The following is a 57,671-nucleotide window of genomic DNA, read 5'->3' as shown; positions in this document are numbered from 1 at the left end:
TCTTGTCGACCCCGCGGATGGTCTTCCACTCGTCGAGGATCTCCTTGAGCCGGTCACCGGCGGTCTTCCAACCGGTCGACTCCGCCGCCAGCTTCTCGGCCTCCTCCACCAGCACGGTCTTGCGGGCGAGAGCCTCGGTGCGGGCCGCCTCCTTGGCGGCCCGGGCCTCGCCGGCCTTCTCGTCGGCCACCGTGGCGAGCTTGTCGAGGCGGGCGGCCAGCGCGTCGATGTCGCCGACGACGTGCGCCTCGGCCAGTGAGGCGCGGATCCGCCGGATGGTGGCGAGCGAGTGGTTGGCGTCCGCCGCGCCGGAGTTGAGCCGCGCCTCGGTCAGATCCACTTCGGTCACCAGGTCGGCGAAGCGGCGTGCGAAGTGCGCCAGCCCCTCCTCCGGTGCTCCCGCCTGCCAGGATCCGACCACCCGCTCGCCCTCGGCTGTCTTGACGTAAACGGTGCCGTCCGCGTCCACCCGTCCGAAGGCAGTCCAGTCGCTCATGTGCCCATCCTCGTTCTCCCGGCACCCAGGGAGCAGCCTCCCGGGTGCCGCCACGGCGCAGCCAAGTTTCTCCGGGCATTGTCACAGGTGCGCCCCGGTCCGCGTCGAGCGCCTATCGCCGACCGTGACCATACGGTGTCCTAGGGCCTGGGTCGGCATCATCCGGGTCGGCGTGCCGCATTTCCCCGTACGGCGTACGGTACAATGTACGGTCGAGGCGCCCGTGTCGGGCGCCGGCGAGGAGGAACAGATGACCGAGTCACGCAGCACCCTCACGCCTCCGGCCGACCCGGGCTTCGTCCCCGGTCCCGAGGATCTGGCCTCCCTCGACGAGTGGTTCCGGCGGTACGACGCCCGCGCGGCGGCCGGTGACGCCGAGGGCACCGCCGACCTGGCGCTGTTCCCGCTCAACACGGTCACCGACGACGCTGCCGGCGAGGGTTCCGCGCGGCAGCTCACCAGAGCGGAGTACGTCGAGATGATGCGGGGCGTGCTCGGTGCGGGCGGCGACGTGACGATGGAGTCCCACCGCACGCCGTACTTCCTCACCGGGAGCCTGGTGGTGGTCTTCACCGACGCCCAGTTCACCGTCGACGGGGCGACCCAGCGGGTCCGCTACGCCGACCTGCTGGTCCGCGTCGGCGGGCAGTGGCGGTTCCAGACCATGGTCCAGGGCGGCTGGGGCGGCCAACCGGGCTGAGCCGGACCGCTACGGTTGCCTGGTGCCACTGGTCGCCGCCGCCGTCTGCCCCCATCCGCCGCTGCTCGTCCCCGAGATCGCCGGTGCCGCCGCGCCGGAGCTGGACGATCTCCGCGCCGCCTGCGACGCGGCGGTGGCCCGGCTGTGCGGCTCCGGTGCGCGCAGCGTCGTGGTGGTCGGCGCCGGCGACCGCAGCGCCGACCTCGACGCCCCCTACCGGGGCAGCTTCGCGCCGTGGGGCGTGCCCCTCGCGGTGCGGATCGGCGGCGGCCCCGACGGCCCGTCCGGCGGTGACACCCTCCCGCTCAGCCTGCTCGTCGGCGCCTGGCTGCTCGGCCGGGCACCGCACCCCGGCGGCACGGCGTGGCGGATGGCGACCGTGGGCGCCGACGAGCCGGTCGAGACCTGCGCGGACCTCGGTGCCCGGCTCGGTGCGGACCAGCCGTGGGCGCTGCTGGTGATGGGGGACGGATCGGCCTGCCGGGGCGAGAAGGCGCCCGGCTACGCCGACCCGCGTGCCGAGGCGTACGACGACGGGGTGGCCCGGGCGCTGGCCGGCGCGGACCTCGACGCCCTGCTCGGGCTGGACCCGGCCCTGTCCACGCAGCTGCGGGTCGCCGGCCGGGCGCCCTGGCAGGTGCTCGCCGGTGCCGCGCGGGCGACCGGCGGCCAGTGGCGCGGCGACCTGAGCTATCACGCCGCGCCGTACGGGGTGACCTACTTCGTGGCCGGCTGGGAGCGGCCGTGACCAGCCCGGGCACCGTGGTCGCCGTGGTCGGGCCGACGGCGGCGGGCAAGTCGGCGCTGAGCATCGCCCTGGCGCACGCGCTCGACGGCGAGGTGGTCAACGCCGACTCGATGCAGCTCTACCGGGGCATGGACATCGGCACGGCGAAGCTCACCGCCGCCCAGCGCGCCGGTGTGCCGCATCACCTGCTCGACATCTGGGAGGTCACCGAGCCGGCGAGCGTGGCGGAGTACCAGCGGTTGGCCCGCGCGGCGGTGGACGGCATCCTCGCCCGGGGCCGGGTGCCGCTGTTGGTCGGCGGGTCCGGGCTCTACGTGCGGGCGGTGCTGGAGCAGTTCGAGTTTCCCGGTACCGACCCGGCGATCCGGCAGCGTCTGGAAGGCGAGTTGGCCACGAGCGGGCCGGCGCCGCTGCACGCGCGGCTGCGCGAGGCCGACCCGGTGGCGGCGGCGGGGATCCTGCCCGGCAACGGCCGGCGGATCGTCCGGGCGCTGGAGGTGATCGAGCTGACCGGCGGGTCGTTCACGGCCGCGCTGCCGCAGCCCACGCCGTACTACCCGGCGACGCAGATCGGGGTGGACCTGGACACCGCCCTGCTCGACGAGCGGATCGCGGTCCGGGTGGACCGGATGTGGACCGACGGGCTGGTCGCCGAGACCCGCGAGCTGGTCGGGCGGGGCCTGCCCGAGGGGCGTACGGCCAGCCGGGCGCTCGGCTACCAGCAGGTGCTGCGCTTCCTCGGTGGGGAGCTGACCGAGACCGAGGCGCGCGACGAGACGGTCCGGGCCACCCGCCGCTTCGTCCGTCGCCAGCGCTCCTGGTTCCGGCGCGACCCCCGCATGCACTGGCTCGACTCGGCCGACCCGGGGCTGGTCGAGGCCGCCGTGCGGATCCTCGGCGAGACTGCGCGATGATGGGGGCGTGGAGTTCACCAAGGGGCACGGCACCGGCAACGACTTCGTGATCCTGCCCGACCCGGACGGCGCGTTGGAGCTGACGCCCGATCTGGTGGCGGCGATCTGCGACCGTCGGCGCGGGATCGGCGGCGATGGCGTGCTGCGCGTGGTCCGCGCCGCCAAGCACCCCGAGGGTGCCGCCCTGGCCGGCGAGGCCGAGTGGTTCATGGACTACTGGAACTCCGACGGGTCCTTCGCCGAGATGTGCGGCAACGGCGCCCGGGTCTTCGTCCGGTACCTGCTGGAGACCGGGCTGGCCGTGCCGGCCGGTGACGCGTTGCCGGTGGCCACCCGGGCCGGCGTCGTGCGGGCGCGGGTCGACGGCGACGCCATCGCCGTCGAGATGCGCCGCCCCCGGTTGTACGACGCCTCCGCCGCCGCCCTCGGCGGGTTGACCCTGCCCGGCACGGCGGTGGATGTCGGCAACCCCCACCTGGTCTGCCCGCTGCCCGCCGGGCTGGACCTGGCCGGGCTGGATCTGACCCGGGCACCCGGGTTCGACCCGGCGATCTTCCCGACCGGAGTGAACGTCGAGTTCACCACCCCCGGCGCGCCGGTCGACGGCGTCGACGCGCACGTGCTGATGCGGGTCTACGAGCGTGGCTCCGCCGAGACGCTCTCCTGCGGCACCGGCGCCTGTGCGGTCGCCGCCGTGGCCCTGCGGGACACCGGCCTCGACACCGGCTCGGTGGCCGTCGACGTCCCCGGCGGCCGCCTCACGGTGACCGTCGCCGAGGACTCCTGCTGGCTCTCCGGCCCCGCCCTGCTAGTCGCCACCGGCACCCTAACCCGCCCCTAACCCATCCATCTCCCCATCTCCCCCGCCCCGCCCTTCGTCTGGTTGATCATGAAGTTGTTGTCAGTCGTGCCGGCGTGTCGCGACAACAACTTCATGATCAACGAGGCGGGGCCGGGGGTGGGGTTAGGGGCAATGCCGCTCAGTTAGGGTTCTGGGCCGGTCGTCAACCCTGCTGTGGCGAGGATGTTGATGTTGATCGTGGCTTGGTAGTTGGTGCGGTCGATGGTGCCTTTGGCGCGGTGTTTGGAGATTGCTCGTTTGACCACGTGAGGGCTGACTCGGGTGCGGCGTGGGGGCAGTGGGTCGGCCAGGACTGCGCGGCCGATGGCGCCGACGAGGTCGATGGTGGTCTCGGCGATGACACCTGCGGCGTGGATGATCTGGTCGCGGGCGGCGTGCAGCGCGATGGTGAAGCTGGCCCGGTCGGGGCTGGTCGTGGGTTGGCTGGCGGTGGCGTCAGCCATCGCCAGCCGGACCGCCTGGTAGGCGGCCAGTAGGGCGTAGACCTCCTGGTTTACCCCGTTCGGGGTCCGTGCCCGCAGGACCCGTCCGCCCAGCAGGGTGGACTTCAGCTCCAGGTACGCCGTCTCGATCTCCCAGCGTTGGTGGTAGAGGGTGACCAGATCCAGGGCGGGGAAGCGGCGCTGGTCGGTGAGGGTGGTGATCAACCGGTACCGGCCGACGTGGCGTTTACCGTTCATGCTCACGACGATCTCGGCGTCAACGACCCGGACCGTCATCGCGCCGATGACAGACAGCCAGGACCCGTCGCGATGGCGGCGGATGACGGGCAGCCGCCGGTCGTCCTTGTCGCGGATGAGCAGGTCAGCGCCGGTGCCGGCGAACTGTTCGATCATCTGACGGGCGGCGAACCCACGATCGGCCAGCAGCAGCATTCCTGGGCGCAGGCAGCTCAGCAGCCGGCCGGCGCAGCCCAGTTCACCGATGCTGATCGGCGCGAACACGGCGTCGATGACAGCGCGAGTGCCGCACGCCACGACGGCGACCAGCCGCAGCATCGGATACCCCGACCCACCGTGGCTGCCCGCCTGACGCGGATAGACCCTCAAGTTCGCCGTAGTGTCGGGCACGAACATGCTGGTGCCGTCGATCGCGCACACCAGCAGACCCCGCCACCGGGCGGCCCCCGCCGGCGGACCCGACAGCAGCCGGAACAACGCCACCAGAGGCTTGTCCCCGACCCGCCGGCGAGCCTGCGACAGCGCCGAGGACGTCGGCAGCGCCACTGTCAACCCGTCCAGCCCGGCAACCAACCGAGCCCACACCTGCCGGTAACCGACCTCAGCGAACAACCCCGCCGCGAGCAGCAGATACACCACCACCCGCGACGGCAGATCCCGCACCCGCGACTGCACACCACCGGCCTCGGCCAGCACCGCATCGACCATCTCGAACGGCACCTGCTGCGTCAACTCACCCAGATGACCCGGCGCGAACCGCCCCGCAGCCACCGTGATCGTGGACGTGATGGCAGACTGTTCCAACGGCGGGGCTCCCGGTCCAGAGGCTGTCTTGGAGTGACAAACCTCTATACCGAGACCCCGCCGTCCTCGTCTACCACCACACCCCTTGACACACGCCCCGCCCCCTTAACTGAGCGGCATTGGGGTTAGGGGGTGGCGGAGGCGGTGGCGGCGATCTCGGGGAGGTCGGCGGGGCCCGGGTCGGCGGCGGGGGGTGCGGTGACGGTGGGGTTCTGCGCGGCGGCGCGGACGGCCGCGGCGACCGCCGGTGCCACCCGGGAGTCGAAGACGCTGGGCACGATGACCGTCGGGTTGATCTTCTCCTCGCCGACCACGTCGGCGATGGCCCGGGCGGCCGCGATCGCCATCTCCTCGGTGAACTCCTCGGCGTGCGCGTCCAGCATGCCGCGGAAGACGCCCGGGAACGCGAGCACGTTGTTGATCTGGTTCGGCTGGTCGGAACGGCCGGTGGCGACGATGGCGGCGTGCTTGCGCGCCTCCCGCGGGTCGACCTCCGGATCGGGGTTGGCCAGGGCGAAGACGATGGCGTCCTTGGCCATCGTGGCGATGTCGTCGCCGGTGAGCAGGTTCGGCGCGCTCACCCCGATGAAGACATCCGCACCGTTCAGCGCGCCGGGCAGGTCACCCGAGTAGTCGTCCCGGTTGGTGTTCTCGGCCAGCCACTGCCAGGCCGGGTTGAGACCGGACTGGCCGCGATGCAGGGCACCCTGCCGGTCGTACGCGATGATGTCGCCGACGCCCTGGCGCAGCAGCAGTTTCATGATCGCAGTGCCGGCCGCGCCGGCGCCGGAGACCACCACCCGGACGTCCGCGAGTTGCTTGCCCACGACGCGCAGCGCGTTGGTCAGCGCGGCGAGCACGCAGATCGCGGTGCCGTGCTGGTCGTCGTGGAAGACCGGGATGTCCAGCGCCTCGCGCAGCCGCGCCTCGATCTCGAAGCAGCGCGGCGCGGCGATGTCCTCCAGGTTGATCCCGCCGTACGCGGGCGCGATCGCCTTGACGATGGCGACGATCTCCTCGGTGTCCTGCGTGTCGAGCACCACCGGCCAGGCGTCCACCCCACCGAAGCGCTTGAAGAGCGCCGCCTTGCCCTCCATCACCGGCAGCGACGCGGCGGGACCGAGGTTGCCCAGGCCCAGCACGGCCGAGCCGTCGCTGACCACCGCGACGGTGTTGCGCTTGATGGTCAGCCGGCGGGCGTCGGCGGGATTGTCCGCGATCGCCTGGCAGACCCGGGCCACGCCGGGGGTGTATGCGCGGGACAGTTCGTCCCGGGTGCGCAGGGCGACCTTCGGGCTCACCTCGATCTTGCCGCCGAGGTGCAGCAGGAAGGTGCGGTCGGAGACCTTGCGTACGTCCACGCCGTCGAGCGCGCTGAGCGCGTCGACCACCTGGTCGGCGTGACCGGAATCGGCGGTGTCACAGGTCAGGTCGACGATCACGTTGGTCGGGTCGGAGTCGACCACGTCCAGCGCGGTGACGATCGCGCCGGCCTCACCCACCGACGTGGTGAGCCGGCCGATCGACGACGCGTCGGCGGGCACGGCGATCCGTACCGTGATCGAGAATCCGGCACTGGGCAGTCGGGTGGTGGCCACGCAGGTCCCTCCGTCGGCGCTGAACGGCTCGCCCGCATTTCTACTCGCCCTGGCTGGGCGGCCGGCAGCCGGCCCCGCTTGTGCCTGTTTGCGCGGTGGGCATATACCAGATGCAACGAGCGTTGACACATGTCAGGATTGCTCGGTACGTGCACAGAACGGACAGGAGAGACGCTTGCGAGACCAGGAGACCCCGATTCCCATCCTCGACGACGAGCTCGACGCCACCACCGGCGAGTACGAGCTCTCCGAACGACAGGCGTTGCGACGGGTCCCCGGCCTCTCCACCGAGCTGACCGACGTCACCGAGGTCGAATACCGCCAGCTCCGGCTGGAACGCGTGGTTCTCGTCGGCGTCTGGACCGAGGGCACCCAGGTCGACGCGGAGAATTCCCTCACCGAGCTGGCCGCGCTGGCGGAGACCGCCGGCTCGCTGGTCCTCGAAGGGCTCATCCAGCGGCGCAACCGCCCCGACCCGGCCACCTACATCGGTCGCGGCAAGGTCGACGACCTCGGCGCGGTGGTGCTCTCCGCCGGAGCCGACACGGTGATCTGCGACGGCGAGCTGTCCCCGTCCCAACTGCGCAACCTGGAGCAACGCACCAAGGTCAAGGTGGTCGACCGCACCGCGCTGATCCTCGACATCTTCGCCCAGCACGCCAAGAGCAGGGAGGGCCGGGCACAGGTCGAGCTGGCCCAGCTGCAATACCTCCTGCCCCGGCTGCGTGGGTGGGGCGAGACACTGTCCCGGCAGACCGGTGGGTCGGGCCGGGGTGGCGGCGCCGGTGGCGGCGTGGGCGTGCGTGGCCCGGGTGAGACCAAGCTGGAGACCGACCGGCGGCGCATCCGCCACCGGATCGCCCGGCTGCGCCGGGAGATCAAGGCCATGAGCACGGTACGCGAGACCAAGCGCGCCCGCCGTACCCGCAACGCGGTGCCCGCGGTGGCGATCGCCGGCTACACCAATGCCGGCAAGTCGAGCCTGCTCAACCGGCTCACCGGGGCCGGTGTCCTGGTGGAGGATGCGCTCTTCGCCACCCTCGACCCGACCACCCGCCGGTCCAGCACGTCCGACGGGCGGGTCTACACCCTCTCCGACACGGTCGGTTTCGTCCGGCACCTGCCGCACCAGATCGTCGAGGCGTTCCGCTCGACCCTGGAGGAGGTCGCCGAGGCCGATCTGGTCGTGCACGTCGTCGACGGCGCCCACCCCGACCCGGAGGAGCAGGTCCGGGCCGTCCGGGAGGTGCTGGGCGAGGTCGGCGCCGACCGGCTGCCCGAGTTGCTGGCGGTCAACAAGACCGACGCGGCCGACGAGGAGACCCTGCTGCGGCTCAAGCGGCTCTGGCCCGAGGCGGTCTTCGTCTCCGCGCACAGCGGGCGCGGCATCGACGACCTGCGCGACGCGATCGAGCGGCGGCTGCCCCGCCCGGCGGTCGAGGTACGCGTGGTGCTGCCGTACGACCGGGGTGACCTGGTGGCCCGCCTGCACCGGCAGGGCGAGGTGCTCAGCACCGCCCACCTGCCGGAGGGGACGATGCTGCACGTACGGGTCAACGAGGCACTCGCGGCCGAGCTGGCCCCGTTCGGCGACGCGGCGCAGGCGGCCCGTACCACGGGGTAACCGGCCAGGCGGCGTCACCCGAAGGAAACCTGCGGCATGCGACACTTCTTTCATGCTCCGCACTGTTTCCTCCGTCACGGTTGCCCTCGGACTGTTCGGGGCCACCGTGGCGGTCACCGGTGCCGCTCTCGCCGCACCCGACCCGTCATCCGCGAAGGCCGCGCCCAGCGTGGCCCCGGTGACGGCGGCGGGTAAGAAGCAGTGCTCGATCACCGATTCACGGCTGCGGGAGATCTCCGGCCTGGTGGTCCTCAAGTCCGGTTACATCGTCATCAACGACAGCACCGACCAGGACAGCCGCAAGCGGGTCTTCTACCTGAACAAGGACTGCCAGGTCGCCCGCGACGGGGTGCGCTACTCCGGCGCCGGACCGTTCGACACCGAGGATCTCGCCGTCTCGCCCGACGGCAAGACGCTGTGGATCGCCGACACCGGCGACAACGTCACCAGCCGGCAGCGCCGCGAGCGGGTCGCGGTGTGGAGCATGCCGATCAACGGCAGCAAGCAGCCGACGCTGCACCGGCTGTCGTACCCCGACGGCAAGCCCCGCGACGCCGAGGCACTGCTGATCGGCGACGACAAGCTCCCGCTGATCATCACGAAGGTCACCGCCGGCAAGGCCGAGATCTTCACCCCGGACGGGAAGCTGCGCAGCGGTGACACCGAACCGGTGCCGATGAAGAAGCTCGGCGACATCACGCTGCCGAAGACGGACACCGAGAACCCGTTGAGCACCTTCGGTCGCGTCGCGATCACCGGCGCCGCCCGCTCTCCGGACGGTTCCCGGGTGGTGCTGCGCACGTACGCCGACGCCTTCGAGTACGACGTCGCCAACGGCGACATCGTCGGTGCCCTGACCACCGGCACCCCCCGGGTCACCGCGCTGGCCGACCCGTTCGGCGAGGCGATCGCCTACTCGCCCGACGGCAAGACGTTCCTGACCGTCTCCGACGCCGGCCACCTGGACGACGACGACCCCGTCGACATCCTCAGCTACACCCCCTCCACCGAGGGCCCGAAGAACCTCACCGACGACCCGGACGCAGTGAAGAGCGCGGCCGGTCGGTCGTGGATCGACGGGTTGGAGCTGAACGACATCATGTACCTGATCGCCGCGTTCGGCGTGCTCGGCGCGCTGCTCGTCGGCGCGGGCATCTTCGGCATCCTGCGCGCCCGTCAGCGACCGGCGCCGGCCGGGAAGAGCCGCGACGGCGACGACGCTGACGGCCCCGGCTCGGCGCAGGATCGCGGGCGCGGCGGGGTGTACGGCGGTGCGCCGGGCGGCGGCGTCTACGGCGGCTCGCCCGCCGGCGACCCTTCCGGTGGCGCACGCTCGGGCCCGGTCTACGGTGGCGGTCGACCCGCCGGCAACGGTGCCCGCCCGGGGCAGGGCGGTGGCGTCTACGGTGGCGGCGGCCGGCCCGGCGGCGACGGCGCCCCCGTCTACGGTCGACCGGGCGGTGGTCGGCCGGCGGGCGGTGGCGGGCGTCCCGGTGGCGGCGTCTACGGCGGTGGCGGTGGCCGGGCCGGCGGTCAGCCCGGTGGCGGCGGGGGCCGTGCGGAACCACCCCGGCGGGGTGGCCCGGCCGAGCCGGATTACCGGGGTCGACGCTCGGGCCGCTACCGCGAGGACGACAGCGAGCCGTACGGCCAGGTGCGCGGCGGCAACTACGGCTACCGGGGCGACCGGTACTGACCCTCGGGTCAGCACCGGCCCTCGGTCAGCAGCGGTCGGGTGCGGGCGTCAGATCCGGCGCAGCACCGCGACCACCCGGCCCATGATGGTGGCGTCGTCGCCGGGGATCGGGTCGAAGGCCGGGTTCTGCGGCATCAGCCAGACGTGGCCGTCGCGCCGGCGGTAGGTCTTCACGGTCGCCTCGCCGTCGAGCATGGCGGCGACGATCTCGCCGGAGTCCGCCGTCGGCTGTTGCCGGACCACCACCCAGTCGCCGTCGCAGATCGCCGCGTCGAGCATCGAGTCACCCTTGACCTGGAGCATGAAGACCTCGCCCTCGCCGACTAGCTCGCGCGGGAGCGGGAAGACATCCTCCATCGACTGCTCGGCGAGGATCGGCCCACCGGCGGCGATGCGACCGAGCATCGGCACATAGGCGGGGGTGGGGCGCTGAGAGCGGCTCAGCTCGTCGTCGACGTCGCTGGGGGAGCGGACGTCGACCGCCCGCGGCCGGTTCGGGTCGCGCCGCAGGAAGCCCTTCTTCTCCAGCTCCTTGAGCTGGTAGGCGACGCTGGACGGGGAGACCAACCCGACCGCCTCGCCGATCTCGCGCACGCTCGGCGGGTAACCGTGGCGCTCCACCCAGGTGCGGATGAAGTCGAGGATGCGTCGCTGCCGGGCGGTCAGGTCGACCGTCGCCGGGTCGGGGAAGGAACTGACCACCGGGGTCACCGGACGCACGGCCGGCTGGCCGGACCGGGCGCGGGTGACGCTCCGGCGTCGGGCGGCGGCCGGTGGGCCCGCCTCGGTGCTCTGCTGCGGGCTCTGTGGCCGGTTGGCCCGGTCCTCGGTCACGTCCGTCCTCCCTGGTGGGCGCTGGGTGCCTCGGCGGCTCGTGGTGCATGCGGTGATCTGCCGGCCGGTAGGCGGACCATGGTCACCTCCGGCTGTTCATGACCGTATAGGTGAGATCTGACTTTTTCAAACATCTGTACGACGTCCCTCCGCGTGTCGGCGGGGCAAGCCGCTATGGTCGTACGTCCGTAACCGCCGTGCGCGGTTCGCGTTGGGCTCTCCGGCTGCCCGCGAGCGGCGGCGACGAGTGGGGCGTCGGGTGACGCGCCGGACACGCCGGCCAACTTGACCCCGGATCGCCAGCGGCATACGGTCAACCCCTAGATGTAGTAGTCACATGGGCGTAAGTTGCCCACAGGTTGGGTTTGACTACCGATGGTCGATCGAGGAGGTCGGGCGATGCGGTGTCCGTACTGCCGGCACGCCGACTCCCGGGTGGTCGACTCGCGGGAGGCCGACGACGGCCAACTGATCCGGCGGCGGCGGTCCTGCCCGGAGTGTGGCAAGCGGTTCACCACCGTCGAGGAGGCGGTGCTGGCCGTGGTCAAGCGCAGCGGGGTGACCGAGCCGTTCAGTCGGACGAAGATCATCGGCGGGGTGCGCAAGGCGTGCCAGGGCAGGCCGGTCGACGAGGACTCGATCGCGCTGCTGGCGCAGCGGGTCGAGGAGACCATCCGCGCCAAGGGGGCCGCCGAGATCCCCAGCCACGAGGTGGGGCTGGCCATCCTGGGTCCACTGCGGGATCTGGACGAGGTCGCCTACCTGCGGTTCGCCAGCGTCTACCGGTCGTTCGACTCGCTCGCCGACTTCGAGCGGGAGATCGAGACGCTGCGGGCCGCCGCGCGGGCCCGGGAGAGCGCCGGAGCCGAGCCGGCCGGCGCGCAGTGAGTGTTGAGCAGCAGTAGTGACAGTCGGATCGCGCGGTGCCGCGCGGACGAGGGGGCGGATGAGATGCCGGGGGATGGCGTGACGACAAGCAGGGCGCGGAGCAAGGCCGCAGCGGGGCTCAAGGTCGAGCGGGTCTGGACCAGCGAGGGGGTGCACCCGTACGACGAGGTCGTCTGGGAGCGCCGGGACGTCGTGATGACGAACTGGCGGGACGGCTCGATCAACTTCGAGCAGCGCGGGGTGGAGTTCCCGGAGAGCTGGAGCGTCAACGCGGCCAACATCGTGACCACGAAGTACTTCCGGGGCGCGGTGGGCACCCCGGAGCGCGAGTGGTCGCTCAAGCAGCTGATCGACCGGGTGGTCACCACCTACCGCACCGCCGGTGAGGAGTACGGCTACTTCGCCTCCCCGGCCGACGCCGAGGTCTTCGCCCACGAGCTGACCTGGATGCTGCTGCACCAGGTCTTCAGCTTCAACTCGCCGGTCTGGTTCAACGTCGGCACGCCCTCACCCCAGCAGGTCAGCGCGTGCCTGCCGTACGACTCGCTGGTCAGCACGCCCGGCGGCCTGGTGCCGATCGGCAAGCTGGTCGCCGACGGCGCCGTCGGGGCCAAGGTCTACGACGGCAACGGCCTGACCAGCATCGTCGCCGTCAAGGCCAACGGGGTGCGCGAGGTCATCCGGCTGCACACCAAGGCGGGCTACACCCTCGACGTCACGCCGGACCACGTGGTGTGGAAGAGCACCGGCGACGGCACCGGCCACTGGGTCGAGGCCGGCACCCTGCACCCCGGTGACAAGCTCGAGTGGCACCGCACGTTCGCCTACGGCGAGAGCGAACTCGACCTGCGGGAGATCCGCGAGGCCGCGCTCGCCGGCTGGTTGCAGTCGGACGGGTTCGTCGGCCAGTACGCCGAGGGCACCAACCGGTCGTTGACGATCGAGGCGATGACCGTCAACGACGACGAGCTGGACTGGGTCACCACGACCCTCGACGAGATCTTCCCCGGCGCTCACCGCCACGAGAGCGCGGTGGCGACGCAGAGCGACGAGCTGGATTGCCGGCGTACCCGCCTCTACGGCGAGCACCTGCGTCCGTTCGTGGCGAAGTGGGGCCTGTTGACCCGCGGCCTCGACATGGAGGTGCCGGAGCCGCTGTTCACCGCACCCCTGCCGGTCGTCGCGGCGTACCTGCGCAGCATCTTCCAGGCCGAGGGCTACGTCTCGGCCCGGGACAGCTCGACGCTCGTCGCGGTGGACATGATTTCCGAGAAGCTGGTCCGTGGCGTGCAGAGCCTGTTGCTGCGCTTCGGGATCTTCTCCCGTGTCGGCTTCAAGGCGGACTCCCGCCCCGACCGGAAGGGCTGCTGGTCGGTCCGCATTCAGAACGACGGCGACCGGGACCTCTTCGCGACCCACATCGGATTCATCGGTGCCGAGAAGATGGCCAAGCTTGAGCAGGGCTTCGCCAAGCCGGGCCGCGCCGCCGCAGGCGTCAAGCGGTTGGAGATCGACCGTGTCGAGCCGCTCGGTGCGATGGAGGTCTACGACATCCAGACCGAGAGCGGCGAGTTCCTCGCCGGCAACCTGCGGGTGCACAACTGCTTCATCCTCGCCGTCGACGACTCGATGGATTCCATCCTGGACTGGTACAAGGAGGAGGGGCTGATCTTCAAGGGCGGCTCGGGCTCCGGGGTGAACCTGTCCCGGATCCGCTCCTCCCGGGAACTGCTCTCCTCCGGAGGCACCGCCTCCGGCCCGGTCAGCTTCATGCGGGGCGCCGACGCCAGCGCCGGCACTATCAAGTCCGGCGGTGCCACCCGGCGGGCGGCCAAGATGGTCATCCTCGACGTCGACCACCCCGACATCGAGGAGTTCGTGGTCACCAAGGCGCGCGAGGAGGACAAGATCCGCGCGCTGCGTGACGCCGGCTTCGACATGGACCTCGGCGGCGCCGACATCGTCAGCGTGCAGTACCAGAACGCCAACAACTCGGTCCGGGTCTCCGACGAGTTCATGTCGGCGGTGGAGAAGGGCGGCGGCTTCGACCTGCGCGGCCGGCTCGACGGGCAGACCATCGAGACCATCGACGCGCAGAAGCTGTTCCGCAGCATCGCCCAGGCCGCCTGGGAGTGCGCCGACCCCGGCCTGCAGTACGACGACACCATCAACGACTGGCACACCTGCCCGGAGACCGGCCGGATCACCGCGTCGAACCCCTGCTCGGAGTACCTGCACCTGGACAACTCCTCGTGCAACCTGGCCTCGCTGAACCTGATGAAGTTCCTGCGCGCCGACGGTGGCTTCGAGGTGGAGAAGTTCGTCAGGTCGGTCGAGCTGGTCATCACCGCGATGGACATCTCGATCTGCTTCGCCGACTTCCCGACCGAGAAGATCGGCGAGACCACCCGGGCGTACCGGCAGCTCGGCATCGGGTACGCCAACCTCGGCGCGCTGCTGATGGCCTCCGGCCTGCCGTACGACTCGGATCAGGGTCGCTCGGTCGCCGCGGCGATCACCTCGCTGATGACCGGCACCGCGTACCGCCGCTCGGCCGAGCTGGCCGGCATCGTCGGCGCGTACGACGGCTACGCCCGCAACGCCGAGCCGCACAAGCGGGTCATGCGCAAGCACGCCGCCGCCAACGACGAGATCAAGCCGTCCGGCACGGTGGCCACCGCGATCGTCCGCGAGGCCACCCGGCAGTGGACGCAGGGCAACAAGATCGGTGAGAAGAACGGCTGGCGCAATTCCCAGGCCGCAGTACTCGCGCCCACTGGGACTATCGGTTTGATGATGGACTGCGACACCACCGGCGTCGAGCCGGATCTGGCGCTGGTCAAGTTCAAGAAGCTGGTCGGCGGCGGATCGATGCAGATCGTCAACCAGACCGTGCCGCGCGCCCTGCGCTCCCTCGGCTACCCGGAGGAGCAGGTCGAGGCGATCGTCGAGCAGATCGCCGACCAGGGTCACGTGGTGGACGCCCCCGGCCTCAAGCCGGAGCACTACCCGGTCTTCGACTGCGCCATGGGCGAGCGTTCCATCGCGCCGATGGGCCACGTGCGGATGATGGCGGCGGTCCAGCCGTTCATCTCCGGCGCCATCTCCAAGACGGTCAACATGCCGGAGCAGGCCACTGTCGAGGACGTCGAGAAGATCTACTTCGAGGGCTGGAAGCTCGGCCTCAAGGCCCTGGCCATCTACCGGGACAACTGCAAGGTCGGCCAGCCGCTGTCGGTGGCGAAGAAGAAGACCGCCGAGCCGGCGGCGGCCGAGGTCGTCGAGAAGGCCGTGGAGAAGGTCGTCGAGTACCGCCCGGTGCGCAAGCGGCTGCCGAAGAAGCGTCCGTCGGAGACCATCTCCTTCTCGGTCGGCGGCGCCGAGGGCTACCTCACCGCCTCGTCCTACCCGGACGACGGCCTCGGCGAGGTCTTCCTCAAGATGTCGAAGCAGGGCTCCACCCTGGCCGGCGTGATGGACGCCTTCTCGGTGGCCATCTCCATCGGCCTGCAGTACGGCGTCCCGCTGGAGACGTACGTCAGCAAGTTCACCAACATGCGTTTCGAGCCGGCCGGCATGACCGACGACCCGGACGTGCGGATGGCCGCCTCGGTGATGGACTACATCTTCCGTCGCCTGGCGCTCGACTTCCTGCCGTACGATCGCCGCGCCGAGCTGGGCATCTTCACCGCCAAGGAGCGGGCCGCCCAGCTCGCGGCCGAGGCCGAGGCCGAGGCGAACGCCACGGACCTCACCGCGATGGCCTCCTCCGCCCCGGTGGAGGCTCCCGTCGAGCCGAAGGCCAGCCCGATCGCCCAGCCGGCCCAGGAGTTGGCCGACGCCGCCGTCGTCAAGCCGGCACCGTCGGTCGGCTCCAGCACCGAGCTGCTGGAGGCCGTGATCGGCAAGGCCGCCGACGCACCGCTCTGCTTCACCTGCGGTACGAAGATGCGCCCGGCAGGTAGCTGCTACGTCTGCGAGGGCTGCGGCTCCACCAGCGGCTGCAGCTGAAACCGAGAAGGTCGGCCACGTCCCCTGTGATTGGCTCCCAAGCGGGAATCACTGGTTGACAGCGCCCGTGGCGAAGCTCTACAGCAGGTGCCTCCCATCCGAATCCGGGTGGGAGGCACCTGCTTTGGGCGTACAGGGAGGGGCAGACATGTCGGGTGAACGTCGTCTAGCCGCGCCCGTCGATCGCGATCAGGATCCTGAGTGGAGATCGTTTGCGGTTGAGTGACTCGACACGCCGCTGTGCGAGTCACTCAACCGCAAACGATGTTGTCCGCGTACGACCGGGACTCCACCCCAGGCACCGTAGCGACCGCCAGCCAGGAGATCTTGGTACGGAACGGGCCCCGTGAGGGGCGGTTCTGTACCAAGATCGCGTAGGAATCGAATCGTGAGGAACGTCATCGGCGGGGGCGAGCCGTTGTTGCGAGGATCGGCTCCATGACGATCGCTGAGCGGTACGCCTGGTTCGCGGAGCGGGAGGCACGGGGGGTCTCGGCGGCGTACGAGCGGCTGGCGTGGTCGGTGTGCCGCGACGGGGAACTGCTCGCTCTGCTCGGCGCTCTGCCGCCGGCCAAGCAGCAGCCGAATCTGCTCTTCAGCGTGGTGCGCCTGCTCGGCGGGCCGGTCGAGGATCCGGCGGCGTTCCGCGACTACATGGTGGCGAACTGGCCGGCGATCGAGGCGGAGGTCCGTACCCGGGTGACGCAGACCAACGAGGCGGGCCGCTGTGCCGTGCTGCTTCCGGTGCTCGCCGCGTTGCCGCAGCCCCTCGCGCTGCTGTGTGGCCACGAACCTCGCGCCACCGGCTCGCCGGCCGGAGGTGGTGTGGCGGGCCGGTCTGGATCTGAACCCGCTCGACGTGACGAGTCCGGCCGACCTCGCCTGGCTGGACGCGCTGATCTGGCCGGAACACGAGCATCGCCGCACCCGGCTGCGGTCCGCGGCCGCCGTCGCCACCGCCGATCCGCCGCTGCTGGTCCGCGGTGACCTGGTGGACGACCTGCCGGCGCTGGCCGCCCAGGCGCCGGCCGACGCGACGCTGGTGATCTTCCACACCAGCGTGCTCTACCTGGTGCCGACGCCGCGCCGGGCGGCCTTCACCGAGCTGGTACGCGCACTGCCCGGCCACTGGATCTCCAACGAGGGCCCGATGGTGCTGCCGTACCAGGGCCTGCCGCCGCCCCCGAGCGAGGCACACCTCAACGTGCTGGCACTAGACGGCCAACCCCTAGCCTGGACCCGAGGCCACGGCCAAGAAATCACCTGGTTCGCCTAACCCCCGACCCCCCGCCCAACACCCCGTCGATCTTGCACTTTCTGTCGCCGCAAAAGCCGCAAATGGGGGCACATCAGCGACCATAAGTGCAAGATCGACGAGGTGCCGGGCGGGGTGGGCGCGGGGGCCGCTGCCTAGACTGCGGGGGATGAGCGGGGAGCGGCGGAGTCTGGCGGGGCGGGCGTTGACCGAGCCGCACCCGTCACGGCTGGCGCTCGATCACCCGGGGCGGGAGCAAGTTCTCGCCGTGCACGCCGCCGCGCTGGCCGCCGGTGAGGCCGGCTACCTCGATCCGGACACCGGGCTGTTCGTGCTCACGGCGGGCTTCCTGGCCCGCCGTGGCACGTGTTGCGACCGGGGCTGCCGGCACTGCCCCTACGTCAGGTGAACCGGCGTCAGACGGCGGCGACGAAGACCCGGGAGGCGACCTCGCGGGGCAGCCGCACGCTCTCGCCGGAGCGGTCGATCGCCACCGCGTCGCGTTCCTGCGCCACGGTCACCGTGGCCCCCGGGTCGACGCCGGCCGCGTGCAGCTGCCGGAGCACCTCCGCGTCGGTCTGCACGCTCTCGCAGATCCGCCGCACGATCACCTTGCCGGTGAGGCCGGGGAAGGCCAGATTGCGCTCGCCGTCGGCCGGCTCGGGCTCGAACAGGCCGGGCGAGCCCAGCTCCTCCAGGCCCGGGATCGGGTTGCCGTACGGCGACCGGGTCGGCCGGTTGAGCAGGTCGTAGACCCGCTTCTCGACCGCGTCGCTCATCACGTGCTCCCAGCGGCAGGCCTCCTCGTGGGCCTCCTCGTAGGGCATCCCGATCACGTTGACCAGCAGCAGCTCGGCGAGGCGGTGCTTGCGCATCACCGACACGGCGGTGCTGCGGCCGAGCGGGGTGAGGGCAAGGTGCCGGTCACCCTCGACGGTGAGTAGGCCGTCGCGCTCCATCCGGGCGACGGTCTGACTGACCGTGGGACCGCTCTGGTGCAACCGTTCGGCGATCCGGGCGCGCAGCGGCGGCACGCCCTCCTCCTCGAGTTCGAGGATCGTACGCAGGTACATCTCGGTCGTATCGACCAGGTCGTGAGACTTCATGGTGTCAGCGGCCCTCCAATGGTCGATGGTACCCTGCCGCACCTCAAAGCCCTGCCGGCGAAGCGCCGTCCGGTCACCGATGGTGTTGACTGGATCCCATGCCCGGTAGAGATGATCTTCTGGTCGAGGTCGAGCGGCTCGCCGCCGAACTCGACGGGACCGACCCGCCCACCCTGCTCGACGTCCGCTGGCGGCTGGCCGGCCCACCCGGGCGGGACGACTACGCGCAGGGGCACGTGCCCGGCGCGGTCTTCGTCGACCTGGACACCGCGCTGTGCGGCCCGCCCGGCCCGGCGGGCCGCCATCCCCTGCCCGACCCGGCCGCGCTCCAGGCGGCGCTGCGGGCCGCCGGGGTGCGTGCCGGTCACCCCGTGGTGGTGTACGACGGCGGTGACGGCATGTCGGCGGCCCGGGCCTGGTGGACGCTGCGCTGGGCGGGTCACCGGCCGGTGCGACTGTTGCACGGCGGCCTCCCGGCCTGGACGGGTGCCGGGCTGCCCACCAGCACGGACGAGCCGACTCCCACCCCGGGTGACGTGACCGCCCGTCCGGGTGCCCTGCCGGTGCTGGACGTCACGGCGGCCGCCCGGCTGGCCGCGGCCGGCGACGGTGACGGCGTCCTGCTCGACGTGCGGGCCGCGCCCCGCTACCGGGGCGAGCACGAGCCGATCGACCCGGTGGCCGGGCACATCCCGGGCGCGGTGAATCTGCCCGCCCCGGAGTACGTCGACGGCGGCCGTTTCCCGAGCGCCGAGGCGCTGGGCGACCGGTTCGTCGCCGCCGGGGTGGCCGCCGGCGCGCCCGTCGGGGCGTACTGCGGCTCGGGAGTGACCGCCGCGCAGGCCGTGTTCGCGCTGCACCTGGCGGGCCGGCCCGACGCCGCGCTCTATGTCGGGTCGTGGAGCAACTGGGTGGCCGACCCGCGGCGGCCGGTCGCCACCGGCCCGACACCCGGCGGCTGAGCGGCACGCGGCCGGCCGTCCGGCCCGCCACGTGCGACCATGAGCAGATGTCCGACGACACGGTGGTGGTGTGGGACGAGTCGCTGCTCGCCTACGACCTCGGTGACCACCCGCTCGACCCGGTGCGGGTGGAGCTGACCATCGCGCTCGCCCGGGAGTTCGGCATCCTGCGCCGGCCCGGGGTGCGGCTGGTGCCGCCGACCCCCGCCGACGACGCGTTGCTCACCCGGGTGCATGACCCGCGCTACCTGGACGCGGTCCGGATCGCACCGCGCGACCCGCTCTTCGCCGGCTTCGGTCTGGGCACCTCGGACAATCCCGTCTTCGAGGGGATGCACGAGTCCAGTGCGCTGGTCGCCGGGGCGAGCGTGATCGCGGCCGAGGCGGTGTGGCGCGGCGACGCCCGCCGCGCGGTGAACGTGGCCGGCGGCCTGCATCACGCCATGGCGGCCCGCGCCGCCGGGTTCTGTGTCTACAACGACCCGGCGGTGGCCATCGCCCGGCTGCTCGACCTGGGCGCGGAGCGGATCGCGTACGTCGATGTCGACGTGCACCATGGCGACGGGGTGCAGCAGATCTTCTGGGACGACCCGCGGGTGCTGACCGTCAGCCTGCACGAGACCCCGCTCGCGCTCTTCCCCGGCACCGGCTTCCCGGACGAGACCGGCGGCCCGAACGCGGCCGGCACCGCGGTCAACATCCCGCTGCCGCCCGGGGTGGAGGACGCCGGCTGGCAGCGTGCCTTCCACGCGATCGTGCCGTCGGTGCTGCGGGCGTTCCGCCCGCAGCTGCTGTTCACCCAGTGCGGGGCGGACGCCCACCGCGTCGACCCCCTCGCCGACCTGCATCTCTCCGTCGACGGCCAGCGCGCCACCTACCTGGCGTTGCGGGCGCTCGCCGACGAGCTGTGCGACGGTCGCTGGGTGGCCACCGGCGGTGGCGGGTACGCCCTGGTCGAGGTGGTGCCCCGGGCCTGGACGCACCTGCTGGCGGTGGCCACCGGTGCCCCGCTGGACCCGGCCGCGCTGACCCCGCCGGCCTGGCGGGAGCTGGCCACGGCGCGCCGCCCCGGCGTCGACGTGCCGCTGCGGATGACCGACGACGTCGACCCGGGGTACGAGCCGTGGCAGCCGACGGGCGAGCCGAACCCGGTGGACCGGGCCATCGCGGCGACCCGCAAGGCGGTCTTCCCGCTGCTCGGCCTCGACCCGCACGATCCACGCGACTGACCGCGCCGGCCGGGGGAGGGCCGCCCGAGGTGACCACAGCCGAACATGCCGTGGACGTGCTGCTCAGCGACGGCAGCACCGTCCAGTTGCGACCCATCCAGCCGTCGGACGCGCCGGAGATCGTGGCGATGCACTCCCGATTCTCCGAGCGCACCCGCTACCTGCGGTACTTCTCGCCGTACCCGCGGATCCCGGCACGGGATCTGCACCGCTTCGTCACCGTCGACCACCGTGACCGGGAGGCGTTCGTGGTGTTGGCCGGCGACCGGATCGTCGCCGTTGGCCGCTACGAACGCCTCGGCCCGCAGTCCCCCGACGCCGAGGTGGCCTTCGTGGTCGAGGACGCCCACCAGGGGCGGGGCATCGCATCGGTGCTGATGGAGCATCTCGCCGACGCCGCCCGGCGGGCCGGGATCGTCAACTTCGTCGCCGAGGTGCTCCCGGCCAACGGCCAGATGCTGCGGGTCTTCGCCGACTTCGGGTACCAGATCCAGCAGCAGTTCGCCGACGGCGTGGTGCACCTGAGCTTCCCGATCGCGCCCACCGAGGCGACCCTGGCGGTGCAGCGCGGGCGGGAGCACGGCACCGAGGCGCGGTCCATCGCCCGGCTGCTCGCCCCGCGCGGAGTCGCCGTCTACGGCGCCAGCGCCACCGGTCAGGGCGTCGGCGCGGCGGTGCTCGGGCACCTGCGCGACGGCGGGTTCACCGGGTCGGTGGTGCCGGTGCACCCGAGCGCCGCCCGGGTCGCCGGGCTGCCCGCGTACCGGTCGGCGGCCGATGCCGGGCTCCCCGTCGACCTGGCGGTGGTGGCGGTGCCGCCCGAGGCGGCCGAGGCGGTGGTCGCCGACGCCGCTGCCGCCGGGGTGCACGGCCTGGTGGTCATCTCGGCCGGCTTCGCCGAGGCCGGTGTCGAGGGCGCCGCCGCACAGCGCGCGCTGGTCCGCGCGGCCCACGCCGCGGGCATGCGCGTGGTCGGCCCGAACTGCCTGGGGGTGGCCAACACCGACCCGACGGTACGCCTCAACGCCACCCTCGCCCCGCGCCTGCCGGTGTCGGGCCGGGTCGGCATCTTCAGCCAGTCGGGCGCGTTCGGCGTGGCCCTGCTGGCCGAGGCCGACCGGCGGGGGCTCGGGCTGTCCAGCTTCGTCTCGGCCGGCAACCGCGCCGACGTCTCCGGCAACGACCTGTTGCAGTACTGGCAGGACGATCCCGCCACCGACGTGATCATGTTGTACCTGGAGACCTTCGGCAACCCGCGCAAGTTCGCCCGGCTGGCCCGTCGCATCGGCCGGGACAAGCCGGTGGTGGCGCTGGCCTCACCGGCCCGTCCGCCGGGGGTCGGCGACTCCGTCGGCCCGGACGAGACGGCGGTCAGCGCGCTGTTCGCCCAGTCCGGGGTGATCCGGGTGGACACGGTCGGCGAGCTGCTGGACGTCGGGGTGCTGCTGGCCAACCAGCCGCTGCCGGCCGGAAACCGGATCGGTGTGGTCGGCAACTCGTCGGCGTTGACCGGGCTGGCGGCCACCGCCTGCGCGGCACAGGGGCTGACCGTCGCGGCCGGCTATCCCCGCGACGTCGGGCCCCGGGCCAGTGCGGCCGAGTTCGCGTCGGCGCTCGCCGGGGCGGCCGCCGACGAGTCCGTCGACGCCCTGGTGGCACTCTTCGCGCCGCCGCTGCCCGGCCAGTTCACCGGCACCGAGGCCGATGTCACGGCCGCCCTGCCCGCCGCGCTGTCGGCCGGCAAGCCGGCGGTGGCCACCTTCCTGGTCGGCCGGGCCCCGGCCGGGATGCCCTCGTACCCGAGTGTCGAGGAGGCGGTCCGGGCGCTGGCCCGGGTCACCGCGTACGCCGACTGGCTGCGTCGTCCGCCCGGGACGCCGCCGGAGCTGCCCGACGTCGATCCGGCGGCGGCGCAGGCGGCGCTGCGGATGGAGGGGGCCGACCCGGGGGCGCTGCTCGCCGCGTACGGCATCGATCTGGTCGAGTCGGTGCCGGTCTCCTCGGTCGAGGCGGCCGTCGAGGCGGCGACGCGGCTCGGGTTCCCGGTGGCGCTCAAGGCGGCGGCCGCCGGGCTGCGGCACCGCCTCGACCTCGGTGCGGTGCGTCTGGAGCTGCCCGACGCGGCGGCCGTGCGCCGGGCCTTCACGGAGATGGCGCCCGCCTTCGGCGCGGACGTCCTGGTGCAGCCGATGGTGCCGCCCGGGGTGGCCTGCGTGGTGGAGCTGGTCGAGGATCCGGCGTTCGGGCCGGTGGTCGGCTTCGGGCTCGGCGGGGTCGCCACCGAGCTGCTCGGCGATCGGGCGTGGCGGGCGGTGCCGCTGACCGACCGGGACGCCGCCGAGCTGGTCGACGCGCCCCGGGCGGCGCCGCTGCTGCGCGGGCACCGGGGAGCCGCCCCGGTGGACCGCGCGGCGCTCGCCGACCTGCTGCTGCGGGTCGGGCGGCTCGCCGACGACCAGCCCCGGGTCCGCGCCCTGACGCTGAATCCGGTCCTGGCCCGCCCCGACGGCCTCTCGGTGCTGCACGCCTCCGTCCGCGTCGGCTCCGCCACGGTTCCCCGCCCCGACACCGGCCCCCGCCGGCTGTGAAAGGTAGGGCCCCTGTTGACAGGGCGCGCCTCAGGCGCGGCTGGAGATCTGCTGCACCGCCCAGGCGTTGCCGTCCGGGTCCTCGAAGAAGACGAAACCGACATTGTCCAGCGGGTCGGGGACGGGCCGGGGATTCTTGCCGATCACCTGGATCTCGCTCACCTCGACACCCCGTTCGAGCAGTTCGGCGCGGGCCTTGGCCAGGTCGGGCACGACGAGCTGGAGGCCCTTGAGCGAACCGGGCGGCATCTGCGGCACCGCCCCCTTGCCGATGACGATCGAGCAGCCGGAGCCGGGCGGGGTCAACTGCACGATGCGTACGTCCTCGCCGATGGCCGTGTCGTGGTCCACGGCGAAGCCGACCTGGTCGGTGTAGAAGTCCTTGGCCCGGTCGATGTCGGAGACCGGCACGATCACCACTTCGAGTGTCCAGTGCATCGCTGTCCTCCTGATGCCGTCGCCAGCAGTTCGGCGAGTCGGGTGAAGCTCCCGGTAGACCCACTCTGGACCATCAGCTCCCCGGTCTGGCCCTGCGACACGAGCCGCCGGCGCCGCCCGCCCGCAGGTCGGCCTCGCACTCGGCGAGCGCGGCACACACACGACGTCGGCCCCGGCAACGTTGCCGGGGCCGACTGGTCACCATCAGCTCAGCAGGCGTACGCCTCCAGCCGCTGCGCCCGCTCCGGGGCCCGCAGCTTGAGCAGCGTCACCTTCTCGATCTGCCGGATCCGCTCGCGGGAGAGGCCGAACTCCCGACCGACCTCGTCCAGGGTGCGCTGCCGGCCGTCGTCGAGCCCGAACCGCAGCCGGATCACTGCCTGCTCGCGCTGGGAGAGGGTGGCCAGCACGATGCTCACCTCGTTGCGCAGCTCGCCCTGGGCGGCGGCGTCGCCCGGCTCGGCCGACGGGTCGACAGCGGCGACGAAGTCACCGAGCGCGCTCTCGCCGTCCTCGCCGACGGCCTGGTCCAGGCTGACCGGCTCCCGGTCGTACGAGATCAGCTCGATCACCTGGAACTCCGGCACGTCGAGCGCGCGGGCCACCTCGGCGACCATCGGCTCCCGGCCCAGCGAGACCGCCAGCTCCCGCCGGGCACGGACCATCCGGTTCACCTGCTCCACCATGTGGACGGGGATGCGGATGGTGCGGGCCTGGTCGGCCATGGCGCGGGTGATGGCTTGGCGGATCCACCAGGTGGCGTAGGTGGAGAACTTGTAGCCCTTGGTGTAGTCGAATTTCTCGACGGCGCGGATGAGGCCGAGGTTGCCTTCCTGGATGAGGTCGAGGAAGGCCATGCCACGGCCCGTGTAGCGCTTGGCGATGCTCACCACCAGGCGGAGGTTCGCCTCCAGCAGGTGGTTCTTGGCGGCCCGCCCCTGCTGGGCGACCAGCTTCAGGTCGGCACGCAGCTCCGCGGAGACCGGCGTGCAGGTGGTCAGCTTCTCCTCGGCGAAGAGGCCGGCCTCGATCCGCTTCGCGAGATCCACCTCCTGCGCGGCGGTGAGCAGCTTCGTCCGCCCGATGCCATTGAGGTATGCCCGGACCAGGTCGGTGGAGACGCCGCGTTCGTCGGTGGCGTCCAGGTCGGTCAGGGTGCCGACGCCGTGCTCCGCCTCGGTGCCGGCGTACGTCCGGTGCTCCGTCATCTTCTGGGCCATCTCTGTCTCTCCCCGTCCACGTGCGTGCCGTGTCCCCGGCCCGGTTCCGCCGGTGACACACAGCTTGGCGGTTCGGGCGTAAAACGGGAGTGAGGCGATCGTGAAACCGACACCCCTTCCGGCATGCTGCGGGAGGGTGGGGTGCGGGCTAGAGGTCGAGGAGGATGGTGCGGGGGCCGGTGTTGACGCTCTCCACCAGCATGTGGGCGCGGAAGCGGCCGGTGCGGACCTCGGCGCCGCGCTGACGTAGTGCCTCGACCACCGCCTCGACCAAGGGCTCGGCCACCTCGGCGGGGGCGGCCGCGGTCCACGTCGGGCGGCGGCCCTTGCGGGCGTCGCCGTACAGGGTGAACTGGCTGACGACCAGGATCGGCGCGTCGGTGTCGGCCGCCGACCGCTCGTCGTCCAGGATGCGCAGCTCGTGCACCTTGCGGGCCATCGTCCGGGCGGTCTCGGGGGTGTCGGTGTGGGTCACCCCGAGCAGCACCAGCAGCCCGTCGGCGATCGCACCGACCACCTCGCCGTCGACCGTGACGCTGGCGCGCTCGACCGTCTGCACCACCGCCCGCATCAGGCCGGCGCCGGCTCGATGAAGCCCCGCTCGACCAGGTGCGCCACGATCGGTCCGGCCGCCTCGGCCAGCTCGTCCACGGCCACGTCGTGCGCGACGGCGAGCAGCGCGAGCTGGTCGCGCAGCGGCAGCCGCCCGTCGGCCCCGCCGACCAGGGCGAGGACCAGCGGGTCGATCTCCTCCGACCAGCGCAGCCCGGCCGGCATGGTGAGGACCTGGCGGTCGACCCCCCACCCGTCGGTGCCCATGGTCGCCTCCTGGTGCAGCCGGAGGCCGTCGGCGGCGCGGTAGCGCGCGGCGAGCAGTCCCTCGGTGCCCTGCTCACGCAGCCAGTCCTGCCGGTCGAACCAGGCGGCGATCCGGTCGCCCATCGGCGCCTGCACCCGCTGGCGCAGGTCCTCCACCCGCAGGACGGGGTCGTCGTGTCCGCTCCGGCGCAGCGAGACGACGCCGAAGCCGATCGCTTCCACCTTGTGCGCGTCGAACCAGTCGAGCCAGTCGGCCATCCGCTGCGGGTCGGTCGCCTCGCCGACGTCGGTCAGCCACAGGTTGACGTACGCCATCGGGTCGGCGACCTCGCGCTGGATCACCCAGGCATCCAGGCCGGTGCCGGCGAACCAGCCGGCCACCCGCTCGCCCCACTCCTCGCCGGCCACGTGTACCCAGTTGGCGAGGTACTGCATGGTGCCGCCCACGGTGAGCAGCCCGGGCGCGGCGGCGGCCAACTCGGCGCCGATCGCGTCGCCGACGCGGCCCGAGTCGCGGTAGACGTGCGTGGTGGTGCCGGGGCCGACCACGAAGGGTGGGTTGCTCACCACCAGGTCGAAGCGGCGACCGGCGACCGGCGCCACCAGGTCGCCGTGCAGCAGTTCCCAGTCCAGGCCGTTGAGCGCGGCGGTGGTGGCGGCGAAGCGCAGCGCCCGCCGCGAGACGTCGGTGGCCGTGACCCGGCGCGCGTGGGTGCTCAGGTGCAGCGCCTGTACGCCCGACCCGGTGCCCAGGTCGAGCGCGCTCTCCACGGGATGTCGGACAGCCGCTCCGATCATCGTCTGGGTGGCGCCGCCGATGCCGAGCACATGCTCGGCGGGCAACGGGCGGCCGGGGCGGGAACTGGCCGGCACGTCCGCCAGAACCCACCAGTCGTCGCCGTACGGTTCGAGGTCCAGGCCCATCCGCAGCCCGCCGCCGTGCCGCTGCACCAGCCCCGCGTCGAGCGCCTCGGCGATCGGCAGCGGCGCCAGCGCGGCGGCCACGGCGGCCTCCGGCTCGGTCTGCTCGCAGATGAACACCCGGATCAGGGTGGCGAGCGGATCCCGGTCGGTGGTGGCGCGCAGGGCGGCCCGGAAGTCGTTGCGGGCCACGCTGCCGGTGGCCTGCGGGCCGAGCCGCGCGGCGATGCCGTCGGCGGTGAACCCGGCCCGGGTCAGCGCGGTCCGTAGCGCCTCGACGCCGGCCGGCGAGAGCAGCATGTCGTGTCCGTCCACACCGTCATCCTGCCTGGTGGCGACAGCTCCGGGTGCGGCCGCCCGTGACATTCGCAATCAATCGACGACCATCCCTGTCATATTCATCGATCAAAGGCTAGCATCTCTCCAACTCAGTCCATGGCACGGACCGCCCGGCCAGAAGCCCGGTCGGCCGTCCAGGTAAGGGAGGCAGACGATGTCCTCAGGGTCCACTGCGCGACGGCAGCTCATCCGGGCGCTCGCCGTCGTCGCCACCGCGGCGGCCGTCTCGGCGGCCAGCACCACTGCGGCGGTCGCCGCACCCACCGGCGAGATCCGTGGTGCTGGCGCGTCGAACGCGGTCAGCGGCAGCTACCTCGTCGTCCTGCGTACCGACGCGGTCGGTGCCGCCGGTTCGTCGACGGCTCGCAGCGCGGTGCCGGACCGGGCCAGTGCCCTGGTCAAGCGGTACGGGGGCAGCGTCTCCGACACGTACAGCGCCGCGCTGACCGGCTTCGCCGCCAAGATGACCGCGACGCAGGCGGCCCGACTCGCGGCCAACCCGGCCGTCGCCTACGTGGAGCAGGACCAGGCGTTCACCATCCAGGCGACCCAGACCAACGCGACCTGGGGCCTGGACCGCATCGACCAGCGGAACCGACCGCTGAGCGGCACCTTCACCTACCCGAACACCGCCTCGAACGTGCGGGCGTACATCATCGACACCGGCATCCGGACCAGCCACAACCAGTTCGGCGGCCGGGCCACCTGGGGCACCAACACGGTGGACAGCAACAACACCGACTGCAACGGCCACGGCACCCACGTCGCCGGTACGGTCGGTGGCTCGACCCACGGCGTGGCCAAGGCGGTCCGCCTGATCGCGGTGAAGGTGCTCAACTGCTCCGGTGGCGGCACCACGACCAGCGTGGTCAACGGCGTGAACTGGGTGACCGCCAACGCGGTGCGGCCGGCCGTGGCGAACATGAGCCTCGGCGGCGGGGCCAGCAGCACCATCGACAACGCGGTGGCCAACTCGATCGCCTCCGGCGTCAGCTACGCCGTCGCGGCCGGCAACTCCAACGCCAACGCCTGCAACTACTCGCCGGCGCGTACCTCGACCGCGATCACCGTCGGCTCGACCACCAACACCGACGCCCGGTCCTCCTTCTCCAACTACGGCACCTGCGTGCACATCTTCGCGCCGGGTTCGAGCATCACGGCGCCGTGGCACACCAGCAACACCGCGACCAACACGATCAGCGGCACCTCGATGGCCTCGCCGCACGTGGCCGGTGCCGCCGCCCTCGTGCTCGGCGCCAACCCGTCGTTCTCGCCGGCCCAGGTCAAGAGCTACCTGATCAACAACGCCACCACCGGCGTGGTGACCAGCCCCGGCTCGGGCTCGCCGAACCGCCTGCTGTTCGTGGTCAACTGACCCTGAGATGAACCGGCCCGGCGGACGGCTCGACCCGATCCGCCGGGCCGCTTCGCGTCGCCCACAGACCTAAGCGGCGGGACGCCACCAACGAAACCGGGTGGGTGTCTACGCTCGTCCAGCCCGGTGCGGGCAGGATGGAGCGCATGACACTCGCCCTGCCCATTGACCCGGAGGCGAACCGCCTGCTGGCGCGCAGTCCGCTCGCCCTGCTGGTCGGGATGGTGCTCGACCAGCAGGTTTCGATGGAGAAGGCCTTCTCCTCGCCGTACGTGCTGGCCCAGCGACTCGGCCACGACCTGGACGCCCGGGAACTCGCCGGGTACGACCCGGAGGCCCTGGTCGCCCTGTTCGCCCAGCCGCCGGCGCTGCACCGGTTTCCCAAGGCGATGGCGGCCCGCGTGCAGGAGGTGTGCCGGGTGCTGGTCGAGCGCTACGACGGCGATGCCGCCCGGCTCTGGGCCGACCCGGCGGACGGCCGCGAGTTGCTCGCGCGGATCGCCGGGCTGCCCGGGTTCGGCCGGCAGAAGGCGCAGATCTTCCTCGCCCTGCTCGGCAAGCGGTTCGGGGTGCAGCCGCCCGGCTGGCAGGAGGCGGCCGGCGCGTACGGCGACCCGAAAGCGCACCGATCCGTCGCCGATGTCACCGATGCCGAGTCACTGCGCCTCGTCCGGGAGTACAAAAAGCAGATGAAGGCGGCGGCGAAGGCGAAGGCCACCGGCGACTGACAGCCGCCGCCCGAGATGGCGGAGGGGCGACCGATGGTGGCACGACGGGGCGGCGCGCTGCTGCGCGAGGCGGCGGGCTCACCACGGGCCACCTTCCTGGAGCTCTTCTTCGACCTGGCGTACGTCTTCGCGCTCACCCGGGTCTCGGTGCGCCTCATCGACGAGGTCGAGCAGGGGCTGACCGTGATGGGCCTGGCCCAGAGCATGATCCTGTTTCTTGCGCTCTGGCACGTCTGGTCGTTGATCAACTGGGTCACCAGCCGGTACGACCCGGAGGCGGAAACGATCCAGTTCGTCGTGGTCGCCACGATGCTCGGCAGCCTGGTGATGGCCGTGACCCTGCCCCGGGCCTTCGAGGAACGCGCGCTGCCGTTCGTGCTGGCGTACCTGGTGGTCATGATCGGCCGGCCGGTGCTGATCTCCGTCGTGCTGGGTCGCCACCCACGCCGGACGGTGCCGTGGCGGCTGATCGTCTGGGCGGTCGCGGGCGGGGTGTTCTGGCTGGCCGGCGCGCTCGGGCCGGACCAGCTGCGGCTCGGGCTGTGGGCGGTGGCCCTGGGTATCGACATGACGGGGCTCCTGCTGGGCTGGCCGGTGCCCTGGCTGGGCCCGGCACCGCCGTCGGCCTGGCGGATAGCGGGTGAGCACCTCGCGGAGCGCTATCAGCAGATCTTCCTCATCGCGCTGGGCGAGACGATCCTGGTGATCGGAGTGACCTACAGCGGGAAGGGCTTCTCCGCGACGGCGGCCGGCGCCTTCGCGGTCTCCTTCCTCATCACCGCGCTGCTCTGGCGGATCTACTTTCATCGGGCCGGCCACCTGCTCGTCGAGGCGCTGCGGTTGGCCCGGTCGCCCGGTCGGCTCGGCGCGTCGGTGACCCAGACCCACCTGCTCATGGTGCTCGGTGTGCTGTTCACCGGCGTGGGATACGAGCTGGTGATCACGGAGCCGTTCGGTCGGGTCGAGCCGTCCTGGCTGCTCTTCGTCGTCGGCGGACCGGTGCTGTTCCTGCTCGGGCGGAGTCGCTTCGAGTACGAGATCTTCGACCGGGTCTCGCGGACGCGGGTGCTGGCCGTCCTGGTTCTGGCCGGCGCGGCTCCGCTGCTCCTGCTCGGACCGCCGATGCTCGCCCTGTGCGTGGTCGCCGCCGTGCTGGCCGGGCTGGCCGCCGTCGACCTGAAGCGCAGCTACGGTCGTCCGCCGGAGATGTCCGCCTCGCCGCTGGGCCGCGAGGAACCCGGCGGCGTCGGCTTCCCGACCTGAACACCCGTACGCGGGGCCGCGCTGAGCGGCCTAACCGTCAGGCGGCGCTCGGGTGGGCCAGGGAGGCGATGGCCCGGCGGACATCGGCCAGCGAGACGGTGGCCGAGTCGTCCAGGTCGGCGAGGCCCGCCTCGATCCACTGTCGCATCAGCGTGGTCACGCCGATGCCCCGGGCGTCGGCGGCGGCACGGACCCGTTCGTACGTGTCCAGCGGCAGCCGGACCGAGCGGCTGACCATCGGGGTTTCGGTGTCGGGGGTGGGCAGCTCCACCGGGCGGCTCTCTTCGAGCAACTCGGCGAACCGGTCGCCGCCGCTGTGGAACTGCTTGGTCGCGTCGTGACGGTTCATCGTCACCGCCTCCTCGTCTCCGGAGATCTCCGCACGGCCTCGTCGTAGCGTTTCGTCTCGACGTCGCTCAGCTCACGGGCGGAGAGGACGTCCCAGTCGTTGTCGGTCCCGTCGGCCTCGGCCAGCAGCACGGCCACCCGGCGCCCTCGAGCGGTGGTGGCGTAGACCACCATCACGTCGTCGCCCAGGTGGCGGATGACCCGCCGGCCGCTGTGCAGGGCCTCCCAGACTTCCCCCGGTGTGACGTCGTAGACCCTCAGGTTCGCCAGCGCCTCGTCGGTGAAGCTGAACCTGCTGCCCACCTGGCGAGCGTACCACGTGCGTAACACGCGTCGTTCGGGCGGCGAACGTCGCCGGTGGCCCGGTCCGGGTGACAGGATGGGGGGTGACCCCTCCGGAGGAGGTACCACGGTGAAGCGTCAGGCGTACCGCCCGATCCTCATCACCGACGCCTCGCGCAGCCAGGACGACCAACTGACCAGCCGGCAGCGGCGGTACGTCGTGATGATGAGCGTCCGGGTCGCCTGCGTGATCGTCGGCGCGATCCTGGTCGGCGCGAAGGCGCCCCTGCTCTGGCTCTGGCTGCCCCTGGTCGCGCTCGGCATGGTGCTCATCCCGTGGGTCGCGGTGCTGCTGGCCAACGACCGGCCCCCGAAGGAGCGTCACCGGCTGGCCAACCGCTTCTCGGCACGCCCGGAGGCCGCCGCCCCGCCGGCACCGATGAGCCTCGCCGCCGAGGAACGGCCGCACCGGGTCATCGACGCCGAGCCCTGAGCCGCCCGAGCCGCCGATCCGGTCGGCACGGCGCGGACGTTCAGCGGGCCGGGCGGGCGCGGGCTTGCCCGCACGGGCCTTCAGCGGGCGACCGGGTGCCGGTCTGCGGGGACGTTCAGCGCGCCGGGCGGGCGCCGATCTGGGAGACCGCCGCCGCGCCGAGGTCGGCGGCCCGGTGCAGGGCGGCCGACGGCGTCGCCCCCGCCAGCCAGGCGGCCAGCAGCCCGGCCGCGAAGGCGTCACCCGCCCCGGTCACGTCGAGCACCGCCACCCGGCGGGCCGGCGAGGTGACCACCGAGGCGTCCCGGTCGACCCAGGTCGCGCCGGCACCGCCCCGCTTGACCACCACCCGTCGGGCCGAGGCGATCAGGGCCCGTCCCTGAGCGGGCGGATCGAGTCCGCCGGCCAGCACCGTCGCCTCGTCGGTGTTCACGAGCAGCAGGTCGACGTCGCGTACCCAGCCCAGGAAGCTCGCTGGTCCGACGGCGCGCAGCGGCGCCGCCGAGGCCGCGTCGACGCTGGTGGTGAGGCCACGCTGGCGGGCGGCGGCCAGCGCCCGCAGGCCGGCCGGCCGGGAGTCGGCATCCAGCAGGGTGTACCCGGACAGGTGCAGGTGCCTCGCGTCCGGCGTACCGGCCAGCGTCGCCTCGACGTGCCCGGGGCGCAGCCGTACGTTCGCGCCGCGCTCGGTGATCATCGTGCGTTCGTCGCCGGCGGCCAGCACGATCACCGTGCCGGTGGCGCACCCGGCCACCCGGTCCACCGCACAGTCGACCCCGGCCGCGGTCAGTTCCGCCAGCCGATCCCGTCCCGCGGGGTCGTCGCCGACCGCGCCGACCAACGTCACCGGTACGCCCTGCGCGGCGAGCCAGGACGCCGTGTTGGCCGCCTGACCGCCGCCGGTGAAACGGATCGCCGCCGGGGTGTCCGAACCGCGGGTCAGCCCGCCGGCCAGTACCGCCACCACGTCGGTGACCACGTCACCGACGACCAGGACGCGGCCGGTGCCGCCCCCGGCAACCGCCCCACCCGGCTCGCCGCCGCCGCGATGAACCGGGCCGTCCCCGACGGTCGCCTCGCTGCCGAGCCCGATGGTTCGCTCGCTCACGCGGGCGCGTCGGTACGGCGGTCGGCGACGGCGATCGCGATCCGGGCCGCCAGCTCGGCGTTGCGCAGGATGATCCGGACGTTGACGGCCAGGCTGGCGCCCTCGGTGGCGGAGTGGAAGTGGGCCAGCAGGTACGGCGTGACGGCCTTGCCGCTCACCCCGTCGCGCGCCAGCAGCGCCAACCCGTCGGCGAGGGTGCGGTCGTGCAGGCCCGGGTCGAGTTGCTCGTCGGTCGGCAGCGGGTTGGCGACGATCAGCCCGCCGTGGTGCACGCCGTGCTGCTCCCGGGCGACCAGTGCGTCGGCGACCAGTTCCGGCGAGTCGACCGACCAGTCCAGATCGAAGCCGCCGTCGGTGATGAAGAAGCCCGGGAACCGGCGGGTACGGTAGCCGAGCACGGCCACCCCGAGCGTCTCCAGCCGTTCCAGGGTGGCGCCCACGTCGAGGATCGACTTGACTCCGGCGCAGACCACCGCGATCGGGGTGCGGGCCAGGGTGACCAGGTCGGCCGACTCGTCGAAGGTCTGCGCCGCCTCGCGGTGCACCCCGCCCAGCCCGCCGGTGGCGAACACACCGATGCCGGCCGCGGCGGCTACGGCACTGGTCGCGGCCACGGTGGTCGCACCGTCCGCGCGGGTCGCGGCGGCCACCGCGAGATCGCGTACGGAGAGTTTGGTCACGCCGTCGGCGGTGGCCAGTCGGGTCAGTTCGGCATCGTCGAGGCCGACCACGAGGTCACCGGCGACCATGCCGATGGTGGCCGGCACCGCGCCGGCGTCCCGGACGACCTGTTCGATCTGCCGGGCCACCCGGAGATTGTCCGGCCGGGGCAGGCCGTGCGAGACGATGGTGCTCTCCAGGGCGACCACGGGACGGTGCTCGCGCAGCGCCCGGGCCACCTCCGTGCCGTAGCGAAGGTGAAAGTTGGTCACAATCGCCCACCGTACGCCCGCCACCGAGGTCACCTCAGGTGGACCGGGTCAAGGTGACCTGCCAAACTTGTCGGTTGGAGGTGCAGACGTGAGCACACAGATCCTCGAACGTCCCGAGCTGAAGGACGCCGACACCGGTCCGGAGATGTTCCACTACGTCCGGAAGGAAAAAATCGCCGAGAGTGCCGTGATGGGCACCTTCGTCGTGGCGCTGTGCGGGGAGACGTTCCCGGTGACGAAGACCCCCAAGCCCGGCTCGCCGGTCTGCCCGAAGTGCAAGGAGATCTACGACTCGTACCGGGAGTGAGCCTGGCCGGCCCTTACGACGGTCGGCGTAACCTGCGGCGGTGACCACCTCCACCGCCCTGCTCCTGGCCGACCTGGCCGGTGTCGCGGTCTTCGCCGCCTCGGGTGCCTCCGCGGCGGTGGCCAAACGGCTCGACCTCTTCGGCGTCGTCTTCGTCGGCTTCGTCGCCGCCCTCGGTGGCGGGATCGTCCGGGACCTGGTGATCGACGAGGTCCCGCCGCTGGCGTTCGCCGACTGGCGCTACGCGGTCACCGCCGCCGTGACCGCCGGGGCGGTCTTCTGGCTGCACCCGCAGTTGGCCCGGCTGCGTACCACCGTCCTGGTACTGGACGCGGCCGGGCTCGGCCTGTTCACCGTCACCGGCACCCTCAAGGCCCTCGACGCCCAGGTCCCGCCGGTCGGCGCCGGACTGATCGGCATGCTCACCGCGATCGGTGGCGGACTCGGCCGTGACCTGCTCACCGGGGAGATCCCGGTGGTGCTGCGGCGGGAGATCTACGCCCTGGCGGCGCTCGTCGGGTCGATCGTGGTGGTGGCTCTGCACCACCTCGGGCACACCGGGCCGATGCCGCTGACCGCCGCCGCGGCGCTGGTCTTCGGCGTACGCCTGGTGGCCCTGCGTCGACGCTGGTCCGCGCCGGTGGCCACGCTGCGCCCACCGCGCACCGGCCTGCCCGGGCCGCCGCCGGAGTGAACCACCGGCGGTGAGCGGCACCGGTGTGACGGATGTGGCGTCACGTGGGCGCGATGACCGGTCCTGGTTATGCTGAGTCGGCCTTCGCGGCTCGGCTGCGCGGAGGCATTTTCGTGGGGCGGCCACCCGAGCCCCACGGCCCGGGCCCGCCCCCTGCGGGCGGGACAACGTGCGGCCGGAGAGGAGCGAACGCGTGGCAGCCCGGACGCCGGCGCTCGAGACGTTTCCGCCCCTGCGCGCCTGGCAGCGCAGGGCTCTGGTGGAGTATCTGCGCCGCCGCAGCGAGGACTTCACCGCGGTCGCCACGCCCGGTGCCGGTAAGACCACGTTCGCCCTGCGGATCGCCGCCGAGCTGCTCGCGGACGGCAGCATCGAGGCGGTCACCGTGGTCGCGCCGACCGAGCACCTGAAGACCCAGTGGGCCGAGTCGGCGGCCCGGGTCGGGATCCAGCTCGACGCCGCGTTCCGCAACGCGGATCTGCACTCCTCGGCGGACTTCCACGGTGCCGTGGTCACCTACGCGCAGGTCGGAATGGCGCCTCAGGTGCACCGGCGGCGCACCATGACCCGACGCACCCTGGTCATCCTCGACGAGATCCACCACGCCGGCGACTCGCGTACCTGGGGCGACGGCGTGAAGGCGGCGTTCGAGCCCGCGGTACGCCGGCTGATGCTGACCGGCACGCCGTTCCGTTCCGACGACAACCCGATCCCGTTCGTCAGCTACGAGCGGGGCGGGGACGGCCTGCTCCGGTCCCGGGCCGACTCGGTCTACGGCTACAGCGACGCGTTGCGCGACGGCGTGGTGCGGCCGGTGCTGTTCCTGGCGTACTCGGGGGAGACCCGGTGGCGCACCAACGCCGGGGAGGAGTTGGCGGCCCGGCTGGGCGAGCCGATGACGCAGGATCTCGTCGCCCAGGCCTGGCGCACCGCCCTGGATCCGGCCGGTGACTGGATGCCGCAGGTGCTCCGGGCCGCCGACGCCCGGCTGAGCGTGCTGCGCGAGGCGGGCATGCCCGACGCGGGCGGGTTGGTCATCGCCAGCGACCAGCAAACGGCCCGCTCGTACGCCAGGCTCATCGAGCAGGTGGCGGGGGAGAAGGCGGCGGTCGTACTCTCCGACGACGCGGGTGCCTCGGCCCGGATCGCGACCTTCGCCGCGTCCGAGCAACGGTGGCTGGTGGCGGTGCGGATGGTCTCCGAGGGCGTCGACATCCCCCGGCTGGCCGTCGGCGTGTACGCGACCAGCGCCAGCACCCCGCTGTACTTCGCGCAGGCGATCGGGCGGTTCGTCCGGGCCCGGCGGCCGGGGGAGACCGCGTCGGTCTTCCTGCCCAGCGTGCCGCACCTGCTCGGGCTGGCCAGCGAGATGGAGGCCGAACGCGACCACGTGCTCGGCAAGCCGAAGGATCGGGAGGGCTTCGACGACGAGCTGCTGGAGCGGGCCCAGCGCGACGACCAGGCCAGTGGCGAGCTGGAGAAGCGCTTCGCCGCGCTGTCCGCCACCGCCGAACTGGACCAGGTCATCTTCGACGGCGCATCCTTCGGCACCGCGGCACAGGCCGGCACGCCCGAGGAGGAGGAGTACCTCGGCCTGCCCGGGCTGCTCACCCCGGAACAGGTGGCGGCGCTGCTCTCCAAGCGGCAGGCCGATCAGCTCGCCGCTCACCGGCGTCGCACGGCCGAGCCGGCATCCGAACCGTCGGCCTCGTCGGCCTCATCGGCCCCGCCGGCACCGATGAGCGCGGCCCAGCGGCGAGTGGCACTGCGGCGCCAGCTCAACGCCCTGGTGGCGGCTCAGCACCACCGCACCGGCCAGCCACACGGCAAGATCCACGCCGAGCTGCGCCGGCTCTGCGGCGGTCCCCCCAGCGCCCAAGCCACCATCGAGCAGCTGGAAGAACGCATCGCCACCGCCCAGACGCTCTAGGACCTCGACACAGGCGCTAAACCCTCGGGGACAGCGAAGGCGGAGGGGGACATCCCATGGGATGTCCCCCTCCGCCGTTATGTCGGGTTTACGGGGTCTCAGTTGGCCATCAGGTCGGCGCCGCGCCAGCTGAACTCCGGGTCCGTCGCGTACCGAACGGTGATCTTGACGAGATCCTCGGCGTACTTGTTGGCGTGGTGCCCACAGAACACCAGCTCACTGCCACCCGACAGGGTGATCCGGAGCTTGCCGGCGGCATTGCAGCGGTCGCACCGTTCATCGGCGGCCGGGGGGCTCACCGTCTCGGGCGGCGGCGTGAGGGTCGGGGTCATCGCCTTCCTCCTCTGGTCGTCACCGATGAACTCTCTCTTCGGTCGTGGTCACCTATCCTGCAACATCCTGAGCGGGCCTCGCCTTCCCTGTGTGCCCGCGGGGGACCGAGGTCACACATGGCACGGACAGTGTGCCGTGCACCCAGGGTGCCACGTCAACGATCACATTCGTGCAACCACCTGATCACCATCTGACGTTGCACACCAAGTGGTCAAAAGGGCACGATCAGTTGACGAATGCTGATCAGTCAAGGTAGTCGCGGAGCACCTGGGAACGGGACGGGTGCCGCAGCTTGGACATCGTCTTCGACTCGATCTGCCGGATGCGCTCGCGGGTCACCCCGTAGACCTGGCCGATCTCGTCCAGCGTACGCGGTTGGCCGTCGGTCAGCCCGAACCGCAGGCGTACCACACCCGCCTCACGCTCGGACAACGTCTGGAGCACCTGCTGGAGCTGGTCCTGAAGCAGGGAGAAGGAGACCGCGTCGACCGCGACGACCGCCTCCGAGTCCTCGATGAAGTCGCCGAGCTGGCTGTCGCCCTCGTCGCCGATGGTCTGGTCGAGCGAGATGGGCTCCCGAGCGTACTGCTGGATCTCCAGCACCTTCTCCGGTGTGATGTCCATCTCCTTGGCCAGCTCCTCCGGCGTGGGCTCACGGCCCAGGTCCTGGAGCAGCTCGCGTTGGATCCGGCCGAGCTTGTTGATCACCTCGACCATGTGGACGGGGATGCGGATGGTGCGGGCCTGGTCGGCCATGGCGCGGGTGATGGCTTGGCGGATCCACCAGGTGGCGTAGGTGGAGAACTTGTAGCCCTTGGTGTAGTCGAATTTCTCGACGGCGCGGATGAGGCCGAGGTTGCCTTCCTGGATGAGGTCGAGGAAGGCCATGCCACGGCCCGTGTAGCGCTTGGCGAGCGAGACGACCAGGCGGAGGTTCGCCTCCAGCAGGTGGTTCTTGGCCCGCTCGCCGTCCCGGGAGATCCAGAGCAGGTCGCGCTGCATGTCCCGGGCGAGCTTCTCCTCGCCCTCGTCGGCCGCCCGCAGACGCTCGGCGGCGTAGAGCCCGGCCTCGATCCGCTTGGCCAGCTCCACCTCCTGCTCGGCGTTGAGCAGCGGAACCTTGCCGATCTGCTTGAGGTACGCCCGGACGGAGTCCGCCGAGGCGGTCAGCTCGGCGTCCCGACGCGCCTGCTTGAGTGCCTCGGACTCCTCGTCGTCCCACTCGAAGTCGTTGTCGGTGGCGGAGTTCGCCGCGTCGGTCGCGGCGGCCCGGGCCAACTCGGCCGGCTCCTCGACCACCACATCCTCGATCTCGGCGGCGAGTTCCTCGGGATTGACCTCGCCCTCGGGGGCGGCCTCGCCCTCGGCGGTCTTGCCCGCGGCCTTGGCGGGCTTCGCCGTGCCCGTCGCGGCGGCCACCGTGGCCTTGGTGGCCCGGGTGGACTTCTTGGTCGGCGCGGCTGCCTTGGCGGCCACCTCCGCGGTGGTGCCGGCGGCCTTGCGCGAGGTCGCCTTCCGCGGGGCCGGAGCCGGTGCCTCCTCCGCGGCGGGGGCCTGCTTCGGGGCGGGCGGCGCCGCCTTCTTGGTGGTCTTGGCGGTGGTGGCCCGGGACGCCGGGGTTGCGGAGCGCGCGGCGGCCACGCGCCGGCGGGTGCTCGCCGAGCCGTCGACCACGACGGTCACCCCGGCCTCGGAGAGCGCCCGCAGGATCTTCTTGGCCTGGGCCGGAGTCACCTCGGCGGACTCGACGGTGCGCGCGAGCTGGGCCGACGTGAGCTGGCCGCCGGCGCTCTGCGCGTGGGCGATCAGGGTGTCGGTGAGCGAGCGAACGTCGGCGCCGGTCTGGCGGGGTTCTGTCACGAATGACCTTCCGGAGGCGAAGAGCGAGCACGGCCGGGATCGTCCGGCACAGCGTGGGGCACCGTACCGGGCGATGTGGTTGAGGAACCCCCGTGTCCGGGCCGTCCGGTCGTCTGGCGGTCCGTGGCGCGTGGGCAGGGGTGAATTGTAACGCCGTCTGTGGCGATCATCCTGCGCCGCACGGCTCATCGGCGGTCGAGACCGCCGAATCGGGTGCGCTTTTGGACTTTGTAAGGATGATACCCGCGCGGAGCCGGGATACCCGGCCGTGCGGAAAGGGGACCGATGATGGACCGCTCGGCGCCACCGCCGCAGGAACTACTGGAGATCGCGATCGAGGTGGCGCGGGCCGCGGCCGCCACCGCGTACCGGATGCGGGCCGAGGGTGTGTCGGTCGCGGCGACCAAGAGCACGGTCACCGACGTGGTGACGGCGGCCGACCGGGCGGTGGAGCGCCAGATCACCGACGAGCTGCGCCGGCTGCGGCCGTACGACGCCGTGCTGGGCGAGGAGTACGGCGCGGCGGCGCGGGGCGACGACACCCCGGCGCCGGTGCGCTGGATCGTGGACCCGATCGACGGCACCATCAACTACCTGTACGGGCTGGCGCACTGCGCAGTGTCGATCGCCGCGGAGGTGGACGGCGAGGTGGTGGCGGGTGTGGTGCGCAACATCCACACCGGCGAGGAGTGGACCGCGACCGCCGGTGGTGGCGCCTGGCGGGAGGGCCGGCGCCTGACGTGTTCCACCGAGACCGACCTCGGCCAGGCGCTGGTGATCACCGGTTTCGGGTACGACCCGGCCCGCCGCGCCCACCAGGCCCGGGTGCTGACCGACCTGATCGCGCACGTGCGCGACATCCGCCGACTCGGCGCCGCCGCCGTCGATCTCTGCATGGTCGCCGAGGGGCGGGCCGACGCCTACTACGAGAAGGGCCTGGCCGCCTGGGACCAGGCGGCCGGCGGGCTGGTGGCCGCCGAGGCCGGCCTGCGGGTAGGTGGGCTCAAGGGGCTGGACCCCGGACCCGAGATGGTCATCGCCGCGCCGCCGGCGCTGTTCGCCCCGCTGCACGACCGCCTCGCCGCGCTGGACGCCTCCGGCGGCCCCTGAGCCGCGCTGACTCCTCCCGTGGCGTCCTCCCGGGGCCCCGGAGTCGCCCGGGTGGCCGGGTCGGCCGTGGGGCGGCCGGGTCGGCAGCGGGTGGCGGGGCGAGGCGGCTGTCAGTTGTCGACCGGCATCGGGCACGAACCCGGCGGGGCGACCGGGGCGCCGAGATCGCCCAGCGACTGGTTGACCTCGGTGGTGGTGGCCAGCTGCTGGAAGCCGCTGCCCAGCACCACGTCGACGATGTCGTCCTCACGCTCGGGGTTGTACTCGAGCTCGGCGTTGCCGAGGAAGTACGCCCGCAGCAGGTGCGCCGAGCCGACGCCCTTCGGGCCGTAGCGCAGTACCGCCACGTCGTCGATCTTCTTCTTCTCGTTTGCTTCCTTCTGCACCTGGAAGTCGCGGTTGCGGAAGTCGTCGCCGACGCTGCCGGCCAGACCGGGGCGGTCCGTGCTGTTGAGCACGTTGATCCGGACGTCCTTGTGGTCGCGCAGAGTGACGTCGGCGCGCGGCCAGTCATCGGGGCAACCTTCGCCGACGCCCGCGTTACCCTGGGTGTCCTTGACCAGGGCCACGATCACGAAGACCAGGGCGACCACCGCCAGCATGCCGACGACGACGAGTGCTCGCACTCGCGCAAAGCTCATCAGGGCACTCCCGGGCAGTGATGGGTGGCGGCGGCCGTCGAGGGTCGGGCGGTCCCGTCGGCCGTCGGGTACGCCGCTGAGGTTAACGGGTGTCCGACCGTCGCGTGGAAACAGTCCGACATGCCGGCGCGCCACCCGGGAACGGGGTAGTACTACCCCTATCTTCGTGTCGCCTGAGTCACATTGGGAACAACTTCCCGGGCAGGGGCGTACATCTCAGCCACGAGGGCGGTATACATGCCTCGCCCAAAGGGGGGGTAGGGTTCCGCGCTCGCCGGGGAGATCCTCTGGCGGTCTGGCCCGAGCGGTCGTCGGGTCAGGTGGCCGACACTAGCGGTGGCCGGCCAGCGGAACCGAAACAGCGTCGTCCGGCGTTACAACCGGAAGCGACAACATCGAAATGGGAGAGTGAACCGATGGCCACCGACTACGACGCCCCGCGCCGCGACGAGGTCGACCTCGGCGAGGACAGCCTGGAAGAGCTCAAGGCCCGGCGCGTCGACTCGCAGTCGGGCGCCGTGGACGTCGACGAGGCAGAAGTGGCTGAGAGCTTCGAGTTGCCTGGTGCCGATCTTGCCGACGAAGAGCTGACGGTCAAGGTGCTGCCGATGCAGCAGGACGAGTTCCGCTGTGCCCGTTGCTTCCTCGTCCACCACCGCAGCCAGCTTGCGGTCGAGCGTAACGGCGAGCTGATCTGCCGCGAGTGCGTCTGACAGCAGGAGGACAACCACGACCAGGGCGGCGGCTCCCGAGTGGAGCCGCCGCCGCCCGGCTCGGCGAGCGCGGGACCGTACTACCTGGTTGACTCGTTATCCATGAGCGAGCGCAGCGGAGTGCCGGCATGAGCGAGCGCAGCGAGCGAGTCATCCGGCTCAGTGCGGTGGTGCCTCATGGCGGCGCGGAGCGGAGCGGAGTGCCGGCATGAGCGAGCGCAGCGAGCGGGGCGATGACGCGGAGGAGATGGGCGCGACGGTCGCCGCGTTGACGGCCGACGAGATCGAGCCGGCGGAACGGCGCCGGCTGTTCGCCCGGCTGGTCGGGCAGGCACGGGCCCGGGGGATCGGGGATCTGTTCAAGCCGAGAGCGGCGCTGCGCTGGATGGTGGACACGGTCGCCGAGATCGCCCCCCACGTACCGGTCCGTGACCTGGCCACCCTGCGCCGACACTTTCCCGGGCTGGACGACGAGGAGTTGGCCGACCGGCTGGTGCGTAACGCCGCCCGGGCGACGGCGGGAGTCGGCGCGGCCGGTGGTGGCGCGTCGGCGGTGCAGTGGACGATCGCCCCGAGCCTGCTCTCCGCGCCGGTCCTGCTCGCCACCGAGACCGTCGCGGTGGTGGCGGTGGAGCTGAAACTGACCGGTGAGCTGCACGAGATCTACGGCGTACCGCTGCCGGCCGGCGGCACCGAGCGGACGGTCGCCCTGGTGCAGGCCTGGGCCAACCAGCGTGGGGTCAACCCGATGATGCCCGGTGTGGGCGTGGGTGCCGTGCTCGGCACGGCTGCCCGTCACGAGCTGCGGGACACGCTGCTCAAGCGCTTCGGCCGCAACCTGACCACGCTGGGGCCCTTCCTCACCGGCGCCGCGGTGGCGAGCTTTCTGAACCGGCGGGCCACCCGGAACCTGGCCGACCAGCTCCGCGCCGACCTGCGCCGGCAACGGCGCGCCCTGCCCGGCACGCCCCCCGGCTCCCCGCCCGCCCTGCCCGGGCCCTCCTGATCGCCGGGGCGAGGGGCGAGGGGATTAGTTCGCGGCGTGGCGGGCGGCTAGGAGGGCGTCGGCCAGCTCGACCGGGTGCCGGGAGCTGACCACCCAGAACGGGGTCGGATCGGCCGGGTCGTCGAGGATCACCTGGACGGCGCCGGAGATCCACGGTCGCTGGACGACGAACGCCAGCGGATCGGCACCGACACCGAGCACCTCGCGCCGGCCGTCGGCGTCCAGCGCGATGGCGTCGGCGACGAACCGTACGGGCAGCCGGGCGTCGTCGACCCGCAACTCGCCGTCGGTCACCGCGACCCGGATCCGGCCCAGCCAGGCCAGCCCGGCGACGGTCGCCGGCAACAGCACCGCGAACGGCAGCCAGGCGCGGACTCCGGCGCCGCCCATCCACACCTCCGTGGCGAGCAGGGCGGCGGCGGCGAGCGCCGCGAGCCACCACCACCAGGGCAGGCGCAGTCGTTCGGCGTACGCCGGCGTCGCCGTGACGGGCGAAGGAGACGGTGACTGGCTCACTCGTGCCAGGGTACGGCGCGGTGCCGTCCGGGCACCGGGCAGGATGGCAGGGTCACCCCCATGCGGAACGGACGAAAGAGGGAAACCGTGACCGACCTGGTGCCCGTGCCGGTGCGGCGGCTCGACCCCGAGCTGCCGATGCCGGCGTACGCCCATCCCGGTGACGCCGGTGCGGACCTGATGGCGGCCGCCGACGTGGAGCTGCCGCCCGGCGGTCGGGCGCTCGTGCCCACCGGCGTGGCGATCGCCCTGCCCGAGGGGTACGTGGGCCTTGTCCATCCCCGATCGGGGCTCGCCGCCAGGCTCGGCGTGACGGTGCTCAACGCGCCCGGTACGGTCGACGCCGGCTACCGGGGCGAGATCCTGGTCAACCTGATCAACCATGATCGGGCCGTGCCGGTGAAGATCTCCCGGGGTGACCGGATCGCGCAGCTGGTGGTGCAGCGGGTGGAACGGGCGGTCTTCGAGCCGGTGGCCGAGCTACCCGCGTCCGGACGCGGGACCGGCGGGCACGGCTCCACCGGCGGGCACGCCGGGCTGGTGCCGCCGCCGGCCACGGACGGCGCGGACGGAAGAGACGGCACCGTGAGTGCGAACAGCGGAGGGTGGACGCAGTGATCTTCTCCCGAAAGCGGGCCGCGGGACGGCACGCCCGTGACGAGCGGGCCACCGACGTGCCCGAGACCGTCGAGGGTGCCGAGCCGGCCCCGGCGGGCGGGCCGTACGACGTCACCGAGGCGCCGGACGGGGTGCAGCGGCTCGACCTGGGCAGCCTGCAGATCCCGGCGGTGCCCGACGTCGAGGTGCGGGTGCAGGCCGACCAGCAGGGGGTGATCCAGCAGGTCGTGCTGGTGCACGGGCCGAGCGCCCTGCAACTCGGCGTCTTCGCCGCCCCGCGGTCCGAGGGGATCTGGGACGAGGTGCGCGAGGAGATCCGCCAGTCGCTGCTCGCCGACGGTGCCGTCGCGCAGGAGGCCACCGGCGAGTACGGCACGGAGCTGCACGCCCGGGTGCGTACCGAGGACGGCCAGACCGACCTGCGGTTCGTCGGCGTGGACGGGCCGCGGTGGATGGTCCGTGCGGTCTACCAGGGCACGGCGGCCACCGATCCGGCCGCCGCCGGCCCGCTGGCCCGGTGCCTGGACGGGCTGGTCGTCGACCGGGGGGTGGAGGCCAAGCCGGTGCGTGAGCCGCTGCCGCTACGGCTGCCCCGCGAGGCGGGCGAGCAGGCGGGGCAGCCCGGCCAGGAGGACGCCGCGCCGACGCCCGGCATCCGCTGACCGGCGATCGGGAGGTTCGCGCCGCCGTGCGGCATCCCGGGACGAGTTCCGGTGCGCCGAGACGGCCCCGTCGGGCGTACGCTGACGGGAGTCGTCCCGGCGTCGCCGGCAGGCGGCGGGTTCCGGCGCCAGCCGGCCGGCGTGGAGAGGGTGACGCGGAGCTGATGACCACCGACGAGGGTCGGGGTTCGCTGCGGCGGATGCTGCGACGGCTCACCGCGAGCGAGGCCGAGATCGAGGCGCAGCAGCTGCAACGGGAGAGCGCCCGCTGCGGTGCGATGCCGGTGCGGCAGTGCGCGCGCGGGCAGGTGGTCTCGGTCAGTGGCCGGCTGCGTACCGTGGTCTACACCCCGCGGACCAACCTGCCGGCGCTGGAGGCCGGGCTCTACGACGGCAGCGACGTCGTGACGCTGGTCTGGCTCGGGCGGCGGCACATCGTCGGCATCGAGCCGGGGCGGCACCTGACCGCCAAGGGGCGGATCGCGGTGCGTGACGACCGCAAGGTGATCTATAACCCGTACTACGAGCTGGAGCCGTCGAAGTGACTCTGCGGACGCTGCGGATGGAACGCGGGCGATGACGACCGGACAGCACCCGGCAGCCCAACCGGAGATCGGGCCGGTGGACGAGGAGCGGCTGCCGAGCATCGCCGAGCAGATGGCCGACCAGCTCGGGGGCTGGCGGGGACTGGTCGAGTCCAGCATCCCGGTGGTGGTCTTCGTGATCACCAACATCCTCGGCGATCTGCGGCCCGCGGTGATCGCCTCGGTGACGGTCGCGGTACTGATCGGGGGGCTGCGGCTGGCACAGCGCCGCCCGGTGCGGCACGCGGTCAACGGGCTGTTCGGCATCGCGATCGGCGCCGCCATCGCCTGGCGTACGGGCGACGCGCGCGACTTCTACCTGCCCGGCATCCTCTACGGCATCGGCTACGGCCTGGCCCTGTTGATCTCGGCAGCGATCCGGCAGCCGCTGGTCGGCTGGATCTGGTCGGTGCTGGTGGCCAGGGGCAGTTCCGAGTGGCGCGACGATCCCCGGTTGGTCCGCACCTTCACCCGGTTGACCGTGCTCTGGGGCGTGGTGTGGATGGCCAAGGTGGGCGCGCAGGCCGCGATCTACCTGGCGGCCCGCCGGTTCGACCAGCTCGGCGACGAGGCGGCGGCCGCCGACATGGAGACCGCGCTCGGGATCGCCCGGCTGGTGCTGGGCTACCCGCCGTACGTGCTGCTGTTGCTGATCACGGTCTGGGCGGTGCGGCGGGTGACCCGCGAGCGCCGCCCGGACCCGCTGCCGAGCTGATCCACCACCGACGTTCCGCCGGCCCCACGGTCCGCTCAGCGCGACTCGCGGGTGCGGTCGACGCTGTCCGGGCCGAGCACCACCGCCCGTACGGCGTCCTCCATCTCGGCGGTGCAGACGAAGATCAACTCGTCGCCGGCCTCGATCGGGTCGTCCGGGCCGGGCACCAGCACCCGCTTGCCGCGCAGGATCGCCACCAGCGCGGCGTCCCGGGGCAGTGGCACCGCGCGCAGTGGGTGCCCGACGTGCGGCGCGGTCGGCGGCAACGTGATCTCGACCAGGTTGGCCTCGCTCTGCCGGAAGGTCATCAGGCGGACCAGATCGCCCACCGTCACCGCCTCCTCGACGAGTGCGGCCATCACCCGTGGCGTGCTGACCGCCACGTCCACGCCCCACTGCTCGGTGAAGAGCCACTCGTTCTCGGCCCGGTTGACCCGGGCGACCACCCGGGGGACCGCGAACTCGGTCTTGGCGAGCAGTGAGACCACGAGGTTGACCTTGTCGTCACCGGTGGCGGCGACCACCACGTCGCAGCCGGCCAGGTCGGCCTCCTCCAGGCTGGTCAGCTCGCAGGCGTCGGCCAGCACCCACTGCGCGTCCGGTACCCGGTCGGGCCGCAGCATCCGCGGCTGCCGTTCGATGAGCATCACCTGGTGGCCGTTCTCGATCAACTCCTGGGCGATCGAGCGGCCCACGTTGCCGGCACCGGCGATGGCGACCCGCATGATCACTGACCTCTTTCCGGCGCCGCCGCCAGCGACGTGACCGTCGCCACCATGTCGTCGGTGACCAGCATGAAGACCTGGTCGCCCTCCTGCACCACGCTGGAGGCGGTGGGCAGGGTGCCGATGCCGAAGCGGATCAGGTACGCCACCCGGGCGCCGGTCACCTCCTCCAGCGCCCGCACCGGGCGGCCGATCCAGTCCTTGTGCACCGGCACCTCGATGATCGAGACGGTACTGGTCGGGTCGCGGAAGATCTCTACGTTGCCCTCCGGCAGCAGGTGCCGCAGCATCCGGTCGGCCGTCCACCGGACGGTGGCCACGGTGGGGATGCCCAGGCGTTCGTAGACCTGCGCGCGACGCTGGTCGTAGATGCGGGCCGCCACCCGGGGCACGCCGAACGTCTCGCGGGCCAGCCGCGCCGAGATGATGTTGGAGTTGTCGCCGCTGGAGACGGCGGCGAAGGCGTCCGCCCGCTCGATGCCGGCCTGGCGGAGCACGTCGCCGTCGAAGCCGACACCGGTGACCGTGATGCCGGTGAAGTCGTCCCCCAGCCGGCGGAAGGACTCGGCGTCCTGGTCGATGACCGCCACCGAGTGCCCACCGGCCTCCAGGCGGTGGGCCAGGGTCGAGCCGACCCGGCCACACCCCATGATCACGACATGCACGCTGCCTCCCACGGTGCGTACCGCTGCGCCTCGACTGCGAGCCTGCCACGTCGGGGCCACGGGCGGGGACCGACGGTACTCCGGCGCCGCGACCGACTGCGGCCGACCACCCCGCACGGACACCGGCGGCGGCCGTACGCTTGACGGTTGTGGCCCGATCCACCTCCCTGCTGAAGCGGCTGCTCGTCGGCCGACCGTTCCGGTCAGACCGGCTCAAGCACACCCTGCTGCCGAAGCGCATCGCGCTGCCCGTCTTCGCCTCGGACGCGCTGTCCAGCGTGGCGTACGCGCCGGACGAGATCCTGCTGATGCTCTCCATCGCGGGCGCCTCGGCCTTCGTCTTCTCGCCGTGGGTCGCCCTCGGTGTCGTCGTGGTGATGCTGACCGTGGTGGCCAGCTACCGGCAGAACGTGCACGCCTACCCCTCCGGCGGCGGCGACTACGAGGTGGCCACGGTGAACCTCGGCCCGCGCGCCGGGGTCGGGGTGGCCAGCGCGTTGCTGGTCGACTATGTGCTGACGGTCGCGGTGTCGGTCTCCTCCGGGGTGGCCAACCTCGGCTCGGTGATCCCCTTCGTGGCGACCCACAAGGTGCTCATCGCGGTCACCGCCGTGGTCCTGCTGACCGCGGTCAACCTGCGCGGGCTCAAGGAGGCGGGCAGCGCGTTCGCCATCCCCACCTACGGCTTCATGATCGTGGTCATCGGCATGATCGTCACCGGGCTGGTCCGGATCGTGGTGCTCGGTGAGGAGCTGCGGGCACCCAGCGCCGGCCTGGTCATCGCGGCCGAGTGGCACGACACCACCGGGTGGGCGATGGCGTTCCTGCTGCTGCGTAGCTTCTCCTCCGGTTGCGCCGCGCTGACCGGTGTGGAGGCGATCTCCAACGGAGTGCCGGCGTTCCAGGCGCCGAAGAGCCGCAACGCCGCCACCACCCTGCTGATGCTCGGTGTGGTCTCGGTGACCATGCTGATCGGCATCATCTGGCTGGCCCGGCTCACCGGGTTGCAGTTCGTCGAGGACCCGGGCCTGCAGATCGTCGCCGGTCCCGACGGGTACGTGCAGAAGACCGTCGTCGCCCAACTCGGCGAGACCATCTTCGGCTCCGGTTCGGTGCTGCTGTTCCTGGTCGTCGGGGTGACCGCCGTGATCCTGTTCGTGGCGGCCAACACGGCCTTCACCGGCTTCCCGGTCCTCGGCTCGATCCTCGCCCAGGATCGCTACCTGCCCCGGCAACTGCACACCCGTGGCGACCGGCTCGCCTTCTCCAACGGCATCCTCTTCCTGGCCGCCTTCGCGATCGTGCTGATCGTCGGCTTCCAGGCCGAGGTGACCAAGCTCATCCAGCTCTACATCGTGGGCGTCTTCGTCTCGTTCACCCTCTCCCAGGCGGGGATGATCCGGCACTGGAACCGGCTGCTGCGTACCGAGCGGGATCCGCAGCTGCGCCGCCGGATGGTCCGCTCCCGGGCGATCAACGCCTTCGGCATGGCGATGACCGGCGCGGTGCTGGTCATCGTGCTGGTCACCAAGTTCCTGCTCGGCGCCTGGATCGCCATCGCCGCGATGGGCCTGATCTACGTGCTGATGCTGGCCATCCGCCGGCACTACGACCGGGTGGCCGTCGAGCTGGCCCCGGACGACGGCCGGCCGGTGCTGCCGGCCCGCAACCACGCGGTCGTGCTGGTCAGCAAGCTGCACCAACCGACCCTGCGGGCGGTGGCGTACGCCCAGGCCACCCGGCCGGACACCCTCACCGCGGTGACCGTCAACGTCGACGATCACGACACCCGGCAGTTGCAGGCCGACTGGGAGCGCCGGGACGTGCCCATCCCGCTGACCGTGATCGACTCGCCGTACCGGGAGATCACCCGCCCGATCCTGGACTACGTGGCGGGCGTCCGCCGGGACGCGCCGCGCGACGTGGTCACCGTCTTCATCCCCGAGTACGTCGTCGGGCGCTGGTGGGAGAACCTGCTGCACAACCAGAGCGCGCTGCGGCTGAAGGGCCGCCTGCTGTTCGAGCCGGGGGTGATGGTGACCAGCGTGCCGTGGCAGCTCGCCTCCACGGCCGGCAAGGACCTCGACCGGATGGACGCCACGCTGAGCCGGGGACCGGTCCGGGGCCCCCGGGTGGCGCCGCGCAGCGCCCTGCCGCCGGCCGTTCCGCCCACGGCCCCCGCTCCGGGCGATAGCCCACCGTCGGCCGGGGAGCAGCGATGAGCGGCGGATTGGAAGAGGCCGAGCGGGTCGAGCTGACCGTGGCGGCGGTCGCACCGGGCGGGCACTGCGTGGCCCGGGTGGACGGTCAGGTGGTGTTCGTCCGGCACGCCCTGCCCGGCGAGCGGGTGCTGGCCGAGGTGACCGAGGTGCACCGGGGCTTCGTGCGGGCCGACGCGGTCACCGTGCTGGAGGCGGCACCGGATCGGGTCACCCCACCCTGCCCGTACGCCCGGCCGGGTCGATGCGGCGGCTGCGACCTGCAGCATGTCGCGCCGGAGGCCCAGCTGCGCTGGAAGACCGCGGTCGTCCGCGAGCAGCTCACCCGCCTCGGCGGCCTGAACGAGGCCCAGTGCGACGCGCTGGGCGTCGGGGTGGCGCCGCTGCCGGGCGGACCGCTCGGCTGGCGCTCCCGGGTCCGCTACGCGGTGGACGCGGCGGGCCGGGCCGGGTTGCTCAAGCACCGTTCGCACGAGGTGGTCCCGGTCGACCGGTGCCTGATCGCCCACCCGGCCATCCAGGATCTGCCGGTGCTCACCTCGGCCGGGGCGAGCTGGCCGGAGGCCGAGGCGGTGGAGACGGTCGCCTCCACCGGCGGGGACGTGGCGGTGACCGCGGTGGCGGCCGGCCGGGGCCGTCGGGTGAGCGGCCCGGAGCGGATCCGGGAGCGGGCCGTCGGCCGGGAGTGGGCGCTGCCCACCTCGTCCTTCTGGCAGGTCCACCCCGCCGCCGCGGACGTCCTGGTCGACGCGGTCCTGGAGCTGACCGAGCCCCGGCCCGGGGAGACCGCCTGGGACCTGTACGGCGGGGCCGGGCTGTTCGCCGCCGCGCTGGCCGGCCGGGTCGGCGAGGAGGGCAGGGTCACCCTGGTCGAGGCGGCCGGTGACGGCGTCACGGCGGCCCGGGAGAACCTGCGCGACCTGCCCGCCGTCGAGGTGGTGGCGGCCCGGGTGGAGACCGCGCTGGCCCGGCGCCGGGTCACCGGACCGGTCGACGTGGTGGTGCTCGACCCGCCCCGGTCCGGGGCCGGTGCGCGGGTGGTGCGCGACGTGGTCGCGGCCGGGCCGCGCGCGGTGGCGTACGTGGCCTGCGACCCCGCCGCGTTCGCCCGGGACCTGCGGGTCTTCGCCGGCCTGGGCTGGCGGCTGGCGGCGCTGCGCGGGTACGACCTGTTCCCGATGACCCAGCACGTGGAGCTGGTCGGATTGCTGCTGCCCGAGACGCACTAGCCTGGCGTGGTGAAGATCGTCGGGCTGATGTCGGGCACCTCGTACGACGGGGTGGACGTGGTGGCGGCCGAGTTCACCGCCGACGGTGACACGCTGTGGCTGCGCCCGCTCGGTCACCGTGGCCTCGACCACGACCGGGAGCTGCGCGCCGCGATCGGGTCGGTGCTGCCGCCGGCGGCCACCACGATCGGGGCGGTGTGCCGCCTCGACAACCGGTTGGGCGAGGTCTTCGCCGACGCCGCGGCGGTCGGCGTGGAGCTGGCCGGTGGCCGCGTCGACGCCGTCGTCTCGCCCGGGCAGACCGTCTTCCACTGGGTCGAGGAGGGGCGGGTCCGGGGCACCCTGCAACTGGGCGCGGTGGCCCGGGTGGCGGCCCGGGTGGGCGTACCGGTGCTCGGTGACCTGCGCTCGGCGGACGTTGCCGCCGGCGGGCAGGGCGCGCCACTGGTCCCGGCCTTCGACGCCCTGCTGCTGGCCGGCGACGAGGCGCCGCGCGCGGCGCTGAACCTGGGCGGCATCGCCAACCTCACCGTGGTCGCGGCCGGGGCACCGGTGCTCGGGTACGACGTGGGCCCGGCCAACGCCCTGCTCGACGCCGCGGCCCGGCGCTTCCTGGACGCACCCTGCGACCGCGACGGTGCCCGCGCGGCGGCCGGCCGGGTGCATCCCGCCCTGCTGGCCGGGCTGCTCGCCGAGCCGTACTACGCCGCGCCGGCGCCGAAGTCGACCGGCAAGGAGCTGTTCCACGGGCGGTACCTCGACGAGCGGTTGGCCGCACTCGGTGCGCCGGTGCCGGTCGACGACGTGTTCGCCACGCTGACCGAGCTGACCGCCCGGGTGGTGGCCGAGGCCTGCGACCGGCACCGGGTGGCGGAGGTGGTCGCCGCCGGTGGTGGGGTACGCAACCGGAGCCTGTGGCGGCGGTTGGCCGCGCTCGGTGCCGGGCGTTGGCGGCTGCGGACCACCGACGAGCTGGGCATCCCGGCACAGGCGAAGGAGGCGTACGCGTTCGCGCTGCTGGGCTGGCTGTCCTGGCACGGGCTGCCGGGGTCGCTGCCGTCGGTGACCGGTGCCGCCCGCGCGGCGGTGCTCGGCTCCTGGACGCCCGCCGGGCCACCGCACCGGGCCGGTCACGGATCGGCCGGCGGCGGCGTGGCGGGCGTGTCGCCACGCCGGCTACGGGTGCGGGACTGACCTGGCGGTCAGCCGTCGCGGCTCGGCGGCCTGGGCTGCATGCCGCGCGCGGGCCGATAGACTCTGCGGTCATGAGTGTTGACGAGGACACGGCCAACCACGGCCGGCTGCTGGCCACGGTGCAGAGTCCCCAGGACGTCAAGCGGATGTCGGCCAGCGAGCTGGACATCCTTGCCGCCGAGATCCGCGACTTCCTGATCGCCAAGGTGTCGCGTACCGGCGGGCACATCGGTCCCAACCTGGGCGTGGTGGAGCTCACCCTCGCCCTGCACCGGGTCTTCGACTCTCCCCGTGACCGGCTGCTCTTCGACACCGGCCACCAGGCGTACGTTCACAAGATCATCACTGGTCGACAGGAGGGCTTCGACCAGCTGAAACAGCGCGGTGGGCTCTCCGGCTACCCCAACCAGGCCGAGAGCGAACACGACATCATCGAGAACTCGCACGCCTCGACCGCCCTGTCCTACGCCGACGGGCTGGCCAAGGCGTACGCGCTGCGGGGCGAGTCGCGCAGCGTGGTGGCCGTGGTCGGCGACGGGGCGCTGACCGGCGGCATGTGCTGGGAGGCGCTGAACAACATCGCCGCCACCGGCAACCCCCTGGTCATCGTGGTCAACGACAACGGCCGGTCGTACGCGCCGACGATCGGCGGCCTCGCCGACCACCTCTCGACGCTGCGGCTGAACCCCGGCTACGAGAAGGTGCTCGACGCCGTGAAGGACGCCCTCGGCTCGACCCCGCTGGTCGGCAAGCCGATGTACGAGGTGCTGCACGCGGTCAAGAAGGGCATCAAGGACGCCGTTGCCCCGCAGGCGATGTTCGAGGACCTCGGCATCAAGTACGTCGGCCCGGTGGACGGGCACGACGTCGCCGCCGTCGAGGTGGCACTGCGGGCGGCGAAGAACTTCGGCGGCCCGGTGATCGTGCACGCGGTCACCCGCAAGGGCTACGGCTACCGCCCCGCCGAGGAGGACGAGGCGGACTGCTTCCACGGCCCGGGCGCCTTCGACATCATCACCGGCAAGTCCATCGCCGCGCCGTCGGTGAAGTGGACCAACGTCTTCGCCGACGAGCTGGTCGCGATCGCCGACGAGCGGCCCGACGTGGTCGGCATCACCGCCGCGATGGCCGAGCCGACCGGCATCGCGAAGCTGGCCCGCAAGTACCCGGAGCGCACGTACGACGTGGGCATCGCCGAGCAGCACGCGGCCACCTCGGCGGCCGGCCTGGCGCTCGGCGGCCTGCACCCGGTGGTGGCGGTCTACGCGACCTTCCTCAACCGGGCCTTCGACCAGGTCCTGCTGGACGTGGCGATGCACAAGCTGCCGGTCACCTTCGTGCTGGACCGGGCCGGCATCACCGGCCCCGACGGGCCGAGCCACTACGGCATCTGGGACATGTCGGTCTTCGGCGTGGTGCCCGGCCTGCGGATCGCCGCGCCCCGCGACGCCACCACCCTCCGCGAGGAGCTGCGCGAGGCGGTCGCCGTCGACGACGGCCCGACCGTCGTCCGCTTCCCGACCGGTGCGGTCGTCGCCGACCTGCCCGCCGTGCGCCGGGTGGGCACCGTGGACGTGCTGGTCGCCCCGGCGCGTACCGACGTGCTGCTGGTCGCGGTCGGCGCCTTCGGCAAGCTGGGCACCGAGGTCGCGGCCCGGGTCGCCGAGCAGGGTTACGGGGTGACCGTGGTCGACCCGCGCTGGGTCCGCCCGGTCCCGGCGGAGCTGGTCGAGCTGGCCGCCGCGCACCGGCTCGTGGTCACCGTCGAGGACGGCGTCCGGACCGGCGGGGTCGGCGACGCCCTCGCCCAGGCCATGCGGGACGCCGGTGTCCAGGTGCCGCTGCGCGACATCGGTGTGCCGGCCGGCTGGCACCCGCACGGCTCCCGCACCCAGATCCTGGCCGACCTCGGCCTGACCGCCCAGGACGTGGCCCGCGACGTCACCGGCTGGATCTCCCGGCTCGACGCCGACCCCATCGAGCCAGCCCCCCTCACCCCCAACATCACCCCGAACTAGCCCACCCCGCCCCCTGCCCCTCCCGCCCTGCCCCTGCCCCGACCTGCTGCGTCGATCTTGCAGTTGTGGTCGCCGAGTTATCCCTTACGTGGCCTTTGCCGGGACAGAAAGTGCAAGATCGGCGGGGAGGGTGGGGCGGCGCGGGGTGAGCGCGTGGTGGGGTGGGGCTCGGGTCAGCGGGGGCGGGAGTTGCCGGCGGAGCGGTAGTGGGTCTTGTCGTCGGCGGCGAGGCTGAAGGTTTCGCGGCGCTCGGGCAGGGGGGCCACGACCAGGCCGGGGCGGTCGACCAGGCGGGTCGTGTTCGGCGGCACCGACAGCGTGGTGTCCTTGGCGGCGCGCCAGCTCAGCACGATCAGCGGCTGACCCGGGACCGGGAGTTCGTAGACCTGCAACGGGTTGGTCCGGTCGGCGGGGGAGAGCACCACCGGGCCCTCGTCGGCGGGTCGGTAGACGACGGCGCTCATCGTGCCCTCGGCGCTCTCCCAGGTGAGCTGCTCCAGCTCGGCCGGCTCGCCGCCGTCGAGCGCCAGTTCGCCGAGCGTACGCACGGCCAGCTTCGCCTTCGGCCAGGACGCCGGCACCGACTGCGGGACGTCCCGGTCCCCGATGCGCCGGAAGATGCTGCCGAACGGGCCGTCCTCGCCGGCCAGCAGGCAGGTGTCGAGATTCGTCAGGGCGCGCCGGCCGGAGCCGCTCTCGTCGCGGACCAGTGGGTAGCGCGGGCCGGTGGTGCCGGTGCCGAGGTCGAGCAGCCGGTCGGTGGCCCGGCCCCTGGGCAGTGACTCGGTGGAGCGCAGGGTGGCGGTCACGGTCACCGCCCGGCACCGGGGCACCTCGACCGGGTCGGTCAGCCCGTCGGTGCCGGGCACGGTGCGGCCGCCCGGTCCGACGAGTCGCCGGACCCGCTCGGAGACGAGGTAGCGCCGCCCGTCGGCGGTCTGCACCGGCAGCACGTCGGAGTAGACGAGGTAGCCGGGGTCGGTGTACTCGGTGGCGTGGCTGACCTCGTACCGGTCGCCGTCGCCGGTGAGCTGGAGCAGCCAGGAGGCGGCCTCACCGGGTACCGACGCGGCGACCAGGGCCAGCGGCACGCCGTCGACGTCGCCGGAGAAGAGGATGCCGGACGAGGGAACGTGTACCCGGTTGTCCACGGGCGAGCGCCAGTCGCGGACCGCCTCGGTCACGGCGGCCGTCGCCGCGGTGTCCTCGGCCAGCGAGCCGCGGGGCGGCCACACGGTCAACGGACCGTCCATGCTGTCGTAGCCGACCCGCAGATCCCGCGGCTGACGCTCGGCGACCGGCCCGCAGGCGGTGACGGCGATCAGCAGGGCGGACAGGCCGGTGACGGTCACGCCGCGCCAGCGGGCTGGAGCCACCTGTCACGCCCCCGATCGCATCGCCTCGTGGTGTCGGAGGGCAATAGTACGAGATGTCCCGGCATGGATTCGCGCCGCCTTACGCTGCGTCGCGCCGACGGAACACCGACCACAGGGGACACCGCGTCGACTTGGGGGCTATTTCCCTACTCGGGTAGACTCCGCCGACTGTGACGCCTGCCGAGACCCGCGCCGCCGCGCCGCCGAAATCCGCCGACGTCGCCGACTCTCCGTCCGAAGCAGTCACGGTCGGTGAGGGTACGCGCAACCCCGTCCCGGCCCCGAGCGGTGCCGCTCCGCCCGCGACCGAGGCCGCCCCGCCCGCCACGGACGCTCCGCCCGCGACGGACGCCCCGCCCGCGACCGAGACCGCCCCGCCCGCGACGGAGGCTCCGCCCGCGACCGGGGTCGAGTCCACGGCCGGGATCCCGGCGGACGCGGGCCCGGCTGCGGACACCGGTGCGCGTGGTGCCGACGTGGCCGGCACCGCGGCGGCGGGTCGGCGTCGCTTCCGGTGGACGCGCCGCCGGCAGGATCTCGCGATCGTCGGTGCGTTCCTGCTCACCGCGGTCTGGGTGACCAGCCAGATCTGGATGGACCCGGCCGGACGGGTGGCCTCGCTGTACAGCAGCGACCCGGCCCAGGTGCAGTTCTTCCTCGCCCACTCGGTACGGGTGGTGCTGCACGGGGAGTTCCCGTTCTTCACCGAGCAGTTCAACTATCCGGACGGCGTCAACCTGATGGCCAACACGGCCATCCTCGCGCTGGGTATCCCGATGGTGCCGGTGACCCTGCTGTTCGGGCCCGCGGTCACCTTCGTGCTGCTGGTGACGCTCGGCCTCGCCGGCACCGCGTCGGCCTGGTATTACGTGCTCTCCCGGCACGTGGTGAGCAACCGGCTCGCCGCCGTGGTGGGTGGGTGGTTCTGCGGCTTCTCGCCGGCGATGCTGTCGCACGCCAGCTGGCACCCGAACATCATCAGTCAGTTCCTGCTGCCGTTCATCGTCTGGCGGGTCATGGTGATCACGCGGTCGACCCGGCCGTACCGGGACGGCGCGCTGCTGGCCCTGCTGGTCACCGCGCAGGCGTTCATCAACGAGGAGATCCTGCTCTTCACCGCGATGGGCTGCGGGATCTTCCTGATCGCGGTGGTCATCCAGCGGCCCGCGCTCTGGTCGGCGGCCTGGCGTCCGCTGGCCAAGGCGCTGGCCACCTGCACGGTGATCGCCGGCGCGCTGCTGGCGTACCCGCTGTACATCCAGTTCGCCGGGCCGATGGCGTACCACGGGCTCAGCGACGCCGTCCGCGACTACGGCAACGACGTCGCCGCGTACTTCGCCCAGGGCTCACCGACCGTCGGCGGCAACCAGCGGGCGAACGTCAACCTGGCACCGAACTACTCGGAGGAGAACGCCTTCTTCGGGTGGGGCCTGGCGTTGATCGCCGTCGGCATCGTGCTCTGGCTGCGCCGGGAGGTGCTCGTCCGGGCGCTCGCCGCGACCGCCGCCTTCTACACCGTGCTCTCCCTCGGGGAGCGGATCACCTGGTGGGACCGGGAGCTGATCGTCGGGCCGTGGGAGTGGCTGGTGCGGCTGCCGTTGCTCGACGCGGTGGTGCCGACCCGGTTCGGCATGATCACCAGCGTGGTCGTGGCGATCCTGTTGGCCCTGGCCATCGAGCGGACCCGCACGCTGTCGCTGGACCGGGCGACCGTGCGTACGCTGACCGTCGCCGGCCTGGTGCTCGCGCTGCTGCCGATCACCCCCATGCCGTTGCCGATGACCTCCCGCCCGCCGGTGCCGGAGTTCATCACCTCCGACCGGTGGCGCGCCTACGTCGGGCCGGACCAGACGCTCGTGCCGATCCCGGTGCCGAGCATGGGCAACACCCACGGCATGCGCTGGGCCGCCTCCACCAACCTCGACTTCAAGATCCCCGGGGGGTACTTCCTCGCCCCGCGCAACGGCAACACCGGCGACCCGGGCCGCTTCGGCGGCCGGCCCAGCGGCGTGGGGCGGCTGCTGGAGGAGGTCGCCACCACCGGCCGGACGCCCGAGCTGGACGACCGCCAGCGGCGCCGGTCCCTGGACGAGCTGCGGCACTGGCGGGCGGCGGTGCTGGTGCTGCCGGTCCGGCAGCCGCACTCCGAGCCGCTGCGGCAGACCGTCGAGCAACTGGTCGGCCCGGCCCGGCTCGAACTGGACGTCTGGGTGTGGGACGTCCGGTCGCTGACCGACCGCCGGGCCTGATGTCGGTCGGTACGGCCGAACGGGGTGTCGAGGTCGCGACCCGCCGCCGTCGGCGGCTTCCCTCGCGTACCGCCGATGTGGCGGTGGTGGCCGGCTACCTCGCGCTGGCGGCGTGGCTGACCAGCCGGCAGTGGGCGCGCCCGGACCGCCTCTTCCACCAGGCCGGCGACCAGATCCTCTTCGAGTGGATGCTGGCCCACGCGGCCCGCGCCGTGGTCGGGCCGGAGAACCCGCTGTGGAGCGACGCCCTGAACGCACCCGGCGGGGTGAACCTGATGGCCAACACCTCGGTGCTCGGGCTGGGCATCCCGCTGACCCCGGTCACGCTGCTGTTCGGGTCGCAGGTGGCCTTCGGGGTGGCGGTGGTGGGCTGTCTCGCCGGCACGGCCACCGCCTGGTACGCGCTGCTGCGCCGCCGCCTGGTCGCCTCGCGGGTGGCCGCCGCCGTCGGCGGGCTGGTCTGCGGCTTCGCCCCCGGCATGGTGGCCCAGGCCGGGTCGCACCTGCACATGGCCGCCCAGTTCCTGGTGCCGGTGATCCTGGCACTGGTGTTCCGGCCCGAGCCGGCCGACCCCGGACCGGTCCATTCCGAAGCGGTCCGGCCTGAGGCCGGGCGGCGGGTGTGGCGGCGCGGGGTGCTGCTCGGGCTGGTCGTGACCTACCAGGTCTTCCTCGGCGAGGAGGTGCTGCTCTTCGTGGCGCTCGCCGCCGGTGTGTTCGCCCTCGGGTACGCGCTGGCCGACCGGGCCACCGCCCGCCGGCTCGCCCCGGCCACGGCCGGCCGGATCGCGGTCGGCGCGGTGGTGGCGGGGACACTGCTGGCGTACCCGCTGTGGTTCCAGTTCTTCGGTCCCGGGCACTACCGGGGCATGCCGTTCCACGCGTACGGCTATCAGCTGGACGTCGCCTCGTTCACCGCCTCGGCCCGGCAGACCGTGTTCGGCGAGCACCGCCCGCCCGGCCTGCTGGCGCCCAACCTGACCGAGGAGAACTCCTTCTTCGGGCCGGGGCTGCTGGTGCTGGCGCTGGTCGTCACGGTCTGGCTG

51 protein-coding genes and 4 pseudogenes (2 of these 55 running past the window's edge) are annotated in these 57,671 nt (G+C 72.5%); 35 read left to right on the top strand and 20 right to left on the bottom strand.

The genetic code is table 11. The features are described from left to right. On the bottom strand, positions 1–496 hold the 5' end (the start) of the coding sequence (locus tag O7615_RS00580; protein WP_278175136.1) for a DUF349 domain-containing protein. Its footprint begins 713 nt before the window's first position; only the first 496 of its 1,209 coding nucleotides appear in the window; its start codon is at positions 494–496; its stop codon lies off the left edge, out of view. Between the two features lie 250 nt (positions 497–746). Between O7615_RS00580 and O7615_RS00575 the strand changes: the two genes are divergently transcribed. Genes O7615_RS00575 through dapF form a run of 4 tightly spaced genes read left to right on the top strand, consistent with a single transcriptional unit; the run spans position 747 to position 3,699 of the window. Further along, a complete protein-coding gene (locus O7615_RS00575) occupies positions 747–1,196 on the top strand; it encodes a hypothetical protein (RefSeq protein WP_278175135.1) in 450 nt (149 codons plus the stop codon). 22 nt (positions 1,197–1,218) lie between these two features. Beyond that, positions 1,219–1,944 (top strand): class III extradiol dioxygenase subunit B-like domain-containing protein, encoded by a 726-nt coding sequence (locus O7615_RS00570; protein WP_278175134.1) that lies wholly within the window; start codon positions 1,219–1,221, stop codon positions 1,942–1,944. Further along, positions 1,941–2,858 carry a tRNA (adenosine(37)-N6)-dimethylallyltransferase MiaA gene (gene miaA, locus O7615_RS00565; protein WP_278175133.1) on the top strand — a complete coding sequence of 306 codons (918 nt, stop codon included), beginning with the start codon at positions 1,941–1,943 and terminating at the stop codon, positions 2,856–2,858. The genes O7615_RS00570 and miaA overlap by 4 nt, the downstream gene beginning before the upstream one ends. Before the next feature lie 7 nt (positions 2,859–2,865). Next, the gene (dapF, locus tag O7615_RS00560) at positions 2,866–3,699 is read left to right on the top strand and encodes a diaminopimelate epimerase (protein WP_278175132.1); all 834 of its coding nucleotides are present in this window, start codon (positions 2,866–2,868) and stop codon (positions 3,697–3,699) included. A gap of 143 nt (positions 3,700–3,842) precedes the next feature. Here dapF and O7615_RS00555 read toward each other — a convergent pair whose 3' ends face one another. After that, positions 3,843–5,204, bottom strand: a complete 1,362-nt coding sequence (locus O7615_RS00555; protein WP_278175131.1) for an IS4 family transposase — start codon at positions 5,202–5,204, stop codon at positions 3,843–3,845. 125 nt (positions 5,205–5,329) lie between these two features. Beyond that, a complete protein-coding gene (locus O7615_RS00550; RefSeq protein WP_278175130.1) occupies positions 5,330–6,802 on the bottom strand; it encodes an NAD-dependent malic enzyme in 1,473 nt (490 codons plus the stop codon). A 175-nt stretch (positions 6,803–6,977) separates the two neighbouring features. Here O7615_RS00550 and hflX point away from each other — a divergent pair, with 175 nt between their 5' ends. Next, a complete protein-coding gene (hflX, locus tag O7615_RS00545) occupies positions 6,978–8,426 on the top strand; it encodes a GTPase HflX (protein ID WP_278175129.1) in 1,449 nt (482 codons plus the stop codon). A gap of 52 nt (positions 8,427–8,478) precedes the next feature. After that, a complete protein-coding gene (locus O7615_RS00540; RefSeq protein ID WP_278175128.1) occupies positions 8,479–10,122 on the top strand; it encodes a hypothetical protein in 1,644 nt (547 codons plus the stop codon). Between the two features lie 48 nt (positions 10,123–10,170). On the opposite strand, the gene lexA is transcribed toward O7615_RS00540, so the two are convergent. Continuing rightward, complete coding sequence (gene lexA / locus O7615_RS00535; protein ID WP_278175127.1) at positions 10,171–10,956, bottom strand: transcriptional repressor LexA; 786 nt, start codon at positions 10,954–10,956, stop codon at positions 10,171–10,173. Positions 10,957–11,355: 399 nt separating this feature from the next. On the opposite strand from lexA, the gene nrdR reads away from it, so the two are divergent. From nrdR to O7615_RS00515, 6 genes and pseudogenes are all read left to right on the top strand, one after another. Continuing rightward, entirely contained in the window at positions 11,356–11,844 is a 489-nt protein-coding gene (nrdR, locus tag O7615_RS00530; protein ID WP_278175126.1) for a transcriptional regulator NrdR, read from the top strand. Positions 11,845–11,907: 63 nt separating this feature from the next. Beyond that, positions 11,908–12,375 (top strand): annotated as a pseudogene (locus tag O7615_RS34270) (vitamin B12-dependent ribonucleotide reductase); the annotation flags it as partial. After that, positions 12,376–13,257: pseudogene (locus tag O7615_RS34265) on the top strand (LAGLIDADG family homing endonuclease); the annotation flags it as partial. It lies immediately after the preceding pseudogene. Positions 13,258–13,446: 189 nt separating this feature from the next. Next, positions 13,447–15,855, top strand: a pseudogene (locus O7615_RS34260) (vitamin B12-dependent ribonucleotide reductase); the annotation flags it as partial. Between the two features lie 438 nt (positions 15,856–16,293). Next, positions 16,294–17,131: pseudogene (locus tag O7615_RS00520) on the top strand (DUF2332 domain-containing protein). Between the two features lie 148 nt (positions 17,132–17,279). Then, a complete protein-coding gene (locus O7615_RS00515; protein ID WP_278175124.1) occupies positions 17,280–17,519 on the top strand; it encodes a DUF5522 domain-containing protein in 240 nt (79 codons plus the stop codon). A gap of 7 nt (positions 17,520–17,526) precedes the next feature. On the opposite strand, the gene O7615_RS00510 is transcribed toward O7615_RS00515, so the two are convergent. Further along, positions 17,527–18,216 carry a metal-dependent transcriptional regulator gene (locus tag O7615_RS00510; protein WP_278175123.1) on the bottom strand — a complete coding sequence of 230 codons (690 nt, stop codon included), beginning with the start codon at positions 18,214–18,216 and terminating at the stop codon, positions 17,527–17,529. A gap of 98 nt (positions 18,217–18,314) precedes the next feature. On the opposite strand from O7615_RS00510, the gene O7615_RS00505 reads away from it, so the two are divergent. From O7615_RS00505 to O7615_RS00495, 3 genes are read left to right on the top strand one after another with little or no spacing between them, the layout of a single operon-like run. After that, entirely contained in the window at positions 18,315–19,178 is an 864-nt protein-coding gene (locus O7615_RS00505; RefSeq protein WP_278175122.1) for a sulfurtransferase, read from the top strand. A gap of 47 nt (positions 19,179–19,225) precedes the next feature. Next, entirely contained in the window at positions 19,226–20,407 is a 1,182-nt protein-coding gene (locus tag O7615_RS00500; RefSeq protein ID WP_278175121.1) for an acetoin utilization protein AcuC, read from the top strand. Between the two features lie 29 nt (positions 20,408–20,436). Next, positions 20,437–22,995, top strand: coding sequence for a bifunctional GNAT family N-acetyltransferase/acetate--CoA ligase family protein (locus O7615_RS00495; protein WP_278175120.1), 2,559 nt, complete (start codon positions 20,437–20,439; stop codon positions 22,993–22,995). Between the two features lie 30 nt (positions 22,996–23,025). Here O7615_RS00495 and O7615_RS00490 read toward each other — a convergent pair whose 3' ends face one another. From O7615_RS00490 to O7615_RS00475, 4 genes are all read right to left on the bottom strand, one after another. Continuing rightward, positions 23,026–23,433: a VOC family protein gene (locus tag O7615_RS00490; RefSeq protein WP_278175119.1), complete on the bottom strand. Its 408-nt coding sequence runs from the start codon at positions 23,431–23,433 to the stop codon at positions 23,026–23,028. A 209-nt stretch (positions 23,434–23,642) separates the two neighbouring features. Further along, entirely contained in the window at positions 23,643–24,641 is a 999-nt protein-coding gene (gene sigB, locus O7615_RS00485) for an RNA polymerase sigma factor SigB (protein WP_278181930.1), read from the bottom strand. Between the two features lie 160 nt (positions 24,642–24,801). Next, the gene (gene dtd / locus O7615_RS00480; protein WP_278175118.1) at positions 24,802–25,224 is read right to left on the bottom strand and encodes a D-aminoacyl-tRNA deacylase; all 423 of its coding nucleotides are present in this window, start codon (positions 25,222–25,224) and stop codon (positions 24,802–24,804) included. Continuing rightward, positions 25,224–26,708: a methyltransferase gene (locus O7615_RS00475; RefSeq protein ID WP_278175117.1), complete on the bottom strand. Its 1,485-nt coding sequence runs from the start codon at positions 26,706–26,708 to the stop codon at positions 25,224–25,226. Before O7615_RS00475 ends, dtd begins: the two co-directional genes overlap by 1 nt. Before the next feature lie 178 nt (positions 26,709–26,886). Here O7615_RS00475 and O7615_RS00470 point away from each other — a divergent pair, with 178 nt between their 5' ends. The 3 genes from O7615_RS00470 to O7615_RS00460 all read left to right on the top strand — a co-directional run bounded on the left by O7615_RS00470 (position 26,887) and on the right by O7615_RS00460 (position 30,098). Further along, the gene (locus O7615_RS00470; protein WP_278175116.1) at positions 26,887–28,107 is read left to right on the top strand and encodes a S8 family peptidase; all 1,221 of its coding nucleotides are present in this window, start codon (positions 26,887–26,889) and stop codon (positions 28,105–28,107) included. A gap of 137 nt (positions 28,108–28,244) precedes the next feature. Continuing rightward, positions 28,245–28,835 carry an HhH-GPD-type base excision DNA repair protein gene (locus O7615_RS00465; RefSeq protein ID WP_347405059.1) on the top strand — a complete coding sequence of 197 codons (591 nt, stop codon included), beginning with the start codon at positions 28,245–28,247 and terminating at the stop codon, positions 28,833–28,835. Positions 28,836–28,868: 33 nt separating this feature from the next. Continuing rightward, positions 28,869–30,098, top strand: a complete 1,230-nt coding sequence (locus O7615_RS00460) for a low temperature requirement protein A (RefSeq protein ID WP_278175114.1) — start codon at positions 28,869–28,871, stop codon at positions 30,096–30,098. 37 nt (positions 30,099–30,135) lie between these two features. On the opposite strand, the gene O7615_RS00455 is transcribed toward O7615_RS00460, so the two are convergent. Both O7615_RS00455 and O7615_RS00450 read right to left on the bottom strand, forming a co-directional pair. After that, positions 30,136–30,447, bottom strand: coding sequence for a hypothetical protein (locus O7615_RS00455; RefSeq protein ID WP_278175113.1), 312 nt, complete (start codon positions 30,445–30,447; stop codon positions 30,136–30,138). Positions 30,448–30,449: 2 nt separating this feature from the next. Further along, positions 30,450–30,749, bottom strand: coding sequence for a hypothetical protein (locus O7615_RS00450; protein ID WP_278175112.1), 300 nt, complete (start codon positions 30,747–30,749; stop codon positions 30,450–30,452). Between the two features lie 109 nt (positions 30,750–30,858). Here O7615_RS00450 and O7615_RS00445 point away from each other — a divergent pair, with 109 nt between their 5' ends. Further along, entirely contained in the window at positions 30,859–31,221 is a 363-nt protein-coding gene (locus tag O7615_RS00445) for a DUF3099 domain-containing protein (RefSeq protein ID WP_278175111.1), read from the top strand. A 115-nt stretch (positions 31,222–31,336) separates the two neighbouring features. On the opposite strand, the gene O7615_RS00440 is transcribed toward O7615_RS00445, so the two are convergent. Both O7615_RS00440 and O7615_RS00435 read right to left on the bottom strand, forming a co-directional pair. Beyond that, positions 31,337–32,215 (bottom strand): PfkB family carbohydrate kinase, encoded by an 879-nt coding sequence (locus tag O7615_RS00440; RefSeq protein WP_278181928.1) that lies wholly within the window; start codon positions 32,213–32,215, stop codon positions 31,337–31,339. Positions 32,216–32,325: 110 nt separating this feature from the next. After that, positions 32,326–33,261, bottom strand: a complete 936-nt coding sequence (locus O7615_RS00435) for a pseudouridine-5'-phosphate glycosidase (protein ID WP_278175110.1) — start codon at positions 33,259–33,261, stop codon at positions 32,326–32,328. 88 nt (positions 33,262–33,349) lie between these two features. On the opposite strand from O7615_RS00435, the gene O7615_RS00430 reads away from it, so the two are divergent. From O7615_RS00430 to O7615_RS00420, 3 genes are all read left to right on the top strand, one after another. After that, positions 33,350–33,568, top strand: coding sequence for a DUF3039 domain-containing protein (locus O7615_RS00430; protein WP_093410319.1), 219 nt, complete (start codon positions 33,350–33,352; stop codon positions 33,566–33,568). Between the two features lie 40 nt (positions 33,569–33,608). Then, positions 33,609–34,262: a trimeric intracellular cation channel family protein gene (locus O7615_RS00425; RefSeq protein ID WP_278175109.1), complete on the top strand. Its 654-nt coding sequence runs from the start codon at positions 33,609–33,611 to the stop codon at positions 34,260–34,262. A gap of 193 nt (positions 34,263–34,455) precedes the next feature. After that, positions 34,456–36,192 (top strand): DEAD/DEAH box helicase, encoded by a 1,737-nt coding sequence (locus O7615_RS00420; RefSeq protein WP_278175107.1) that lies wholly within the window; start codon positions 34,456–34,458, stop codon positions 36,190–36,192. Between the two features lie 98 nt (positions 36,193–36,290). Here O7615_RS00420 and O7615_RS00415 read toward each other — a convergent pair whose 3' ends face one another. Then, the gene (locus tag O7615_RS00415; RefSeq protein ID WP_278175105.1) at positions 36,291–36,524 is read right to left on the bottom strand and encodes a hypothetical protein; all 234 of its coding nucleotides are present in this window, start codon (positions 36,522–36,524) and stop codon (positions 36,291–36,293) included. A 244-nt stretch (positions 36,525–36,768) separates the two neighbouring features. Continuing rightward, on the bottom strand, positions 36,769–38,385 hold the full coding sequence (locus O7615_RS00410; protein ID WP_278175104.1) for an RNA polymerase sigma factor: 1,617 nt from the start codon (positions 38,383–38,385) through the stop codon (positions 36,769–36,771). A 288-nt stretch (positions 38,386–38,673) separates the two neighbouring features. Between O7615_RS00410 and O7615_RS00405 the strand changes: the two genes are divergently transcribed. Then, complete coding sequence (locus tag O7615_RS00405; protein ID WP_278181927.1) at positions 38,674–39,495, top strand: inositol monophosphatase family protein; 822 nt, start codon at positions 38,674–38,676, stop codon at positions 39,493–39,495. Between the two features lie 110 nt (positions 39,496–39,605). Here the strand turns inward: O7615_RS00405 and O7615_RS00400 are convergent, their stop codons facing one another. Next, positions 39,606–40,121: a LytR C-terminal domain-containing protein gene (locus O7615_RS00400; protein WP_278181926.1), complete on the bottom strand. Its 516-nt coding sequence runs from the start codon at positions 40,119–40,121 to the stop codon at positions 39,606–39,608. Between the two features lie 431 nt (positions 40,122–40,552). Between O7615_RS00400 and O7615_RS00395 the strand changes: the two genes are divergently transcribed. Continuing rightward, positions 40,553–40,849 carry a DUF4193 domain-containing protein gene (locus tag O7615_RS00395; protein ID WP_007075406.1) on the top strand — a complete coding sequence of 99 codons (297 nt, stop codon included), beginning with the start codon at positions 40,553–40,555 and terminating at the stop codon, positions 40,847–40,849. Positions 40,850–41,057: 208 nt separating this feature from the next. Continuing rightward, on the top strand, positions 41,058–41,855 hold the full coding sequence (locus tag O7615_RS00390; protein WP_278175103.1) for a hypothetical protein: 798 nt from the start codon (positions 41,058–41,060) through the stop codon (positions 41,853–41,855). Positions 41,856–41,879: 24 nt separating this feature from the next. On the opposite strand, the gene O7615_RS00385 is transcribed toward O7615_RS00390, so the two are convergent. Next, positions 41,880–42,371 (bottom strand): DUF3093 domain-containing protein, encoded by a 492-nt coding sequence (locus O7615_RS00385; RefSeq protein WP_278175102.1) that lies wholly within the window; start codon positions 42,369–42,371, stop codon positions 41,880–41,882. Between the two features lie 87 nt (positions 42,372–42,458). On the opposite strand from O7615_RS00385, the gene dut reads away from it, so the two are divergent. The 4 genes from dut (at position 42,459) to O7615_RS00365 (ending at position 44,950) form a co-directional block, all read left to right on the top strand. Next, positions 42,459–42,989: a dUTP diphosphatase gene (gene dut / locus O7615_RS00380; protein ID WP_278175101.1), complete on the top strand. Its 531-nt coding sequence runs from the start codon at positions 42,459–42,461 to the stop codon at positions 42,987–42,989. Then, a complete protein-coding gene (locus O7615_RS00375; protein ID WP_278175100.1) occupies positions 42,986–43,651 on the top strand; it encodes a DUF3710 domain-containing protein in 666 nt (221 codons plus the stop codon). Before dut ends, O7615_RS00375 begins: the two co-directional genes overlap by 4 nt. Before the next feature lie 164 nt (positions 43,652–43,815). Beyond that, complete coding sequence (locus O7615_RS00370; RefSeq protein WP_278175099.1) at positions 43,816–44,196, top strand: OB-fold nucleic acid binding domain-containing protein; 381 nt, start codon at positions 43,816–43,818, stop codon at positions 44,194–44,196. A gap of 31 nt (positions 44,197–44,227) precedes the next feature. Continuing rightward, complete coding sequence (locus O7615_RS00365; RefSeq protein WP_278175098.1) at positions 44,228–44,950, top strand: DUF3159 domain-containing protein; 723 nt, start codon at positions 44,228–44,230, stop codon at positions 44,948–44,950. Between the two features lie 35 nt (positions 44,951–44,985). On the opposite strand, the gene O7615_RS00360 is transcribed toward O7615_RS00365, so the two are convergent. Both O7615_RS00360 and O7615_RS00355 read right to left on the bottom strand, forming a co-directional pair. Further along, a complete protein-coding gene (locus tag O7615_RS00360; RefSeq protein ID WP_278175097.1) occupies positions 44,986–45,675 on the bottom strand; it encodes a TrkA family potassium uptake protein in 690 nt (229 codons plus the stop codon). 2 nt (positions 45,676–45,677) lie between these two features. Further along, the gene (locus O7615_RS00355; protein WP_278175096.1) at positions 45,678–46,340 is read right to left on the bottom strand and encodes a TrkA family potassium uptake protein; all 663 of its coding nucleotides are present in this window, start codon (positions 46,338–46,340) and stop codon (positions 45,678–45,680) included. A gap of 149 nt (positions 46,341–46,489) precedes the next feature. On the opposite strand from O7615_RS00355, the gene O7615_RS00350 reads away from it, so the two are divergent. From O7615_RS00350 to dxs, 4 genes are all read left to right on the top strand, one after another. Beyond that, positions 46,490–48,562, top strand: a complete 2,073-nt coding sequence (locus O7615_RS00350; RefSeq protein WP_278175095.1) for an APC family permease — start codon at positions 46,490–46,492, stop codon at positions 48,560–48,562. Further along, positions 48,559–49,788, top strand: coding sequence for a TRAM domain-containing protein (locus tag O7615_RS00345; RefSeq protein WP_278175094.1), 1,230 nt, complete (start codon positions 48,559–48,561; stop codon positions 49,786–49,788). The genes O7615_RS00350 and O7615_RS00345 overlap by 4 nt, the downstream gene beginning before the upstream one ends. A gap of 9 nt (positions 49,789–49,797) precedes the next feature. Continuing rightward, a complete protein-coding gene (locus tag O7615_RS00340) occupies positions 49,798–50,982 on the top strand; it encodes an anhydro-N-acetylmuramic acid kinase (RefSeq protein WP_278175093.1) in 1,185 nt (394 codons plus the stop codon). 71 nt (positions 50,983–51,053) lie between these two features. Beyond that, complete coding sequence (gene dxs, locus O7615_RS00335; protein WP_278175091.1) at positions 51,054–53,000, top strand: 1-deoxy-D-xylulose-5-phosphate synthase; 1,947 nt, start codon at positions 51,054–51,056, stop codon at positions 52,998–53,000. Between the two features lie 173 nt (positions 53,001–53,173). Here the strand turns inward: dxs and O7615_RS00330 are convergent, their stop codons facing one another. Beyond that, positions 53,174–54,376, bottom strand: a complete 1,203-nt coding sequence (locus O7615_RS00330) for a hypothetical protein (RefSeq protein ID WP_278175090.1) — start codon at positions 54,374–54,376, stop codon at positions 53,174–53,176. Positions 54,377–54,852: 476 nt separating this feature from the next. Between O7615_RS00330 and O7615_RS00325 the strand changes: the two genes are divergently transcribed. Further along, a complete protein-coding gene (locus tag O7615_RS00325; RefSeq protein WP_278181925.1) occupies positions 54,853–56,625 on the top strand; it encodes a hypothetical protein in 1,773 nt (590 codons plus the stop codon). Further along, positions 56,625–57,671, top strand: the 5' portion of a protein-coding gene (locus O7615_RS00320; RefSeq protein ID WP_278175089.1) for a hypothetical protein. 777 nt of this gene lie beyond the right edge of the window; 1,047 of the gene's 1,824 nt are visible here — the first part of the coding sequence; it begins with the start codon at positions 56,625–56,627; its stop codon lies beyond the right edge, outside the window. Before O7615_RS00325 ends, O7615_RS00320 begins: the two co-directional genes overlap by 1 nt.

This window comes from Micromonospora sp. WMMD1082 (assembly GCF_029626175.1).
GTDB lineage: Bacteria > Actinomycetota > Actinomycetes > Mycobacteriales > Micromonosporaceae > Micromonospora.
The sequence above is the reverse complement of the archived record's forward strand: the minus strand, read 5'-3'. Positions and strand labels throughout refer to the sequence as shown.

What these genes read in the sequence shown, in the direction of transcription:
- O7615_RS00575 (WP_278175135.1), top strand. Translation starts at nt 747, where the DNA reads ATGACCGAGTCACGCAGCACCCTCACGCCTCCGGCCGACCCGGGCTTC.
- O7615_RS00540 (WP_278175128.1), top strand. Translation starts at nt 8,479, where the DNA reads ATGCTCCGCACTGTTTCCTCCGTCACGGTTGCCCTCGGACTGTTCGGG.
- nrdR (WP_278175126.1), top strand. Translation starts at nt 11,356, where the DNA reads ATGCGGTGTCCGTACTGCCGGCACGCCGACTCCCGGGTGGTCGACTCG.
- O7615_RS00515 (WP_278175124.1), top strand. Translation starts at nt 17,280, where the DNA reads ATGAGCGGGGAGCGGCGGAGTCTGGCGGGGCGGGCGTTGACCGAGCCG.
- O7615_RS00510 (WP_278175123.1), bottom strand. Translation starts at nt 18,216, where the DNA reads ATGAAGTCTCACGACCTGGTCGATACGACCGAGATGTACCTGCGTACG.
- O7615_RS00505 (WP_278175122.1), top strand. Translation starts at nt 18,315, where the DNA reads ATGCCCGGTAGAGATGATCTTCTGGTCGAGGTCGAGCGGCTCGCCGCC.
- O7615_RS00500 (WP_278175121.1), top strand. Translation starts at nt 19,226, where the DNA reads ATGTCCGACGACACGGTGGTGGTGTGGGACGAGTCGCTGCTCGCCTAC.
- O7615_RS00490 (WP_278175119.1), bottom strand. Translation starts at nt 23,433, where the DNA reads ATGCACTGGACACTCGAAGTGGTGATCGTGCCGGTCTCCGACATCGAC.
- sigB (WP_278181930.1), bottom strand. Translation starts at nt 24,641, where the DNA reads ATGACGGAGCACCGGACGTACGCCGGCACCGAGGCGGAGCACGGCGTC.
- dtd (WP_278175118.1), bottom strand. Translation starts at nt 25,224, where the DNA reads ATGCGGGCGGTGGTGCAGACGGTCGAGCGCGCCAGCGTCACGGTCGAC.
- O7615_RS00470 (WP_278175116.1), top strand. Translation starts at nt 26,887, where the DNA reads ATGTCCTCAGGGTCCACTGCGCGACGGCAGCTCATCCGGGCGCTCGCC.
- O7615_RS00465 (WP_347405059.1), top strand. Translation starts at nt 28,245, where the DNA reads ATGGAGCGCATGACACTCGCCCTGCCCATTGACCCGGAGGCGAACCGC.
- O7615_RS00460 (WP_278175114.1), top strand. Translation starts at nt 28,869, where the DNA reads ATGGTGGCACGACGGGGCGGCGCGCTGCTGCGCGAGGCGGCGGGCTCA.
- O7615_RS00455 (WP_278175113.1), bottom strand. Translation starts at nt 30,447, where the DNA reads ATGAACCGTCACGACGCGACCAAGCAGTTCCACAGCGGCGGCGACCGG.
- O7615_RS00415 (WP_278175105.1), bottom strand. Translation starts at nt 36,524, where the DNA reads ATGACCCCGACCCTCACGCCGCCGCCCGAGACGGTGAGCCCCCCGGCC.
- O7615_RS00405 (WP_278181927.1), top strand. Translation starts at nt 38,674, where the DNA reads ATGGACCGCTCGGCGCCACCGCCGCAGGAACTACTGGAGATCGCGATC.
- O7615_RS00395 (WP_007075406.1), top strand. Translation starts at nt 40,553, where the DNA reads ATGGCCACCGACTACGACGCCCCGCGCCGCGACGAGGTCGACCTCGGC.
- O7615_RS00390 (WP_278175103.1), top strand. Translation starts at nt 41,058, where the DNA reads ATGAGCGAGCGCAGCGAGCGGGGCGATGACGCGGAGGAGATGGGCGCG.
- O7615_RS00370 (WP_278175099.1), top strand. Translation starts at nt 43,816, where the DNA reads ATGACCACCGACGAGGGTCGGGGTTCGCTGCGGCGGATGCTGCGACGG.
- O7615_RS00365 (WP_278175098.1), top strand. Translation starts at nt 44,228, where the DNA reads ATGACGACCGGACAGCACCCGGCAGCCCAACCGGAGATCGGGCCGGTG.
- O7615_RS00360 (WP_278175097.1), bottom strand. Translation starts at nt 45,675, where the DNA reads ATGCGGGTCGCCATCGCCGGTGCCGGCAACGTGGGCCGCTCGATCGCC.
- O7615_RS00345 (WP_278175094.1), top strand. Translation starts at nt 48,559, where the DNA reads ATGAGCGGCGGATTGGAAGAGGCCGAGCGGGTCGAGCTGACCGTGGCG.
- dxs (WP_278175091.1), top strand. Translation starts at nt 51,054, where the DNA reads ATGAGTGTTGACGAGGACACGGCCAACCACGGCCGGCTGCTGGCCACG.